Origin of the sequence: Peribacillus sp. NPDC097295 (assembly GCF_044761665.1) — a bacterium.
Lineage (GTDB): Bacteria > Bacillota > Bacilli > Bacillales > DSM-1321 > Peribacillus.
Genome location: NZ_JBIWCW010000006.1, coordinates 9,510 through 67,180, shown reverse-complemented (window position 1 = coordinate 67,180; position 57,671 = coordinate 9,510). Strand labels below are relative to the sequence as shown.

The 57,671-nt window shown below is 38.5% G+C and carries 49 protein-coding genes, 3 pseudogenes and 3 riboswitches; of the genes and pseudogenes, 41 read left to right on the top strand and 11 right to left on the bottom strand.

Features of this window, described 5'->3' with window-relative positions:
• Positions 1 to 92 precede the first annotated feature (92 nt).
• A complete protein-coding gene (locus ACIQXN_RS12440; protein WP_402966773.1) occupies positions 93 to 1,019 on the bottom strand; it encodes an HNH endonuclease in 927 nt (308 codons plus the stop codon).
• Positions 1,020 to 1,307: 288 nt separating this feature from the next.
• Positions 1,308 to 2,501: a C40 family peptidase gene (locus tag ACIQXN_RS12435; protein WP_402966771.1), complete on the bottom strand. Its 1,194-nt coding sequence runs from the start codon at positions 2,499 to 2,501 to the stop codon at positions 1,308 to 1,310.
• Between the two features lie 479 nt (positions 2,502 to 2,980).
• A riboswitch (purine riboswitch) is annotated at positions 2,981 to 3,081 on the top strand.
• A 204-nt stretch (positions 3,082 to 3,285) separates the two neighbouring features.
• Here ACIQXN_RS12435 and ACIQXN_RS12430 point away from each other — a divergent pair.
• From ACIQXN_RS12430 to ACIQXN_RS12395, 8 genes and pseudogenes are all read left to right on the top strand, one after another.
• Entirely contained in the window at positions 3,286 to 4,479 is a 1,194-nt protein-coding gene (locus ACIQXN_RS12430; protein WP_402966769.1) for a NupC/NupG family nucleoside CNT transporter, read from the top strand.
• Between the two features lie 458 nt (positions 4,480 to 4,937).
• Positions 4,938 to 5,137, top strand: a riboswitch (cobalamin riboswitch).
• A 254-nt stretch (positions 5,138 to 5,391) separates the two neighbouring features.
• Complete coding sequence (gene mmgD, locus ACIQXN_RS12425; RefSeq protein ID WP_402966767.1) at positions 5,392 to 6,519, top strand: citrate synthase; 1,128 nt, start codon at positions 5,392 to 5,394, stop codon at positions 6,517 to 6,519.
• Positions 6,520 to 6,610: 91 nt separating this feature from the next.
• Positions 6,611 to 8,047, top strand: a complete 1,437-nt coding sequence (gene prpD, locus ACIQXN_RS12420) for a 2-methylcitrate dehydratase (protein ID WP_402966765.1) — start codon at positions 6,611 to 6,613, stop codon at positions 8,045 to 8,047.
• Positions 8,048 to 8,060: 13 nt separating this feature from the next.
• Positions 8,061 to 8,969: a methylisocitrate lyase gene (gene prpB, locus ACIQXN_RS12415; protein WP_402966763.1), complete on the top strand. Its 909-nt coding sequence runs from the start codon at positions 8,061 to 8,063 to the stop codon at positions 8,967 to 8,969.
• Positions 8,970 to 9,367: 398 nt separating this feature from the next.
• Positions 9,368 to 9,704: pseudogene (locus tag ACIQXN_RS12410) on the top strand (hypothetical protein).
• Between the two features lie 244 nt (positions 9,705 to 9,948).
• Positions 9,949 to 10,296 (top strand): metal-sensitive transcriptional regulator, encoded by a 348-nt coding sequence (locus ACIQXN_RS12405; protein WP_402966761.1) that lies wholly within the window; start codon positions 9,949 to 9,951, stop codon positions 10,294 to 10,296.
• Between the two features lie 16 nt (positions 10,297 to 10,312).
• Positions 10,313 to 10,519, top strand: coding sequence for a copper chaperone CopZ (gene copZ, locus ACIQXN_RS12400; RefSeq protein ID WP_402966759.1), 207 nt, complete (start codon positions 10,313 to 10,315; stop codon positions 10,517 to 10,519).
• Positions 10,520 to 10,599: 80 nt separating this feature from the next.
• A complete protein-coding gene (locus tag ACIQXN_RS12395; protein ID WP_402966757.1) occupies positions 10,600 to 13,008 on the top strand; it encodes a heavy metal translocating P-type ATPase in 2,409 nt (802 codons plus the stop codon).
• Positions 13,009 to 13,105: 97 nt separating this feature from the next.
• On the opposite strand, the gene ACIQXN_RS12390 is transcribed toward ACIQXN_RS12395, so the two are convergent.
• On the bottom strand, positions 13,106 to 13,480 hold the full coding sequence (locus ACIQXN_RS12390; RefSeq protein WP_402966755.1) for a Na-translocating system protein MpsC family protein: 375 nt from the start codon (positions 13,478 to 13,480) through the stop codon (positions 13,106 to 13,108).
• 245 nt (positions 13,481 to 13,725) lie between these two features.
• A riboswitch (cyclic di-AMP (ydaO/yuaA leader) is annotated at positions 13,726 to 13,868 on the top strand.
• Between the two features lie 36 nt (positions 13,869 to 13,904).
• Between ACIQXN_RS12390 and ACIQXN_RS12385 the strand changes: the two genes are divergently transcribed.
• The 7 genes from ACIQXN_RS12385 (at position 13,905) to ACIQXN_RS12355 (ending at position 23,176) form a co-directional block, all read left to right on the top strand.
• The gene (locus ACIQXN_RS12385) at positions 13,905 to 14,282 is read left to right on the top strand and encodes a hypothetical protein (protein ID WP_402966753.1); all 378 of its coding nucleotides are present in this window, start codon (positions 13,905 to 13,907) and stop codon (positions 14,280 to 14,282) included.
• Between the two features lie 495 nt (positions 14,283 to 14,777).
• A complete protein-coding gene (locus tag ACIQXN_RS12380; protein WP_402967123.1) occupies positions 14,778 to 14,849 on the top strand; it encodes a potassium-transporting ATPase subunit F in 72 nt (23 codons plus the stop codon).
• A 25-nt stretch (positions 14,850 to 14,874) separates the two neighbouring features.
• Positions 14,875 to 16,548 carry a potassium-transporting ATPase subunit KdpA gene (gene kdpA / locus ACIQXN_RS12375; RefSeq protein WP_402966751.1) on the top strand — a complete coding sequence of 558 codons (1,674 nt, stop codon included), beginning with the start codon at positions 14,875 to 14,877 and terminating at the stop codon, positions 16,546 to 16,548.
• Between the two features lie 22 nt (positions 16,549 to 16,570).
• Positions 16,571 to 18,613 carry a potassium-transporting ATPase subunit KdpB gene (kdpB, locus tag ACIQXN_RS12370; protein ID WP_402966749.1) on the top strand — a complete coding sequence of 681 codons (2,043 nt, stop codon included), beginning with the start codon at positions 16,571 to 16,573 and terminating at the stop codon, positions 18,611 to 18,613.
• Positions 18,614 to 18,638: 25 nt separating this feature from the next.
• Entirely contained in the window at positions 18,639 to 19,196 is a 558-nt protein-coding gene (gene kdpC / locus ACIQXN_RS12365; protein ID WP_402966747.1) for a potassium-transporting ATPase subunit KdpC, read from the top strand.
• A 62-nt stretch (positions 19,197 to 19,258) separates the two neighbouring features.
• Entirely contained in the window at positions 19,259 to 21,589 is a 2,331-nt protein-coding gene (locus ACIQXN_RS12360; RefSeq protein WP_402966745.1) for a universal stress protein, read from the top strand.
• 627 nt (positions 21,590 to 22,216) lie between these two features.
• The gene (locus ACIQXN_RS12355; protein WP_402966743.1) at positions 22,217 to 23,176 is read left to right on the top strand and encodes a VanZ family protein; all 960 of its coding nucleotides are present in this window, start codon (positions 22,217 to 22,219) and stop codon (positions 23,174 to 23,176) included.
• 94 nt (positions 23,177 to 23,270) lie between these two features.
• On the opposite strand, the gene ACIQXN_RS12350 is transcribed toward ACIQXN_RS12355, so the two are convergent.
• Positions 23,271 to 23,615 (bottom strand): IclR family transcriptional regulator, encoded by a 345-nt coding sequence (locus tag ACIQXN_RS12350; protein ID WP_402966741.1) that lies wholly within the window; start codon positions 23,613 to 23,615, stop codon positions 23,271 to 23,273.
• 632 nt (positions 23,616 to 24,247) lie between these two features.
• On the opposite strand from ACIQXN_RS12350, the gene ACIQXN_RS12345 reads away from it, so the two are divergent.
• A complete protein-coding gene (locus tag ACIQXN_RS12345; RefSeq protein ID WP_402966739.1) occupies positions 24,248 to 25,492 on the top strand; it encodes an MFS transporter in 1,245 nt (414 codons plus the stop codon).
• 1,060 nt (positions 25,493 to 26,552) lie between these two features.
• Here ACIQXN_RS12345 and ACIQXN_RS12340 read toward each other — a convergent pair.
• Both ACIQXN_RS12340 and ACIQXN_RS12335 read right to left on the bottom strand, forming a co-directional pair.
• Positions 26,553 to 27,134 carry an MmyB family transcriptional regulator gene (locus ACIQXN_RS12340; RefSeq protein ID WP_402967121.1) on the bottom strand — a complete coding sequence of 194 codons (582 nt, stop codon included), beginning with the start codon at positions 27,132 to 27,134 and terminating at the stop codon, positions 26,553 to 26,555.
• A gap of 18 nt (positions 27,135 to 27,152) precedes the next feature.
• Positions 27,153 to 27,407 (bottom strand): annotated as a pseudogene (locus tag ACIQXN_RS12335) (helix-turn-helix domain-containing protein); the annotation flags it as partial.
• A 243-nt stretch (positions 27,408 to 27,650) separates the two neighbouring features.
• On the opposite strand from ACIQXN_RS12335, the gene ACIQXN_RS12330 reads away from it, so the two are divergent.
• The 4 genes from ACIQXN_RS12330 to ACIQXN_RS12315 all read left to right on the top strand — a co-directional run bounded on the left by ACIQXN_RS12330 (position 27,651) and on the right by ACIQXN_RS12315 (position 31,690).
• Complete coding sequence (locus ACIQXN_RS12330; RefSeq protein WP_402966737.1) at positions 27,651 to 28,445, top strand: SDR family NAD(P)-dependent oxidoreductase; 795 nt, start codon at positions 27,651 to 27,653, stop codon at positions 28,443 to 28,445.
• 146 nt (positions 28,446 to 28,591) lie between these two features.
• A complete protein-coding gene (locus ACIQXN_RS12325) occupies positions 28,592 to 29,002 on the top strand; it encodes a hypothetical protein (RefSeq protein WP_402966735.1) in 411 nt (136 codons plus the stop codon).
• A gap of 606 nt (positions 29,003 to 29,608) precedes the next feature.
• Positions 29,609 to 30,721 (top strand): MFS transporter, encoded by a 1,113-nt coding sequence (locus ACIQXN_RS12320; protein ID WP_402966733.1) that lies wholly within the window; start codon positions 29,609 to 29,611, stop codon positions 30,719 to 30,721.
• A 144-nt stretch (positions 30,722 to 30,865) separates the two neighbouring features.
• Positions 30,866 to 31,690, top strand: coding sequence for a methyl-accepting chemotaxis protein (locus ACIQXN_RS12315; RefSeq protein WP_402966731.1), 825 nt, complete (start codon positions 30,866 to 30,868; stop codon positions 31,688 to 31,690).
• A gap of 168 nt (positions 31,691 to 31,858) precedes the next feature.
• Here ACIQXN_RS12315 and ACIQXN_RS12310 read toward each other — a convergent pair whose 3' ends face one another.
• The gene (locus ACIQXN_RS12310; protein WP_402966729.1) at positions 31,859 to 32,788 is read right to left on the bottom strand and encodes a LysR family transcriptional regulator; all 930 of its coding nucleotides are present in this window, start codon (positions 32,786 to 32,788) and stop codon (positions 31,859 to 31,861) included.
• Positions 32,789 to 33,052: 264 nt separating this feature from the next.
• On the opposite strand from ACIQXN_RS12310, the gene ACIQXN_RS12305 reads away from it, so the two are divergent.
• The 8 genes from ACIQXN_RS12305 (at position 33,053) to ACIQXN_RS12270 (ending at position 42,886) form a co-directional block, all read left to right on the top strand.
• Complete coding sequence (locus ACIQXN_RS12305; protein ID WP_402966727.1) at positions 33,053 to 34,864, top strand: assimilatory sulfite reductase (NADPH) flavoprotein subunit; 1,812 nt, start codon at positions 33,053 to 33,055, stop codon at positions 34,862 to 34,864.
• A gap of 26 nt (positions 34,865 to 34,890) precedes the next feature.
• On the top strand, positions 34,891 to 36,618 hold the full coding sequence (gene cysI, locus ACIQXN_RS12300; RefSeq protein WP_402966725.1) for an assimilatory sulfite reductase (NADPH) hemoprotein subunit: 1,728 nt from the start codon (positions 34,891 to 34,893) through the stop codon (positions 36,616 to 36,618).
• A 223-nt stretch (positions 36,619 to 36,841) separates the two neighbouring features.
• On the top strand, positions 36,842 to 37,360 hold the full coding sequence (locus ACIQXN_RS12295; RefSeq protein ID WP_402966723.1) for an NUDIX hydrolase: 519 nt from the start codon (positions 36,842 to 36,844) through the stop codon (positions 37,358 to 37,360).
• 392 nt (positions 37,361 to 37,752) lie between these two features.
• Positions 37,753 to 38,268: an MFS transporter gene (locus ACIQXN_RS12290; protein ID WP_402967119.1), complete on the top strand. Its 516-nt coding sequence runs from the start codon at positions 37,753 to 37,755 to the stop codon at positions 38,266 to 38,268.
• A 240-nt stretch (positions 38,269 to 38,508) separates the two neighbouring features.
• Positions 38,509 to 39,303, top strand: coding sequence for a class I fructose-bisphosphate aldolase (locus ACIQXN_RS12285; RefSeq protein WP_402966721.1), 795 nt, complete (start codon positions 38,509 to 38,511; stop codon positions 39,301 to 39,303).
• Positions 39,304 to 39,563: 260 nt separating this feature from the next.
• Positions 39,564 to 41,081 (top strand): FGGY-family carbohydrate kinase, encoded by a 1,518-nt coding sequence (locus ACIQXN_RS12280; protein ID WP_402966719.1) that lies wholly within the window; start codon positions 39,564 to 39,566, stop codon positions 41,079 to 41,081.
• Between the two features lie 4 nt (positions 41,082 to 41,085).
• A complete protein-coding gene (locus tag ACIQXN_RS12275) occupies positions 41,086 to 41,844 on the top strand; it encodes an SDR family NAD(P)-dependent oxidoreductase (RefSeq protein ID WP_402966717.1) in 759 nt (252 codons plus the stop codon).
• Between the two features lie 37 nt (positions 41,845 to 41,881).
• The gene (locus ACIQXN_RS12270) at positions 41,882 to 42,886 is read left to right on the top strand and encodes a 2-hydroxyacid dehydrogenase (protein WP_402966715.1); all 1,005 of its coding nucleotides are present in this window, start codon (positions 41,882 to 41,884) and stop codon (positions 42,884 to 42,886) included.
• A 202-nt stretch (positions 42,887 to 43,088) separates the two neighbouring features.
• On the opposite strand, the gene ACIQXN_RS12265 is transcribed toward ACIQXN_RS12270, so the two are convergent.
• Together ACIQXN_RS12265 and ACIQXN_RS12260 are read right to left on the bottom strand one after the other, a co-directional pair.
• Positions 43,089 to 44,111: an NAD(P)H-dependent amine dehydrogenase family protein gene (locus ACIQXN_RS12265; RefSeq protein ID WP_402966713.1), complete on the bottom strand. Its 1,023-nt coding sequence runs from the start codon at positions 44,109 to 44,111 to the stop codon at positions 43,089 to 43,091.
• Positions 44,112 to 44,270: 159 nt separating this feature from the next.
• Positions 44,271 to 45,176 (bottom strand): LysR family transcriptional regulator, encoded by a 906-nt coding sequence (locus tag ACIQXN_RS12260; RefSeq protein WP_402967117.1) that lies wholly within the window; start codon positions 45,174 to 45,176, stop codon positions 44,271 to 44,273.
• A 321-nt stretch (positions 45,177 to 45,497) separates the two neighbouring features.
• On the opposite strand from ACIQXN_RS12260, the gene ACIQXN_RS12255 reads away from it, so the two are divergent.
• The 7 genes from ACIQXN_RS12255 to ACIQXN_RS12225 all read left to right on the top strand — a co-directional run bounded on the left by ACIQXN_RS12255 (position 45,498) and on the right by ACIQXN_RS12225 (position 53,921).
• Complete coding sequence (locus ACIQXN_RS12255) at positions 45,498 to 46,469, top strand: TAXI family TRAP transporter solute-binding subunit (RefSeq protein ID WP_402966711.1); 972 nt, start codon at positions 45,498 to 45,500, stop codon at positions 46,467 to 46,469.
• Between the two features lie 61 nt (positions 46,470 to 46,530).
• Entirely contained in the window at positions 46,531 to 47,055 is a 525-nt protein-coding gene (locus ACIQXN_RS12250) for a DUF1850 domain-containing protein (RefSeq protein ID WP_402966709.1), read from the top strand.
• Positions 47,045 to 49,045, top strand: a complete 2,001-nt coding sequence (locus tag ACIQXN_RS12245; RefSeq protein ID WP_402966707.1) for a TRAP transporter permease — start codon at positions 47,045 to 47,047, stop codon at positions 49,043 to 49,045. The genes ACIQXN_RS12250 and ACIQXN_RS12245 overlap by 11 nt, the downstream gene beginning before the upstream one ends.
• A gap of 338 nt (positions 49,046 to 49,383) precedes the next feature.
• Positions 49,384 to 51,456 (top strand): gamma-glutamyltransferase, encoded by a 2,073-nt coding sequence (gene ggt, locus ACIQXN_RS12240; RefSeq protein ID WP_402966705.1) that lies wholly within the window; start codon positions 49,384 to 49,386, stop codon positions 51,454 to 51,456.
• An 824-nt stretch (positions 51,457 to 52,280) separates the two neighbouring features.
• On the top strand, positions 52,281 to 52,841 hold the full coding sequence (locus ACIQXN_RS12235; RefSeq protein ID WP_402966703.1) for a GNAT family N-acetyltransferase: 561 nt from the start codon (positions 52,281 to 52,283) through the stop codon (positions 52,839 to 52,841).
• 230 nt (positions 52,842 to 53,071) lie between these two features.
• Positions 53,072 to 53,227, top strand: coding sequence for a hypothetical protein (locus tag ACIQXN_RS12230; RefSeq protein WP_402966701.1), 156 nt, complete (start codon positions 53,072 to 53,074; stop codon positions 53,225 to 53,227).
• A gap of 25 nt (positions 53,228 to 53,252) precedes the next feature.
• Complete coding sequence (locus ACIQXN_RS12225; protein WP_402966699.1) at positions 53,253 to 53,921, top strand: SOS response-associated peptidase; 669 nt, start codon at positions 53,253 to 53,255, stop codon at positions 53,919 to 53,921.
• A 301-nt stretch (positions 53,922 to 54,222) separates the two neighbouring features.
• On the opposite strand, the gene ACIQXN_RS12220 is transcribed toward ACIQXN_RS12225, so the two are convergent.
• Positions 54,223 to 54,378 carry a Spo0E family sporulation regulatory protein-aspartic acid phosphatase gene (locus ACIQXN_RS12220; RefSeq protein WP_402966695.1) on the bottom strand — a complete coding sequence of 52 codons (156 nt, stop codon included), beginning with the start codon at positions 54,376 to 54,378 and terminating at the stop codon, positions 54,223 to 54,225.
• A 357-nt stretch (positions 54,379 to 54,735) separates the two neighbouring features.
• On the opposite strand from ACIQXN_RS12220, the gene ACIQXN_RS12215 reads away from it, so the two are divergent.
• The 5 genes from ACIQXN_RS12215 (at position 54,736) to ACIQXN_RS12195 (ending at position 56,551) form a co-directional block, all read left to right on the top strand.
• Positions 54,736 to 55,008: an HU family DNA-binding protein gene (locus tag ACIQXN_RS12215; protein WP_402872569.1), complete on the top strand. Its 273-nt coding sequence runs from the start codon at positions 54,736 to 54,738 to the stop codon at positions 55,006 to 55,008.
• An 86-nt stretch (positions 55,009 to 55,094) separates the two neighbouring features.
• Entirely contained in the window at positions 55,095 to 55,463 is a 369-nt protein-coding gene (locus ACIQXN_RS12210) for a transposase (protein ID WP_402966692.1), read from the top strand.
• Between the two features lie 38 nt (positions 55,464 to 55,501).
• On the top strand, positions 55,502 to 56,104 hold the full coding sequence (locus tag ACIQXN_RS12205; protein WP_402966690.1) for a transposase: 603 nt from the start codon (positions 55,502 to 55,504) through the stop codon (positions 56,102 to 56,104).
• On the top strand, positions 56,082 to 56,366 hold the full coding sequence (locus ACIQXN_RS12200) for a transposase (protein WP_402966688.1): 285 nt from the start codon (positions 56,082 to 56,084) through the stop codon (positions 56,364 to 56,366). Before ACIQXN_RS12205 ends, ACIQXN_RS12200 begins: the two co-directional genes overlap by 23 nt.
• Positions 56,351 to 56,551 (top strand): hypothetical protein, encoded by a 201-nt coding sequence (locus tag ACIQXN_RS12195; protein ID WP_402966686.1) that lies wholly within the window; start codon positions 56,351 to 56,353, stop codon positions 56,549 to 56,551. The genes ACIQXN_RS12200 and ACIQXN_RS12195 overlap by 16 nt, the downstream gene beginning before the upstream one ends.
• A 5-nt stretch (positions 56,552 to 56,556) precedes the next feature.
• On the opposite strand, the gene ACIQXN_RS12190 is transcribed toward ACIQXN_RS12195, so the two are convergent.
• Positions 56,557 to 56,757, bottom strand: coding sequence for a cold-shock protein (locus ACIQXN_RS12190; RefSeq protein ID WP_402872572.1), 201 nt, complete (start codon positions 56,755 to 56,757; stop codon positions 56,557 to 56,559).
• A gap of 381 nt (positions 56,758 to 57,138) precedes the next feature.
• Here ACIQXN_RS12190 and ACIQXN_RS12185 point away from each other — a divergent pair.
• Positions 57,139 to 57,671: pseudogene (locus ACIQXN_RS12185) on the top strand (hypothetical protein); the annotation flags it as partial.

Genomic DNA, 57,671 nt, shown 5'->3' with positions numbered 1-57,671 from the left:
TCTACCATGAAGCTCGATAGAATAAATGAAATCAAAAAATCCCTAACATGGGGAAAAAACAGCCCCATGTTAGGGAATCAGTTTATAGGTGTTTAAAATTTTTGATTGTCCACAAAAACATTCTTCTTATGCCATTTAAAGTATGGCTTATTTTCAGGATGAATTGCGATTTTTATGCTTTTTCCTAATCGGTACATATCATATTCTTCCTCAGGAATCTGCTGAGAAATATGTATTCTACCTTGACCATCAAAGGTGATTAAGCCTTTTTCATACAACGCGTCATGATTGTAGCATAACACTAGACCGTTGTAAGGATTAAGGCGTTCCTCATCCGTACTATCCTTCCAAGGTTTAGCGTGACTGGTCTTTAGTAGGGCAGCCATTCCAATTCCACATAGAGGGCAATGATGATTCCAAAGAGGCATAACCAATTTTCTGAATTTTTGTTGACCACAGCGAATTTTCATTTTGGCTTCTGATTCTGTTTCGGCGAGAAGTGCTTGTAAGGGATTTCGCTCTTTTGCAATGACTTCATCGACAGAGAGCTCTAACTGATCTTCATCGGCATTAAATATGTTAAGCATACTAATATATTCTAAAAGTTTTAGTGTGAGTTCTTCGTTACAGGGATATAAATAACCAGAATTTCCGGTGCCATCCTCCTGGAATGCTGAATACTTAATAGGAAGATACTGAGTGATTTCATCAAAATGGTCCCGAATATTAAGGGGAATCTCCAATTCGCGATACTCGGTTTCGACCAGATATCCATTTTCCATCTTATGATTTCGAATTCTTTGAGGTCTTATATCTTCTTGACAACCCTTTTTCACAATACTTATGGCGACAATCGATCCTTTTACATAATGGAAAATGCGATCACCATTTTTGATTTCTTGGATTATTTTAGATGAGTGTGGAACCAATCCGGATTTATCTATTTGAGGGGACCAAATAATCCCTAAATGTCTTTCTTCTTGATATGTAGTACCCTGCATGACAATAAAACTATTCAACGTCTTTCCTCCTACTTGCTACGATATGCGATTTAAATGAAAGAGCTGGTTTGTTACTCTTCGAACAAACATAATCTATGTAACTTATCATACCCTAATTATTTCAGAAATGTAATGATAACGTGTTAAAAGGCAAAGAAGTAAGTTAGGAAATGAAAGGATTTTAAATACCAGGTTGTAAGGGGAGAGAAGGAACGTGAGCAAAGAGAATAAAAAGAGTACGCCTCAAATATTTTAATGTTTGAGGCGTACTTAGGTAATGAAGATGCGATTGGTAAAGTAAATAAATTAGTTAAGAATTCGTACTGCTTTTACAAAAAGAGGTTTCCAGTATGAACTGTTAATATCTGCATAAGATACACCTTTAGAGGTAGAAGCATTGATCATTTGATTATTTCCTGCATATATCCCTACATGGTTGATTACTCCGTCACGATTAGTATCAAAAAATACTAAATCTCCTTTTTTCAGAGAATAAGAAGATACGGGAACTCCCATTTGAGCTTGGCCGGTTGAGGTACGAGGCAAGGAAATTCCAGCTGCTTGGAATGCTTTCATAGTAAAGGATGAGCAATCGAACGCGTCGGTGCGTGATGTGCTTGCCGCATAAAGATATTTAGCTCCTAAATATTTATTAGCAGCGGTTAAGACCCGGTCCACTTCAGATGCAGATGATACAGTCGTCGTCGTGTTACCTATGGAAGCTGTCGTAGCTTTTCCTGAAACTTTAATAGACTGACCGATCTGAAGAGCATTCACATTTTTGATGGAAGGATTTAAAGAAAGTAAAGCTTTGACCGTCGTTTTATATGTTTTTGCAATATTGGAAAGGTTATCTCCTGATTTAATTTTATAGGTTGAGGTCGAACTACTTGTTGTAGCGGTTGTGCTAGTAGTCGTAGCTTTTCCTGATAGTTTAATAGATTGTCCAATCCGGAGAGCATTAGCATTTTTGATGGTTGGGTTTAAAGAAAGTAAAGCATTGACCGTCGTGTTATATTTTTGTGCAATGTTGGAAAGATTGTCTCCTGATTTAACCTTATATGTATTGGTTGAACTGCTTGTTGTAGCAGAAGTACTAGCAGTCGTAGCTTTTCCTGAAACAATGATGGATTGTCCGATACGAATTCGGTCTGAATTGGAAATGCTAGGGTTCAATTTCAATAATGAACTTAGCGAAAGGTTATATTTTTTAGCAATTTCACTTAGTGTGTCGCCAAGTTTAACGACATGATTCTTTGTTGAAACTGTACTTTTTGTCGAAGATTCGTTAATTTTTAAAACCTGTCCTGGAAATATTAGATTACTAGTTAAATGATTTTGAGACTTTAATTTTTGAATCGTTGTATTATTTGCTTTTGAGATTTTATATAAACTATCGCCGGATTTTACATGATAAGTGCTTGCATATGCTGAATTGCTGACGAATAGGGTGCCTATGATAGAACCCGCGATGATGAAAGACTTTTTTGAGCTATTCATAAAAAGGAAAATTCCTCCTGATATTTTATAATATTATTGCACAATTTATATTGTGCAATAATATTATAAGGTAATTAAACCAGTAAAGTATTAAAAATAGAAAAAAATTCTGTTATATCCATTAAAGTTTCATTACTTATATTACATAAATATTACAAAAAATATAATGGAAGCATAGGTTGTTACCTATTACCTAGATATTTTCAATTAATTAGAAATCTGGATTTTTCATGACAAAGAAGATGATTTTTTGCCCATATCCATTATTGGGTATTTTGATAGTCATTGAGTGTAGATGAAGAGTTTATATGCTATTCAAGAAAATAAGCATCATAAGATAGATGAAAGGGAGAATAATAGTAGGATTAAAGTTTTAACGTTAGTTATCTGAAGAAATATACTAATAAAATAATTATGACTAATTAAAAATATATTGTATTACTTAATAATCCCATATAAAATGATATCCAATCCTATGAAAAATCGTTAAAAAATATCCTTGTATAATATCAGTGAAATGGTCTGATAGTTTCTACCTGGCTGCCATAAAAGCCGGACTACAGGGAAGTATGGATAATAGAGATCAAACAGGTATTTAGCTACGTTTGTAAGTTATTCGTTTTTACTTACAAAAGGTTCCTGACCTAATCGTAGTACAACTACTTAGTTTTAGAAGAAGCTCTTATTTTTCATACTTTCTGTCCAGTGGCTGAAAGTATGAAAAATAAGGGCTTTTTATACATGAATAATCAATAGGAAAAGATAAATCGAAGAGGGTGATCGTTTGTATTTCTTGTTGAATATCCTAGGGGTTTTGGTTGTCATGGGGATTATATACCTGTGCTCGCCAAATAGGAAAAATGTTAAATGGAAAATCATTCTTACCTTGTTGGTCATTGAGTTGCTTATTACCTGGTTCATGTTATCGACCACAATCGGAACATGGGTCATTAAGCAGATTGCTACTTTCTTCACCTGGTTGATTGCTTGTGCAAATGAAGGGATTTCTTTCGTATTCCCTTCTGTTATGGCCAATGAACAAGTGGATTTCTTTTTCAGTGCCTTAATGCCAATCATCTTTATCATTACGTTTTTTGATATTCTCTCGTATTTCGGCATCCTGACTTGGATTATAGATAAAGTCGGTTGGCTTATTTCAAAAGTGTCGGGTTTACCGAAACTGGAAAGCTTCTTTTCTATCCAGATGATGTTTCTCGGAAACACTGAAGCTCTCGCCGTAATACGGATGCAACTTGTTTCTTTAAAAGACCAACGTTTGCTTACATTCGGAATTATGAGTATGAGTAGTATAAGTGGTTCCATCATCGGTGCGTATTTATCCATGGTACCGGCAGAGTTTGTGTTCGTAGCCATTCCCTTAAACTGTTTAAATGCCTTGCTGATTGCCAATATGTTGAATCCCGTTACTGTCAGTAAAGAGGACGATGTCGTGTATATCCCAACAAAAGAGGAACGTAAAGACTTCTTTTCAACGATTTCAAACAGTATGCTGGTTGGAGTCAAAATGGTCATCGTCATCATGGCCATGGTAATCGGGTATGTCGCGTTGACTGCCAGTCTGAATGGTATATTAGGACTTGCAGTAGATGGGTTGACGATACAGAAGATTTTCTCGGTTATTTTTAGTCCATTCGCTTTCTTGTTTGGATTAAACTGGGAAGATACGATGTATGTTGCTCAATTAATGGGTATCAAGCTCGCCACCAATGAATTCGTGGCCCTGCTGGATTTGAAGAATCAGATAAGCGGTATGGCACCACATACAGTCGCTGTTGCAGTGACGTACCTCACTTCATTTGCAAATTTCAGTACGGTCGGCATGATTTATGGAACATTCAATTCCATTCTTGACGAGGAAAGATCAAGCATCATCGGAAGGAATGTTTGGAAGCTTTTGCTTAGTGGAATGGCAGTCTCCATGCTCAGTGCCATGATTGTTGGCTTGTTTGTTTGGTAACGATATGGGTATAAAACTGTTTTACTAGAAAACGTAAATATAATGATATTGAGACGTAAAACAAGAGGCTGTCCCAAAAAGGGTAGTTAAGCTTAAATTAAATAAATAAAGAGAGGCAGATATGTTGATTTAACAACACTTCTGCCTCTTCAATTTTGCGTTATTTTACTCAAAAAAGGGACTTATGAGACAGCCTCTTGTTTGTCCAATAGAAGTGAAATAATCGTAGCATTAGCGTATATCAAAAGGGTACAAATGATTTAAGGTGTCCATCCAGCATTTTTCAGAGCATGAGATAAAACGCTAAAATAAATATTTAAAATGCAGAATTTTCTGATTAAACAACATATTTTACTACTTTAATACAAAATATTTCTAAAATGCATGGAAAGACCTATTTGGAATTTAAATATTAAATTGTAAATATTTAAAATATTTGGTATATTTAAGTAGAAAATTAAATATGTTAATTATTTGGTGCGAATAAAATGATTCACTTTATTTGCTTAAAAGGGAAATCGGTTTGATTCCGATGCTGTCCCGCAACTGTATTTGGGAGCGATTCGAAAAATACCACTGATTCTATGCTTATAGAAACGGGAAGGTTCGAAAAGTGATGATCATAAGCCAGGAGACCTGCCGAATAATCATGCATCAATTACCTACGAGGATAGGAGGTGTTAATTGCGGATTACTTGGCATGAATAATTACTGTGAATTATCATGTTTATTTAGGTAACGATTCGTTAATTAACAACTTCCAATGGAAGTTGTTTTTTTATGACCCAATTTTATCTAAGGACAGTTAGGCTATTCCTGATGGGTGAAAAGAGATTTAAAAGTATGTATCAATCATCGAGGTAAAATGTTACCGCTTTCAATTAAGAGTTAATTTGGATAGGAGGAGTAAAAATGTCGATACAAGAAAACTACTCACCTGGGCTGGATGGAATTATAGCGTCAGAAACGAGACTCTCATTCCTTGATACGGTTCAAAGTGAAATTGTAATCGCAGGATACGATTTAATTAAATTGGCTGATCATGCAGAATATTTAGATATTGTGAATCTGTTACTAAATGATAATCTTCCAACCTCAGAGGAAAAAGCGTACCTAGAGAATAAATTGAAGGAAGAATATGAAATACCGACTGATATTTTAAAGATTTTTAAACTATTACCAGAGAAAACACATCCTATGGACGCGTTAAGAACAGGGATTTCCGCATTAGCCGGCTATGAACAGCAGCTTGATGATCGTTCAACTACGGCCAATAAAGAACGCGCTTACAAACTATTGGCGAAAGTTCCCAATATTGTGGCAAATAGTTATAGAGTGTTGAATAAGCAAGAGGTTGTTCTTCCAAATAAACTTTTATCATACAGTGCAAATTTCTATTACATGATTACTGGTAAAGTGCCAACAGAACTGGAAGAAAAGGTTTTCGACCAATCTTTATTATTGTATAGCGAACATGAAATGCCAAATTCTACGTTTACAGCTCGGGTAATTGCTTCTACACAATCCGATTTGTATGGTGCGTTAACAGGAGCTGTTGCTTCGTTGAAAGGCAATTTACATGGTGGAGCAAATGAAGCGGTCATGTACATGCTTTTAGAAGCTGGAACAGTTGAAAAGTTCGAACAGTTGCTTGGAAAGAAATTAGCAAATAAAGAAAAGATAATGGGCTTTGGTCATCGTGTCTATATGAAGAAGATGGATCCAAGAGCGCTTATCATGAAAAAAGCGTTAAAACAACTTTGCGACAATAAAGGAGATGATCTCCTTTATAGAATGTGCGAAGCTGGTGAAGATGTCATGGTAAGAGAGAAAGGTCTTTACCCGAATTTAGATTATTATGCGGCACCTGTCTATTACATGCTAGGTCTACCAATTGAAATCTATACACCGATTTTCTTTAGTGCTAGAACAGTAGGATTATGCGCTCATGTGGTTGAACAACATGCAAACAACCGACTTTTTAGGCCGCGTGTAAATTATATAGGCGAGCGTCGTAACCACACTATTTTAACCAATTAAAAAAATGTAAGTTATCAGCTCGCCGAATGGTCGTTCTGACCAACGACCATTTCTAATAATAAATGACTTTGTATAGAAAGGGAATGAAAAAATGTTAAAGGTGAATGGAATTAATCAGACGGATGTATTATTAGAGACAATTGCAGATTATGTGTTAGATAAAGAGATTACTAGTACAGAGGCGTACGAGACTGCCCGTTATGTGTTACTTGATACAATTGGCTGCGGAATTTTAGCGCTTCAATATCCAGAATGCACCAAATTATTAGGACCGGTCGTCCCAGGGACAGTAGTACCAAATGGCACACGTGTTCCAGGTACTTCATATGTACTGGATCCAGTCAAAGGAGCATTTAATATTGGCTGTATGATTCGATGGTTGGACTATAACGATACGTGGTTAGCTGCCGAATGGGGACATCCATCTGATAATTTAGGAGGTATTCTTGCAACAGCGGATTATTTAAGCCAAGTGAATATTGCGGAGGGAAGACAAGCACTAACTGTGCAGGATGTTCTTGAAATGATGATTAAAGCACATGAAATTCAGGGTGTATTAGCATTAGAAAATAGTTTGAATCGAGTGGGGCTTGATCATGTTTTATTCGTAAAAGTAGCGACGACGGCTGTTGTTACAAAAGCTCTTGGAGGTACTAGAGAAGAGATTATTCATGCCATATCCAATGCATGGATTGATAACTCCAGTCTCCGTACATATCGTCATGCACCAAATACAGGGTCTCGTAAATCATGGGCTGCTGGGGATGCAACAAGCCGGGGTGTTCATTTAGCCTTAATGGCTGTTAAAGGAGAAATGGGATATCCGACAGCTCTTTCAGCACCAGGATGGGGCTTTCAAGATGTTTTGTTCAATAAACAAGAACTGAAGCTTGCTCGTTCATTAGATTCGTATGTAATGGAGAATGTGTTATTCAAGGTATCCTTCCCAGCTGAATTTCATGCGCAAACAGCTGCCGAGTGTGCAGTGGAATTGCACGATGAAGTTAAAAACCGTTTGAATGAAATAGAAAAGATCACCATCACAACACATGAATCAGCTATTCGTATCATCGATAAAACAGGACCATTAAACAATCCTGCGGACCGTGATCATTGTATTCAATATATCACTGCTGTTGGTTTAATTTATGGAAATATTACGGCAGACCATTACGAAGACGAAGCGGCCAGAGATATAAGAATTGATCAGCTGAGGGATAAAATGGTGGTAGTGGAAAATAAACAATATACTACGGATTACCTTGATCCGAACAAGCGCTCAATCGCTAATGCTGTACAAATCCATTATCGAGATGGAACGGTTTCGGAACTTGTGGAATGTGAATATCCTCTTGGTCATCGTTTTAGAAGAGAAGAAGCGTTTCCAAAGGTTATTAAGAAATTCACTGATAACATTAGTACCCATTATTCACAAAAACAACAAAAGAAAATTCAAGAAGCATGTTTAAACCAAAAGGTATTATCCAATTTAAAAGTAAACGAATTTGTGAATTTATTTTTAATCTAAGGGGGGCTTATCAGTGGCTTGGATAGTAAATAAACAATCATCACAGGAAGAACTGGCAGAACGTTTCTTGCAATTAATACAAGCATCAGGCATTTTACAAATTCCAGGTACGCATGATGCAATGGCAGGGCTCATAGCTAAGGAATCAGGCTTCCATGCCCTATATTTATCTGGGGCCGCTTATACAGCGAGCCGAGGTTTACCCGATTTAGGTATTGTATCTTCTGGAGAAGTGGCGGAACGTGCAAGAGATATTGTCCGTGCTACAGATTTGCCGATACTAGTGGATATCGATACAGGATTTGGTGGGGTGCTGAATGTGGCCCGTACGGCTAGAGAAATGCAAGAAGTAGGAATAGCAGCCGTCCAAATAGAAGACCAAGACCTCCCGAAGAAATGTGGTCATTTAAATGGTAAAAAGCTTGTATCTACAGAAGAGATGCAGCAAAAAATCAAGGCAATTAAACAGGTTGCACCTTCACTCATTATCGTGGCGCGGACGGATGCACGGGCAGTAGAAGGAGTCGAAGCTGCCATTGAAAGAGTGCATGCCTATGTCGAAGCTGGAGCGGACGCCATATTTCCGGAAGCACTGCAATCAGAAGAAGAGTTCCGACACTTTGCCCAACGAATTGATGTGCCATTGTTGGCCAATATGACCGAATTTGGGAAAACGCCATATTATACAGCAGAAGAATTTTATGACATGGGTTACCAGATGGTGATTTATCCTGTATCTTCTCTTCGTGTAGCGGCAAAAGCCTATGAGCGAGTGTTTGAACAAATCAAGAATCAGGGCACACAAAAGGAATCCTTGTCAGATATGCAAACTCGTAGCGAGTTATATGAGACAATTGCTTATCATGATTTTGAAGGCTTAGATAAAGATATCGCTAAAACGGTTTTAACTAAAGAACAATAGATAAAAGATGCTAATGGGGCTGTCCCGAAAGGGGTAATTTAGCCCGAATTGATTAAAAGTGAAGAGGCAGAAATGTTGATTTAACTACATTTCTGCCTCTTCACTTTTGCGTTATTTTGTTTAATAAGGTCTTATGAGACAGCTCCTTACTTTTTTAACAGGAGACTTTTACAAGGGTTTGCAGTTTAATTCCAAACCTTTTTTAAAAGGCAATTTTCGTAAGTGTTGTTAAAGGGGTATTTTTTTGGGTGATATGATTTTTTAGGATGCCTTTCAACTAAAAGAATGGGCTAGTGAAAATAGTCAGAAGTGAAAAGGAGAGAGTGAAAATGAGTTTAGCAAGTTATATCGGGTGTAATGTAGAGATACCACTTAGTGATGAGGATTGAGATAAATTAATTATAATTGGCAATTGTTTCTCAGATAAGTATGACCGACTAAATGTAAAGGTCCATCAATTTCCTACATCCTATGTTTATGAAGTATCAAGCAATTTGGTGATTGAGATTACGGAATATGTGAACAAAAAAATAGTGCTGAATCGAAAGAAAAGCTGATTGCACTATGTGAAATTATGGACAGCTACCTTGAAGAAGGTGATTTTTTTGAACTGTATAGTTGATGGGTGGGGAAGAAGCGGATAAGCGAGAAAATACGATAACCCTGAAAATCACTAATTTTGATATTGACCAAATTGAAATACCTGAAAAAACACTAGTAAGATTTGAGAAATAAGTTCCCCATTTCAACTCAAGTGGGTTAATTCAATAGCGGTTAAAGTCATTTTTCTAACTGGATGTGACTTTCTAAACCTCCCGCAAATGACTACTACCATATTTTATTGGCAATGAGTTTATGTATCTATATTGAATAGAATTCCTAAGTAAGTAAAGAGTAAAATAGTACAGATTCATAAGAAGTTGAAATTCTTTACATAGGGTAGTGGGGTATGGTATCTTGTTGTTGAGGAGGGATGAGGATGGATAAAGAAATAGAAGAAAAGGACCTTTTCATTGAAGATGAATGCTGTATCAATCCTTCCCAGGACCGGAAGAGTCATCACTCAGATGCAGTAAAAAAGAACTTAACGACCAGGTTAAATCGGATTGAAGGTCAAATCCGTGGTATTAAAGGTCTTATAGAAAAAGATACGTATTGTGATGATGTTATCACCCAAATTGCCGCGACTCAAAGCGCCATGAATAGTGTGGCCAAGATCTTATTGGAAGGTCATATGAGAAATTGTGTCGTGAATAGGTTGAACGATGGAGATACTGAAGTCATAGATGAAGTGCTGATCACGATACAAAAATTAATGAAAAAATAAAGGAGAAGTGAATGGAATGGAAAAAGTAACATTAAACGTAAGCGGTATGTCTTGTGGACATTGTGTGAATGCAGTGGAAAGTAATGTAGGTAAGCTTACTGGCGTAGAAAACGTAAAAGTCTTTCTTGAATCTGGAAAAGTAGAAGTTGCTTTTGAAAAGGAAAAGGTTACTCTTGAAGAAATTAAAGAAACAATCGATGATCAAGGATACGATGTCGAATAAATTGTAAGGGTGCTTTTATCGAGCACTTCTTTTTTGTGAATTATTATACCCCATGGTGGTATAGGAAAGAAGGGGAGGATATGAGTATAAAGGAAACCAGCATGCAAGTGTCTGGAATGACGTGTGCGGCCTGTGCGAACCGGATTGAAAAAGGGTTAAACAAAATGGATGGCGTTGAGGAAGCTACCGTCAATCTAGCCCTTGAAAAATCAACAATTAAATATGACGCTGAAAAGGTAAGAGTCCAGGATTTGGAGAGCAAAATACAAGACTTGGGATATGACGTGGTCAAGGAGAAAAAAGAAATCACCATCACCGGTATGACATGTGCGGCCTGTAGCAATAGAATAGAAAAAGGACTTAATAAGATGGAAGGCGTTTCCGCGGCTACTGTGAATCTTGCGCTTGAAAATGCGACCATTGAATTTAACCCTTCTCAGACTTCTACTCGGGAAATCATCCAGCGAGTCGAGAAGCTTGGATATGGGGCGTTAATCAAGGAGAATGAGCAGGAAGCGGTGGATTATCGCCAGAAAGAAATAAAAAAGCAAAAGAGGAAATTCATTATTTCGCTCATTCTATCATTGCCATTGTTATGGACGATGGTCGGGCATTTTAGCTTCACTTCGTTCATATATATGCCAGATTTCTTGATGAATCCCTGGGTGCAAATGGCTTTCGCTACACCCGTACAATTCATAATCGGTGGACAATTTTATGTAGGTGCATATAAGGCACTGAAGAATAAAAGTGCGAATATGGATGTTTTGGTCGCAATGGGGACATCTGCTGCGTATTTTTACAGTGTATACCAAGCAACCCTTTCTATTGGTGCACATCATCATACGGCACAGTTATACTTCGAAACAAGTTCGATACTGATCACACTCATCCTCCTAGGCAAGCTTTTTGAAGCCAGGGCCAAAGGGCGTTCTTCGGAAGCCATTAAAAAGCTGATGGGGCTTCAGGCCAAAACGGCATTGGTGCTAAGGAATGGAGTCGAACAAACGATATCTCTTGAAGAAGTCATCGTGGGAGACATGGTCCTGGTTAAACCCGGTGAAAAAATTCCGGTGGATGGAGAAGTAATCGAAGGCAATTCCGCTGTCGATGAATCCATGTTAACAGGAGAAAGCATTCCAGTTGATAAAAGTATCGGGGACACGGTGATCGGTTCCACATTGAATAAAAATGGTTTCTTAAAAATGAAAGCTGTCAAGATCGGAAAAGATACGGCTCTTTCGCAAATCATTAAGGTGGTGGAAGCTGCTCAAGGCTCGAAAGCGCCGATCCAAAGGCTGGCAGACAAAATTTCCGGCGTATTCGTACCGATTGTTGTTGGCCTAGCAATTTTAACTTTCCTCGTAAGGATAATCTGGGTGAATCCGGGTGAATTTACGCCAGCTTTTGAAACGATGATTGCAGTATTGGTCATTGCTTGTCCGTGTGCCTTAGGTTTGGCTACACCAACTTCAATCATGGCTGGTTCTGGACGCGCAGCAGAGTTCGGAATTTTATTCAAGGGTGGCGAGCACCTGGAAACGACTCACCACATCGATACGGTTATTTTAGATAAAACGGGGACCGTCACAAACGGGACACCCGTATTGACGGATGTCATCATTGATAATGGAATGAATGAAAAACAGTTTTTGTCTCTGATCGGAGCTGCAGAAAAGCAATCTGAACATCCTCTTGCGGAGTCCATTGTGAAAGGCATACAAGAAAAGGAAATTCCACTTGGGGATGTTCAGGAGTTTGAGGCTATACCAGGTTTTGGTGTGAAAGCGGTCGTGGACCAAAAGGTGTTATTGGTGGGAACCCGTAAATTGATGAAACAAAACCAAGTGGATGTTACTAAAGCGTTAGCTTTGATGGAAGACCTTGAAGGGCAAGGGAAAACATCGATGCTTGCTAGTATTGATGGAGAATATGCAGGTCTTATAGCAGTGGCTGATACGATTAAATTAACATCTCAAAGAGCCATAAATCGGTTAAAAGCGATGGACATTCAGGTCATCATGATAACGGGGGATAATCAAAGGACGGCTAAAGCGATAGGAAACCAAGTCGGGATTGATCAAGTGATTGCGGAGGTGTTGCCAGAAGGGAAAGCGGAAGAAGTGAAAAAACTCCAGGCGTCCGGAAGAAAGGTCGCAATGGTCGGGGACGGAATCAATGATGCACCGGCACTCGCTCTCGCTGATATCGGAATGGCTATCGGGACGGGAACGGATGTCGCCATGGAAGCCTCGGATATAACGCTTATACGGGGTGATTTAAATAGCATTGCGGATGCCATCCTCATGAGCAGAAAAACGATGCGGAACATCAGGCAAAATCTATTTTGGGCTTTTGCTTATAATGTGGTTGGGATACCGATAGCGGCTTTTGGTTTTCTTGCACCGTGGCTTGCAGGTGCTGCGATGGCCTTTAGTTCTGTATCTGTTGTACTTAATGCCCTTCGTCTCCAACGGGTGAAGCTTTGATTTTTGGTATTGATCGGTAAGTCTTTTTTTCAAAAAGGTCAGAAATGTTGTTCGTCAACGTTTCTGCCTTTTTTAGGTTTATTGTTTTGTAAACATGTTATTTGGAACTTTCTAAGTGTTTTTCCAAATCTTTATCAACAATAAAAACTTCGATTCTTTCACCTGTTTTGGTACTAATATCACTATGGGAAGAAAGCACCTTACAGCTTGTTAGTTCTTCGACTATTTTTTCATATTGCTCACTGTACATTTCACGTAGAAGAGAGCGCATTTTCTTTACAAGCTTCTTTCCAGAATCCTGACTGACAAGATGTTTTTCTTCGATAGTCAAAACTCCCTTGAAACGTGTGATGATCATGTCATTAATTATGTAGGTTTTGACTTCTTGTGGACCTCTGCCGATTAAATCACGCTGGAACTTAATGAATGCTGCACTAATTTCGGCTTCAATTTTCTTTTTTTGATTTAGCATAATGCCTCCGACTTCTCCATGGGTTATATATGGGACTTATCATAAAGCCGAATTCAAGTTTTTGTCAATGGAATTATGAGTTTATATGGTAATGTTAGAAAAAAATAGAAAAATAGAGGAAATGATGCTTTTGATTAATAAAATGGATTTAAATGGTTAAAAACGACGTTATTTCTGGTTATATGAAGTTTTTTTTAGGTTTACAAACGTTTGGTAATGAGCGTAGAATATGCTCATCAATAACAATTTGATATCGGCCAAATCTCAAGTGATTGAGAACGGAGGACCCACTATTTATGGGGTTAATTCTGCATTTTGCAGAAGGGATGTGATACTCTTTCGCCATCCTACCCGTCAGCTAACTTCGTCGGCTAAAGCGAAGGAGGTCATAAGACCACCTTAATTCAGGAGGCTTTTTTGTTGTATGTATAGCAAAATAGCAACCTGTCATTTTAGTAGGTCTTTTTATTATGCCTATATTTATGAAAAGGTTTCTTGGAAGACAGATCGCAAAGAGAGCTTTAAAGCTTGCTGGGCGATAAGTAGACCAATGAGTATTTTTTCTCCACTGATTATGTTTGTTTTTGCATGTCTTTCTTGTTTTGGCGTGAATTTTTTCAATCCCGAAACTTTGATGGATATACAATGGCGAACTTTAGGAGAAAGAGTATACATTGGTCTATTTTTTATGTTTTTAATTGGTGGCACTGCACGGATGAGCACGGCGGGGAGTTGGATATTGAAAATTGGGGTGAAAGAAAGTGAGTGCAGTTTTTGTGGTCGGCAAGGGGAAATTATTTGAATCAGTAAAGGATAGCATCAATGAAAGTCATACGGATACACGTAATCTACAAATCTTTGATTATGAGTTAGGAAATTCTAAGAACATTTTTTTGAAATTACCGTTTAAGCAATTAGAACCAAATCACTTTATCTACCTATTTCCTAATTCTCTATTTGATGGGATAAAACTACTTGCACTGTTTTCGGTGTACGAATCAATCCATTTATTTATTGTCACGAGTTGCTACGGATATTCCAAGGAGTACAAAAGAATGGGTGCTGATTGTGTAATCTGTAGTAAACCAGGCACATCTAGCTTTAACTGGCTTTTAACTAGTTAGACTGTCCTACTTGTTAGTGAAGGAGGTGGATCGAAGGTTTCTTCAAAACAAAGGTAAGGTGGGGTTTTTGAATGGAATTTGTAACGATTTTACTTATGTCGGCACCCTTTTTTCTTTTCAGTGGATTTATTCATTTTTGTAACAAAGTTATAACGAAAAAAGGAGAGTAGTATATGTTGTTTCTTATTGCAGGGGCGGTAACCGTGTATTTAATTCATGCTTTACTATACCCGGAAAAATATTAATAGAACGTTAACGGAGGAAATGTAAATGGATTTTTTACAAATCAGTGTGGTGTTGCTTTTTGTAATTTTACTAGCAATACCAATGGCTAAATACTTAACAACGGTATTTTCCCTTGAAACTACAAGGCATGATCGGGTGTTTGGGTGGGTAGAAAGAGGCGTTTATAAACTATCTGGAATCAAGACAAATGATATGAATTGGAAGCAATATGCACAGGCATTGCTCTTGAGTAACTTAGTCATGTTTATTATCTCATATGTGATCTTACGTTTTCAGGGACTATTGCCAGGGAATCCAAGCGAGATCGCTAACATGGATTCTTTACTGGCCTTCAATACGGCAGCAAGTTTTCTTACGAATACCAATTTACAGCATTATAGTGGAGAATCCGGTCTATCGTACTTATCACAAATGGTTGTCATCATCTTCTTGATGTTCACGACACCTGCTACTGGTCTTGCCCTATGCATCGCTTTTTTTAGGGGCTTGACCGGCCAGAGGAGTTTAGGAAACTTCTACGTGGATTTAATTCGATCCATCATTCGGGTGCTTTTGCCACTCTCTGTTTTGGTCAGTTTGATTCTTGTTTCGCAAGGAGTACCACAAACCCTTGATCCTACAGCCGTTGTTACTACTTTAGAAGGAGCGACTCAAAATATAGCAAGGGGACCTGTCGCCGCATTGGAGTCTATCAAACATATAGGGACTAACGGTGGTGGATTCTTTGGTGCCAATTCGGCGCATCCATTTGAGAACCCTAATGCCTTTACGAATGTTTTAGAAATTTTATCGATGATCCTCATTCCTGCTGCCCTCCCATTGACATTTGGATATATGGCCAAAAGTAGAAAACAGGGTTGGATCCTTTTTTCAGCGATGGGACTTATGTTACTTGCCTTCCTTTGTGTGAATTACTTTAGTGAACAAAATGGAAATCCCCAATTGGAAGCGTTAGGCCTATCGCAAGAAAGTGGCAGCATGGAAGGTAAAGAGGTACGTTTTGGCATTGCTCAGAGTGCGCTCTTTACAACGGTTACGACAGCAGCGACCACGGGAACAGTTAATAATATGCATGATACGCTGACGCCGCTCGGGAGCATTGCGCCATTTGGCATGATGATGTTGAATTGCGTATTTGGCGGTGATGGTGTAGGTACGGTAAATATTCTCATGTATTCAATTCTGGCTGTATTCATTGCGGGGCTCATGGTCGGACGTACACCTGAGTTTTTAGGTAAGAAAATTGAAGGAATGGAAATGAAATTAATAGCCATGGCAATTCTTTTGCATCCAATAATCATCTTGGTGCCTTCTGCTCTTGCATTAACAACACAAATGGGGACAGAGGCCATTTCTAATCCAGGTTTTCATGGGATTTCACAAATTATCTACGAGTTTACTTCATCTGCCGCGAATAACGGATCCGGGTTTGAAGGATTAGGAGATAATACACCTTTTTGGAATATTTCCACTGGGTTAGTCATGTTATTTGGCCGTTATTTCTCCATGATTGCCATGATTGCCGTTGGTGGATCATTACTTGCCAAAAAACGTGTCCCAGAAACGATGGGGACATTTAAAACAGATAATAGTACATTTCTTGTCATTCTGTTAAGTACAGTTTTAATTATTGGAGCTTTGACTTTCTTCCCAGTTCTTGCCCTGGGCCCTATCGCAGAATGGTTAACATTTAGATAAATGATGAAAAGGAGTATTACCGATGAATACGAAGCATAATGGAAAAGTAAATAATAATGATATGATTTTTGAAGCGATGAAAGATGCTTTCAAAAAATTAAATCCCAGAACCATGGCCCGAAATCCTGTTATGTTTGTCGTGGAAATTGGGTTTGTCTTGACTCTTTTTCTCACCATATTTCCTCATTTATTTGGGGGGATACCGGATAGGGGATATACCAGTGCGGTGACGGTTATTTTGTTCCTGACGATCCTTTTTGCCAATTTCGCTGAAGCGTTGGCTGAAGGTCGGGGAAAAGCACAAGCAGATAGTTTAAAAAAGACAAAGCAAGATACGAAAGCAAAGGTAATTCAAAAAGATGGATCGATAAAGATTGTCGATGCCACAGAGCTGCGTAAAGGTGACACAGTTTTAGTAGAAGCCAACGATTTAATTCCTAGTGACGGTGATGTCATTGAAGGAGTGGCTGCTGTTGATGAATCAGCCATCACTGGTGAATCCGCAAATGTCATAAAAGAACCAGGCGGGGACTTTAGTTCGGTTACAGGCGGAACTAAAGTGATCAGTGATTATATAAAAATTAGAGTGAGCAGTGATCCCGGGGAGTCATTTCTGGATCGAATGATTAACTTGGTGGAAGGGGCTAAACGGCAAAAAACGCCTAATGAGATTGCCCTTAGCACACTACTTGTGAGTTTGACACTCGTTTTTTTACTTGTTTGCGTAACACTTGTCCCCATTGCTTCGTATATAAAAGTGACATTGCCAATCGCCACTTTGGTTGCATTGCTGGTTTGTTTGATTCCAACGACGATAGGGGGTCTTCTTTCAGCTATAGGAATCGCCGGAATGGACAGAGTGACACAATTCAATGTGATTGCTAAATCTGGAAAATCCGTTGAGGCAGCTGGAGATATCAATACTATCATCCTTGATAAAACAGGCACGATCACACACGGTAACCGGATGGCTTTTGCCTTGCTGCCAGTGCAAGGTGTCAGTCAGAAGGAACTTAATACGTTCGCAGTTTATTCATCCCTTCACGATGAAACCCCAGAAGGACGTTCTGTTGTCGAATTTGTCAAAAAATCGGGGTTGCTTGAAAAAGAATTAGAAAAAGGCGAGTCGGAAGGCATTGATTTTACCGCAGAAACCAGGATGAGCGGGACGGATTTTTCTGATGGGAGGATTGTCAGAAAAGGTGCGGTGGATTCAATAAAGAAGTATATAAAGCAACAGGGAGGAAAGATTCCCAAAGATTTGCAAGATATTAGTGATGAAGTAGCAAGCCAAGGGGGTACACCACTCGTTGTCGCAGAAGGAACTCGGGTATTGGGTGTCATTTATTTAAAGGATACGGTAAAAGCGGGTATGAAAGAAAGATTTGATGAATTGAGGAAAATGGGCATCAAAACCGTCATGTGTACAGGCGATAACCCCTTAACGGCGGCAACAATTGCCAAAGAAGCCGGGGTCGATGATTTCATTGCTGAAGCCAAGCCCGAAGATAAAATTGCCGTGATTAAGCGTGAACAGGCGGAAGGAAAACTTGTTGCGATGACAGGGGATGGAACGAACGACGCCCCTGCTTTGGCACAGGCAGATGTTGGTTTAGCGATGAATACAGGAACTAATGCAGCCAAAGAAGCCGCCAATATGGTGGATTTGGATTCAGATCCTACTAAAATCATTGAGGTGGTGGCAATAGGAAAACAGTTACTCATGACACGCGGAGCATTAACAACGTTCAGTATTGCAAATGATGTAGCTAAATATTTTGCGATCATACCAGCTATGTTCATGTTAGCTATTCCTCAAATGAAAGCTTTAAATATTATGGGATTGGCCACACCTCAAAGTGCGATATTATCTGCCTTGATATTCAATGCCATCATCATCCCGCTCTTGATCCCGTTAGCGATGAAGGGGGTAAAGTATGTTCCAATGAGTGCTACAAGGCTGTTAACGAAGAATCTATTTCTTTATGGATTGGGCGGGGTGATCGTCCCTTTCATTGGCATCAAGTGTATAGACGTAATTCTTGTACTGTTCGGATTAGCTTAAATCAAATATAAGGGTGAGAATAGATATGTTGAAAAATATACGTATTGTATTGGTTTTATTGTTTATATGTGGAATGGCCTATCCGTTACTCATAACGGGTCTTTCACAAGTATTGATGCCTGCCCAAGCAGAGGGTAGCTTAATTAAAAATGAAAAAGGGCAATTTATCGGCTCGGAGTTAATCGGTCAATCTTTTGAAGGCGCTGGATATTTTCATGGGCGTATTTCTTCCATAAACTATGACGCCGCAGGCTCAGGGTCGCTAAACTATTCACCGTCCAATGAAGAAATGATAAAACGAACGGAAGAAGAAATGGCTACATTCCTTAAAGAGAATCCTACCATAAAAAAAGAGGAAATACCTTCTGACTTAATGACAAACTCGGGTTCGGGTCTTGATCCAAATATCTCTCCGAAAGGAGCACTCGTTCAGGTCCCTCGTATTGCAAGAGAAAGGGGAATACCTGAAAAGACTGTATATAACCTTGTTGAAGAACAGACGGAAAATCGTTCAAATGGAATTTTTGGCGAATCCCATATTAATGTTTTGAAGCTGAATATTACTTTGGATGAATTGAAATAAGCGAGAGTGGGAAGTGCTTTTCACTTCCCTATTAATCTAGAAAGAAATCTGGAGGGGGTTTTTTGAGAGAACAATTCAGAAGGAAAACGCCAGATGAAATTCTACAGTCCATTTCTGACATCAAAAAAGGCCGCTTGAAGATTATTCTGGGGTCTGTTAGCGGTTCAGGGAAAACCTATCATTTGCTACTTGAAGGACATGAGTTGAAAAAGCGTGGTATTGATGTTGTAGTCGGGATCATTAGTGATTCTAATAACAAGATCACGATGGAACAAGTGGATTGCCTAGAAGTAATCCCCACCATTGAGTGGGAGCAAAATGGATTTATAAGGAAAGACTTAAATATGGAACAAATCCACAAAAGGAACCCCGAAGTGATATTAGTCGATCAGTTAGCACACAAAAACCGACCAGCTGCTAAAAATCCAACTAGATTAGAAGATGTCATGGAGTTAATCAGAAATGAAATAAGTGTCATCACAACAATAAATATATATGAATTGAAAGGGGTGAAGGAAGTTGCGGAACATCTTCTGAATCTCCCCCTCCATGTAAGTGAGGTCTTACCCGAAAATACGTTGACGCAAGCTGATGAAGTACGACTTTTGGATGTTACGCCTGAAGCAATCCTCAAACGTTTCCAAGAAGGAAAAATTGTGGAAACACAGGCACGAACAGATATCGATGTGAAACTCTTTAAAAGAGATAACTTAGCAGTCCTAAGGGAACTATCACTCAGGTTTTTAGCTGGGGAAGTAGAAGAGGATCTCACCGAACATAGAGAACAGGAAGGGTTAATGGGACCAACAGGCGCTTCTGAACGGATTTTGGTCTGTGTACAATATCATTGGAACGGCTCCATCTTAATACGGAGAGGAGATCAAATAGCCAAACGGTTAGGTGGGGAATTAGTTGTTGTCAGCTTTATTCCAAGTGATAAAAACCTGTCTAAAGAAGAATCGTTATTTAAAAGTTCCATACAAAAACTCACGGAAAAACTAGAGGGGAAGTTCGAAGAAAGAATCATAAGCGGCAGCGAAATCGCTAAAGAGATCGTTGATTATGCAATGAAGCATTATATAACCCGGATCATCCTGGGGCAATCAAAAAGGACGAGATGGGAAGAAATAATCCATGGCTCAATAGTCAATAAAATATTGAGCCAAACTAAAAACATTGATATTTGCGTGGTAGCGGACCGCGCAAAAGGAGGAGGAGAAAGGGTATTACCTGCGGTTCAATCAAAGAAAAAGAAAAAGAGAAAGAATCCTTATCGAAGACTTTCACCTGAAGAAATGAAAGAAAAAATACAAGGAGTTAAAAGAGGGACATTGAAGGTGTATATTGGTTCTGCGCCAGGCGTAGGAAAAACGTACACTATGCTGAGGGAAGCCAACCAGTTAAAGAAAAATGAAATTGATATTGTTATTGGATTATTAGAGACACATGGTCGTAAAGAAACAGCTTCCCAAGTTGACACGTTAGAAATGATACCCCGGAAACAGGTTCCATATAAGAACGTCGTGCTGGAGGAAATGGATCTTGACGCCATCATCACCCGCAATCCTGAAGTTGTGCTTGTAGATGAATTGGCTCATACCAATGTGCCGGGAAGTAAAAATCAAAAACGTTATCAAGATGTGATGAGCATCCTGGAGGCTGGGATATCCGTTATTTCTACCATGAATATTCAACATGTAGAAAGCTTGAATGATAGTGTAGAGCAAATTACAGGAGTTCGCGTACGAGAAACTGTTCCGGACAGAATCCTCCAGTTAGCGGATGAGCTTGAATTAATTGACGTCTCCCCAAAGGCGCTTAGACAGCGAATGCAAGAGGGGAACATATATAGCATGGATATGGTCGAGCAGTCCTTGAACAACTTTTTTAAGACTCGTAATCTCATTGCATTGAGAGAACTTGCACTACGTGAACTGGCAGATGATGTGGATGACAGATTGGAATCATTCAAGCGAAAAGAAGGAGTGAGGGGACCGTGGAGAAAAGAGGAAGTCATCTTTGTTTGCGTCAACCTTAAACCAGAAACCGAGCGCTTAATTAGGAGGGGCTTCCGAATTGCCTATCGACTCAAAGCGAAGTGGTATGTAGTCTATGTTAAAGACCAACGTTCACTAACTAATGAAAAGCAGCTGATATTGGATAAAATCAGAAGCCTTACGAAACGATTAGGTGGCCAATTCGAAATGTATTCAACAACCAACAGGCGATCGGTGGTAAGTGAAATCACTAAACAATTACAAGACAAAAAAGCCACCCAAATCATCATTGGCCATTCAGCAAAAGAAAGATGGCAAGAAATCATACAAGGATCGATCGTGGCCCAACTTTTACGAGAGGCGAGGCACCTTGATATTTTAATTGTGGCGGATTGAAAGAATATATTCATAATGATATAGATTAAAAGGGGGTTAACGGAAACCGGATCATTCAAAATGAAAGGTGTGTTTTCCAAAGCACAGAGTATCATGTTTTTATTCAAAAACCTCTCCAATTTATTTATTATGTCAGTCCATATTGAGCTATAGGTAAGGTTTATAGAATTTCATATGTATATAAATTAATTTCAATAAGCGTATGCAAATCAACGTTTATTGAAATTTTTGCATTTTTAAGAAGTATTCAAGGAATTTAGTAATAATATAAAGACCAATGAAGGTATCTCTTGCAAGCTGTGCCATATTTGATAATTGTTGTTCTAAGACTATAACAATATAAGGGAAGGGGATACTATATTATCTTTCTACAGCGGTTCTGTAATAACCTATTACTCTATGGAGAATTGAAAATATCCTTGATTCTTGCGGAACTAAAGGGAAATGATTGTTCAAGAAGAAAAGTGTGTTTGGACTGTACGGTATAATGAGAAACAAATGAACGAGAGAGAATATTTTGAAAATAACTCAACAGTGGAGTAAAGCAAAGAATAATAATAATATAGAATTTGTGCATCAATTATAGTAAAATCATACAAAAATGTATAATTAATATAAGGGGGCGTTATGGATATAAAATTAAGGAAACGTATCTTAGTTGGAACTATTATTTATACCATTTTAATTTTCTATTTTCTCTATCTTGCATTTGGTCGATTAGAACATTTTTCATTATCTAGTAGAAATGGTTACACATTTATTTTCGTTCCAGAAGGAGTCCCACTTTCTTTCCCTAGACTAGATTTTGGTTGGATATACAGTTTCGGAAATATTGCTACGTTTATCCCTTATGGAATCCTGATTCCTCTGTTGTATCGTGTGAGTTTCAGGAAATTCATTTCTTTGTTTGTCTTGTCTATCCTCTTTCTCGAAACAATCCAGGCTTTAACCCATTTGGGTAGTTTTGACTTAGATGATGTGTTTGTAAATACACTAGGCGCTACAATCGGATTTATCGCATATAAAGTTGGATTTTCTTCAAAATTATCTCTTAAAAAGCTTATTGTTTCTGTCCTTTCTATTGTTGTTCTTCTAGTTGGAGTAATCGTGATCTCGGAAACGGTTGATTATGTTGTGGCAAAAAGAGAAGGTCCGATTCAAGCCTTACACGATGTGAAGGAATTGAACGGAATCATTCCTATGATTGGAAATCTTTCAAGTTTCACTGTAGCAGGGAAGAAAATAGAACCCAAGCTGAACGTGTATACCAGTAAAGATGGCAAAAGCAAATCATACACGTATAACTTGGAGAACAAGGAAGATGTAACGCTCTATGCTTATTTTGGCATTTCAGACAATGGTGATTCCAAGGGAGAACTTACGATAGAGGTAGATGGAAACCGAATAATTCAGCGAGATGAAACATGGAATAAAGAAGCAGAAAAAATAATCGTTCCACTTTTTCACATGATGAATCCTAAAACAAATATGACATATAGTAATGTAAACGAAATTTCGATTACTGTTTCTGGGAACGCGAACCTATGGGACGTTAGGTTCAGTGAACAGAAGCATTGGTGGGAGTAAAGAAAGAAAAACAAACAAGCAAACAATGAAACCATTATATCGCTAAAAGGCTGTCGAGAAGGTCTCGAGAGCTTTTTAGCGATAATCACTAAATTTAAAATAGACTCCCCTGTTCAATTCCTAAATGAATGGTCTCTCCAATTTTCGAATGAAGTTCCTCCATTACTGGTGTTGCTAGCGTTTCGATATTGAATTGTCTAGCAGCTGCTGCACCATATCCAATCAAACGGCTACCCAATGTAAAGCGGTTCGTTTGTTCATGTCTGATGACAAGGTTTAAATCCAACATGGAGTTCATAATTTTAGAAGCAGTTCCCTTATTCAATGTGAAGGCCTTGCAAATCTCCATAAGACTTACGGGAGCCTCAATATCTCTTAAAAAATCCATTATCTCGACCGCTTTATATAAAACACTGCCGTATTTCTTTTCTTCCGACACAATCAAATCCTCCTATAACTATGATTATTTATTAAATGATTGAATTTAATACTATTAATTCTTGCGTTATCCTGTCTTTTAAATAAGAAAAAGGAGTACCTCTCCATAATTCCGAATTGAGTAAGTGACTATAAACTCAGAGACTGGAGGAAACTCCTTTTATCTATTATAAGACAGAAAGCACTTTTAGTATCAATGTATAGAAAAGATTTGACGTGATATAAGCTAAAACGGTAATTATTAATTGTTTATATGAAAACAGTCTGATTTCTTGTCCTGACATGGAAAACCACATTTTGATGCGTTATGGTGAATCGTATCATTAGTAGGTGACATTCTTTAGTAACAAGGGTTTTTCTGCTTCAACTAACGGGGCAGGATAATTTTACAAGTATGACACTTACTTATAAAAAAACTTTATGTTACTATTATAATACTAATTTTACAAATTAATCCTTAAATAACTCCCTCTTATTTAAATGATTGGATTAATAATTTATTACCATTTTAACCCATTTTTGATTCTGTATGTAAATATTCGGAGATGCAACTTAAAAATTCAAAGGAGTGAAACCAATGTAAATCAATATTTCTCATCATTCGTAATTATTGAATAAGAGGGGTTGTTTACATTGAAGAATAAATCATTTAAAGTTCTACTAGCTGGTCAATCTTTAGCTAATGCTGGAGATGTTTTTTATATTGTTGCGCTTATAACAAGTGTTTACAATGTAACCCATTCTTTATTTTATGTTTCGTTGGTTCCTGCAATAAATATGCTTGGAGGATTTTTAGGTGGATTATTAGCACCACTTCTAATAGATCGGTATAAGTTAAAAACGATTTTATTTAACTCTCAATTTATTAAAACTTGTTTCTTACTTATGCTAACCCTGTACGTATCATTATTATTAACACAAGGTACAATTGTAACGATTTATATAATTATTTTCTTTATCACTTTTTTAGATAGTTTCGCTAACCCATCAAGTAGTGCATTGATACCTCAACTTGTTTCAGAAGAAAACTTATTAAAAGCAAATAGCCTAATGTCTTCTATATATCAATTCATTCAGATGGGTGGGTGGGCCGCAGGTGGTATATTAGCAGCATTCTTGCATACTAATGGGTTATTAATATTGACGTTTAGTTTGTATGTACTATCTACTTGCTTACTGGCATTTGTTAAAGTCAAAGAAAAGAAAACATCTGAAGAACCATCAGTAAAGGCAAGTAAATTGCCTTCGTTGTTTGAAGGTTGGAGAATAATTGCAGGTGATAAGAGCCTACGTGTCCTCCATTTAACGCTAATTTTTAGTTCTATAGCTGGTCCAGTATGGGTATCGTCCATTCTATACCCTTTTATAGACATAAGGCTTGGGGTAGGAACTGAGTGGTGGGGCTATATAAACACCTCTTTATTATTCGGATTATTTCTAGCCGGAATACTTGCATATAGACACTCTGATTTCATTAACAAAAATATTAGAAATGTTCTATTAATTGGAGGATGTATGGTCTTTCTAATGACTCTTTTGTTTGGACTTAATGTACATCCCGTCATTTCTCTTATACTGATTGGTATGTTTGGTCTATTCGAAGAGTTGAGGATGATTTCTATTCATACAATCATCCAAAGTTTAGTTAGGGATAAGCTTTTAGCTAAGGTTTATGCAGTTCAGAGTTCTTTAACAATGGCAACATTCGGAATATCAACTCTTATGATGGGGATACTGGGACAGCGATATAGCATAGTTGTTGTCTTTATTATTGCTTCGATAGCCTTATGTTTTTCCTTTTTTTATAGCATTACCTCCAGGAAGTATTTAACATTAACTATAGGCGCATCTAATAAAAACCTCGAAAAGCAGTTGTAAATGATTAAGACAAAAAGCCTGTATCGATGATTACTCGGTAATCAAAGTTACAGGCTGTATATTTGGATAGCTAATGATTCTTATGATTATAAATTCATGGAGCGAAATAAGGATTGTACCGAATATTGGATAAAGAATTAAGTAGAATATCATATAAGGTATTAGTAGATAACATTAGTAACAAATTCGTTAGTTATAATAGGAAAACATAAAGTTGACAGATACCTGTTGGCTTTTTTTTGTCGCATTTCGGAAGATCTAGTTTACTAATAGTGTTTTTCATTTTATCAGGACAGTTTAGTGCAATAAAATGGTAACATATTGCTGATACAAAATTAACAAAGGGGTAAATTATGAAGGTAACATTGGCAACAAATGAAGAAATTAATATGCTGCATTGAAAGTTAAAAAATTTTATGCCCACCTTTCCGAAGAGAATGGGGAAGCAAGTATATTGATAATTGCAAGAGTGTTGAAGGATAACTGAAGCCAGAGGGTTTCAATAGCTCATAGCAGGTCTGTTGCGTTCATTACTTATTCCAATGAATGGGTGTATTTATACGAATCATAGGGGGGATGATGTAATCACGCCCTCAAATCCCTTATATGACTGGGCTTTAGATTATGATGAGAGTAGAATGCTCTAACATTATGCTGACATTGAGGATTTTAACGGAGGCTTCTCACGAGTTCAGCGAACTTTTGAGAAGCTTCTTTACTTTTCAAGAATTTAAAGGGGCTTACAATCATGAATCCACAGAAAGGAAATCAAGTCTTTTATCTGAAGAGTTAGTTACACAATTAAAAATAACGATATGCATCAATTAAACTAGTTATTTTTAATAATTGTTTTTCAAGTGGACAAGCTGAAACGGTAACTAATCATTTTTTCATTGAAAATTTTATTTTCAGGGATTCTTATATGACCCAGCACAACAATAATATTAATAATATCGTTCCATTTAATTCTGAAGCATACTACAAAAACAATACATAATAAATGTGTACAAGTTCTTTGAAAAGGATGTTGAGATTGAGACATCAATTGCGGGCTTGAATCCTAATACCGCTTATTGTCTCGCTCCAGTAGACGCAATAAACTCTCTTCGGTCCCTGATCCGGGTGCCGGAACGTAGAAACACCAGTGCAGGCCTGGGTCGTTATCGACTACAGAAGCGGAATGGATTACGAACTCCATCTCCAGTGAGTCTGGAAGACGAAATAAAGCAGTTGCGACCCTCCTTTGCTTGATTTCATAGAGATCCCAGAAATGCACAAACTCTTCACTTTCCATCCTCAAACGTTCGAACCGTTCCATATACAATGGATTATCCTTATAACGGTCTAAGTTTGCTCGCACCATCGCCGTCATGTATCGGGCATACCCCTCCCATTCCACCAGTCTTTGTCGGTAATCCGTATTAAAGAACATAATGTTCATCATATTCCGTTCATTTATCGGCAGACTACCAAAATCGGCTATTATCAGTTCCGCTGCCCGGTTCCAGGCGATAACATCTGTTCCTTCGTCTGTGACGAAAGAAGGATAATGCAATTGATCAACGATCGTTTGCAAAAATCCGCTATCTGATCTTTTGCTATTTAGCACTGCACCTGCGCTCGCCGGGTCTACATTTGCCAAATCAAAGAGATGCTTTTTCTCGTCTTCATCCAACCTCAGCGCGTTACTGATATTTAGCAGTACTTCCGGCGACGGATTAACCTCTCTGCCTTGCTCCAGCCAAGTATAGTAAGTCACGCTTAAATTAGCGAGATACGAGACCTCTTCTCTTCGAAGCCCAGGGGTCCGTCTTCGTCCGGGAAGCGGCTTTATCCCCACTATTGAAGGTTGCAACCGTTCCCTGCGTGATTTAATGAATTCACCCAATGTCGATGAGGAATGATTCGTTTTCACATGTATGACCTCCCATTAATCTATGTGAGAATACAAATCGAAACTAACAAAATTAACCAAATTTTCTTATGCACGATTATTATATCTTGTTAAAGTGTCTGTAGCAACAGACATAACCTCCACCGAGAATGGATGCCTGTTAATCCCGCTAATAGTATAGATATGATGTGGTTAATAACCTCTACCGACAGTATGATTAAAGTATTACGACAGAGAAGTGATGTCGATAGGAGGTTTTGGTTCGTGAACAAGTATGCCTATGGAAACAAGCTAGCTCTAGTCACCGGTGCATCATCTGGGATCGGGAAAGCGTATGCCAAAGAACTGGCGGCACGAGGTTGTCATGTCGTTCTGGTAGCGCGCTCCAAGGATAAACTGGATGCAATGGCTAGGGAAATAAACCACCAGTATGGCGTGAAAGCATATGCTTTGGTTTGTGATTTATCCAAAGCAAATGCCCCGCGTCAACTGGCCGAACAAATTTCTGAAATGGGTTTGTCGGTCGATATTCTCATCAACAACGCAGGCGTTGGCACTTATGGCCGTTTCGAGGAATTAGATCCTGAGCGCGAGCAGGAAGAGATTATGCTGAACACGGCATCGTTAGTCGATCTTACGCATCGGTTGCTGCCTAATATGCTGAGGCGAGAGGATGGAGTCATCGTTAACGTGGCTTCGATGGCCGCGTTTATGCCATGTGCATATTCTACAGTTTACGGGGCTACCAAAGCGTTTGTATTGTCCTTCTCTGAGGCACTATGGGCGGAAACGCGCGGGCGAGGCGTCCGCGTGCTCGCACTGTGCCCAGGTGCAACCAAGACGGGGTTTTTCGATGCGGTTGGCAGTGAGGAGATGGGGGCGGGTCAAAAGCTCTCGACTCCGGAGAAGGTTGTACGGGCTGGAATTCGCGGGATTGACCAGGAACGCAGCTATATTATCGATGGCCGTAACAATTACCTTATGGCTCAAATGATCCGATTTTTTAGCAGGCAAAAGGTAGCTATGATCATGGAACGTATATCAAAGCCAAAAAGTTAGGGGAGAAGGATGCAAGACTTACGCCTTAGTTCAGTGAGAAAACGATGCAGATGATGGAACTAAAAGTTGTTGAATTCAATAATTTTTTTAAAATTATGTTTATAGTGATAATATCCATGGTATTAAATGGTAAAGGAGGTGATGGAATGAAACGTTTTTTTGTAATCGTTAGTGCCGTTTTGTTCGTCCTGGTTGGTGGATTGGTAGTGGGTTCTTCTACTGCTCAAGCAAGTGTTCCACGGTATTCTTTTCAAACAGAAGATGGAAAATGGGATGGTGAGATTTATAATCCTAACAAAGGCAGTAACATACGAATAGAACTAGTTTCTCCAATCTATTTAAAGACCTCTACTGGAAGTGAGAAATTAACTGATTATAGTAAGATAAAGGTTCGCCTCGTGAATGCTAAAACTGGAAACGCCACAGTCTATCAGAGCTTAGCAGGTGGTAAGTCGTTATTCACAGGTATGAAAACAGGTAAATTTTATGTTGACGTGAAAGATGGATACTCTTCTGGCAAAGTAACTGGAAAATTAGATATTGTTTTCATGAACTAACGCAAGCGCTAGTACCTAAAAGACTGCCAATTGGCGGTCTTTTTTTAAAAACATACAGATTCACGGAAAAAATTTTAATGAAATAGCCCATATGGAATTAAAAACAGTTTAATCCAGCATAGATCAGCTTTCTAATAGAAGAAGAATTGGGAACCAGTGCTTTTTTTTAGCGCTTGTAAGTAGTAATATTAACTCTCTTTGAACCTTGCATCATTACTTTGGAACATTTTGTATGAATGAATTTTGAAGGAAGATAAGAGTGGAATACTAACATTTTGCTAACATTGAAGATATTAAAAGGAGTTGCGCATGAGCTAATCATACTTGTGGGAAGCTTCTTTTTTTCTTGCGTAATATGGGGGTACACGTTTTTGATATTTGGTCAGTACATTCATCTACTCCGTTTTTGTAACAATAAAGACTTTAGTGTGATAATCTTGAACTAGTTGAGAATTTTTGGATTTTAGTGACCTTTAAAGCTTTGATGACATCTTCATTCGAAATATGTTTCCTTCTGGAATCTCTTATCCTTGGCGTGACTAGGTCTACAGAATAGTTTCTTTCAAAGATAAGCAATCCCTTAAACCAAAAATAGGTGGTTTTGAAATGTTGAGAATAGTGCTTCCAAGTATAGCTATGATTGCTGTAACATATGCGCTTGCCCGATTAAGTTTTGGGTTGTTTCTTCCCAATATATCTAATACGCTTGGATTAAGAGAAAGTGATGGTGGCTTTGTTGGTTCTACAGGGTACGTTTCCTATTCACTTGCTTTATTTATTTCATCGTTCATAATTAAAAAGTTAGGACAACGTAAGGTGAATAATCTAGCTGGTCTTACTGCCGTAATAGGGTTATTAGGTATAGCTACTGCAAATTCATTCGTCCATTTGGCGATAGCTGTATTTGTAGCAGGCATAGGTAGTGGATTAGCCTCTCCAGCTCTTAGTCAAATGGCAACAAACATGTTTACAAGAGAAAAGCTTGACCAGGCAAATACCTGGATAAATAGTGGGACAAGCTTTGGGATAATTTTTACGGGACCCATCGTATTATTATTCACGGAGCAATGGCGACTGTCATTTTTCTTTTTTTCATTTATCGCAGTTATAGTCCTCATTTGGAATTATTATATTATTCCATCTAATAAAGATCAAAAAGAGGACTCTTATGATAACACAAACTGGTTATCAGTAATAAAAAGAGCAAAATTCTTGATAACCGCTTCCCTGATAATAGGCATATGCTCTTCTATTTTCTGGACGTTCTCAAGAAGTTTTATAACAACAGAGTATAATATGACGACTAAAGAAAGTGTTGTATTTTGGATTGTTATGGGAGCGGCAGGTATCGTAGGAGGAGTGGCAGGAGGTTTAATACAGAGAGTTGGGTTAGGATGGTCTTATCGTTTAATTCTTTTAGTTTTGTTAGGTTCAATTGCAATGTTGAATCTTTCAGACGACGTATTCGTTTATATTTCGGCAGGGTTATTTGGTATTTCGTATATACTCATTACTGGTTTGTTTATTGTGTGGGCAACAAGAGTCTTTAAGAATTCGCCAGCAAAAGGTGTTAGTTTATCGTTTTTATCTTTAGGGATTGGTCAATCACTCGGCTCTTTCTTTGCAGGAAAAACAATAGAAATGACATCCTATCCGTTTGGGTTTACTTTGTTTGCTATTTTAGGGATCGTTGGTTTATTTGTTCCAACAGAGAGTTAAACATGGGCCGACACCTTGAAAACACTACATCTACATTTTCACTCATTTGTGAAAGTTATATATAGTATAGAGAGTTTAAAATGGATGAAGATACCAAAATGCTCTAAAATGAAAAGTAGTCTTAATAAAAGGGAGTTTTTATATATGAACCTGTCTTTACAAAATAATAAAAGTACTCAAATATTAGATGAAACTTCCGTTTTAGCTGCTTTAGAGTTGAATTTATCAATGATAGAATTTAATTTAAATAGAGAAGTGATTTGGGTAAATGAAAATTTTGCAAAGACTTTAGGATATACAGTCAATGAAATGAAAAATATGGTGCATGAACAATTTTGTACTGAAGATTTTAAGAATAGCAGTGGCTATAAAAAGTTGTGGGATAATCTTGGGAAGGGAGAAAAGTTTCAAGAAAAAATTCAGCGGGTTGGTAAAACCGGAAGTTTATTTTGGTTTGAAGCAACTTATATTCCAATCCTAAATGAAGAAGGTAAAGTAGGATATGTTCTTAAAATCGTCACCGATATCACTGAACGTGAAAATAACACAATAAAGATCATTTCTCAATTGAAAGAAATGCCCGCTGCATTAGTAAATATAGTCGTGGAAAATTCTTCTGAAAAAATACAGGCAGTTGAATCACTAAAGAAACAAACTGATTTGATAAGTGAAGTAGCCAAAAATATACGCAATATTTCCTCGCAAACGAATGTTCTAGCATTAAATGCAGCCATTGAAGCGGCACGTGTAGGAGAACAAGGTAGAGGTTTTAAGGTTGTAGCTGACGAAGTAAGAAAAATGGCTGGTAATGTGGATGATGCTATTAAACATGTAAATTCTAACGTGGAAAATATTACAAAAGAAGTTGGGAAGGTTAGCAAAATAACAGTTGACTTACAAAAAATAGTCAAAGAAACTCAGTCAACATTTAATAAGACAATTGAAGAATTCGAAGGCGTTACTAAATAAACGAGTAGAGTTAAGTGAATGAGGAATTAGCAATACTAGTCTAAGTGAGTTGCTCTTTTTTCAAACCATTCTTTTTCTTTATTTATAGAATCATGTTTCCGGAAATAAATACTGACTTAAAATGTTTAGAAGGGCTTCCATCCGTGTCGACTGATGGAAGCCCTTTTCTTACGTATTGTCAGTTGTTTGGTCATTGAGTTCATTCAATTTTGTGGGCCATTTTTGCTTTAATGCACTGATGAAAGTTTGGACGTTTCTCTTATCTTTCATAATAGGTGAATACACATAGGAAAGAGTTCGAGGAAAAGTCTCGTTTTTTAGCTGTAGTATAGACAGTGTCTTATGTTGTACATCTCTTTCGATGACACTACTGGATAAGAGAGAGAGCCCCATACCATTTTTAATGAGTGTTTCTTTGATTCCCTGATTACTGCTTATGGTAAGAAGCGACTTGACCTTCAGCCCATTTGAACGGATAAGGTGGTTAAGGTATTCACGTGTACCCGACCCCACTTCTCGGGTGACCCAGGCTTGATTTTGTAAGTCGGCAATCGTAAGCTCTTTTTTCCTGGCTAGTTCATGATTATTGGATGAAACAATAAATAATTCATCTTGCATGAAAGAGTGAACGGAAAGCTCCTTTTCATTGGTCTGGCCCTCAATCAAACCAATATCTACATTATATAACCGGACAGATTGGACAATTTCTTCCGTATTACCGATCACCACCTGAAGCACAAGTTCAGGATAGTCATTTTGCAAATCGATGAGTAAAGAAGGCAGTATATACTCACCAATTGTAAAACTGGCACCTATCTTTAATTCCCCTTTTATCGTGTTATGACGTTCTTCGATGTCTCGTCTCGTTTGTTCGTAAATGGTAATCATCTGCTTTGCTCGCTCGTATAATATCTCGCCAGTTGGGGTGATTTTTATGTATTTTGGAGACCGTAGAAGCAACTTAGTCTGGAATTCTTGTTCCAATTTTTTTATGTGTAAACTAACATTTGGTTGTGACATTAGAAGCATGTCAGCTGTTTTTGTGAAGTTTTTTACTTCCACAAGGGTTACAAATGTTTTTAATGCATCGTAATACAAGAAATCTCACCTCATTATAAGTAATACTAATAGATTTAATAATATATATATATTTTACTAATAATTTTACATCTGGTAAAGTTTAACTAGAAATATATAGAATTAGCAGGAACTGATAAACCTGTCTTTTCAAGATGGTTTGTCGATTTAAGTATTGTCATGTTTTTATAAAAGATTAATAGGAAAAGAATCTACAATGATAAATATTTGAATATTCGTTATACATAAGTGTAAAGTTATTATTCTTTTGTGAGGTGGAAATCGTTGCAACTTCAGGTAATGAACAGTCCTTTTAATCAAGAACAGTCAGATCTGCTTAATCGCCTATTGCCAACTTTGACAGAAACACAAAAAGTTTGGTTGAGCGGTTATTTGTCTGCGACCCAGTCTTTTTCAGCAGTAACAGAGGCACCATCCCAAGAACTTCTTGTTAAACAGCAAGAAAAGACCATATCAAAAGAAGTGACCATTCTCTACGGATCTCAGACAGGCAATGCCCAAAGGCTTGCTGAACAAGCGGCTAAGAAGCTTGAAGAGAAAGGATTTCAAGTAGTCACGTCATCCATGAGTGATTTCAAGCCGAATAGTTTAAAGAAGGTCAAAAACCTTCTTATCACTGTCAGTACGCATGGTGAAGGCGATCCGCCGGATAATGCTTTGACATTTCATGAATTTGTTAAAGGTAGGCGTGCGCCAAAACTGGATGATTTCCATTTTTCCGTTTTGTCGCTTGGAGATAGCTCGTATGAGTTTTTCTGCCAGACGGGGAAAGATTTCGATGAACGGTTAGAGGAGCTTGGCGGCACTAGGCTTTATCCGCGCGTTGATTGCGATTTGGATTATGATGAACCTGCAACGGAGTGGCTAGAAGGTGTTATTGCGAGCTTATGCGAGGCTGGGGAATCGGAAATTGTTACCCCTATCGAGCAATCAGTTACTGGTGAATCAGTATATTCGAGAAAAAATCCGTTTAAAGCGGAAGTGTTGGAAAATCTCAACTTGAATGGCCGTGGCTCAAATAAGGAAACTCGTCATCTTGAGTTGTCATTGGAAGGATCAGGACTGACATTCGAACCTGGTGATAGTCTTGGGGTATATCCGGAAAATGATCCTGCTGTGGTGGATCTTATTCTTGAGGAAATTCAATGGGAGCCCGAAGAAAAGGTGAGCATAAACAAACAGGGAGATGTTCTTTCGCTTAAAGAAGCACTCACATCTCATTTGGAAATTACCGTATTGACGAAATCGCTTCTTGAACAGGTTGCACAGCTTTCAGGTAATGAAAATTTAAGGGAGCTTTTATCTCCTGGAAATGAAGAAAAATTAAAAGCATACCGTCAAGGAAGGGATTTGCTAGATCTAATCCGCGATTTCGGTCAGTGGGGGGATTCGGCACAAGAGTTCGTTTCCACTCTTCGGAAAATGCCGGCCCGCCTTTATTCGATTGCAAGCTCTTTATCCGCAAATCCGGATGAAGTCCATTTGACTATAGGAGCAGTTCGATACAATGCACATGAGCGTGAACGGAACGGTGTTTGTTCTATATTATGTGCGGAACGATTAAAACCTGGTGAGAGCTTGCCGATTTACATTCAACACAATCAAAATTTTAAGCTGCCGAGTAACCCAGATACACCGATCATCATGGTTGGACCAGGAACAGGTGTTGCTCCGTTCCGCTCGTTCATGCAAGAACGTGAGGAAGCGGGCGTGCAAGGTAAATCGTGGATGTTTTTCGGGGATCAGCATTTCGTGACGGATTTCCTTTACCAGACCGAATGGCAAAAATGGCTGAAAACAGGTGTGTTAACGAAGATGGATGTTGCGTTTTCGCGTGACACCGATGAAAAAGTCTATGTGCAGAACCGGATGCTTGAACATAGTGCTGAATTATTTGGCTGGTTGCAAGAAGGCGCGGCCGTTTATATTTGCGGAGATGAGAAAAACATGGCACATGATGTTCATGAAACCCTTATTGGAATTATCGAAAAAGAAGGAAGCATGAGCCGCGAGGAAGCGGTAAGCTACCTTACCGACATGCAAAAGGAAAAACGATATCAGCGAGATGTATATTGAGTTTGGATTGAAAGGAGATAATTAATATGGTGGATCCTCTAAGATCATTATTAAAAGCACCTGACGGCCCGCCAAGTGACGTCGAGGAGATAAAAGAAAGAAGCAACTACTTGCGCGGAACGCTCATGGAAGTCATGCAAGACCGTATCAGTGCCGGAATTCCGGATGATGATAACCGTTTAATGAAACATCATGGCAGCTACTTGCAGGATGACCGGGATCTTCGTAATGAACGTCAGAAACAAAAGCTTGAACCAGCCTATCAATTCATGCTGCGAGTCCGCATGCCCGGTGGTGTGGCACAGCCAGCTCAGTGGCTTGTCATGGATGAACTTGCCCAAAAATATGGCAATGGCACGTTAAAGCTGACAACACGTGAGACGTTTCAAATGCATGGCATCTTAAAATGGAATATGAAAAAAACGATACAAGATATTCATGCGTCCATGCTCGATACGATTGCTGCATGCGGTGATGTGAACCGAAATGTCATGTGCAACTCGAATCCCTATCAATCTGACATTCATGGGGAAGTTTATGAATGGTCAAAAAGGTTGAGTGATTATCTATTGCCGCGAACAAGGGCCTATCATGAAATTTGGCTTGATGAAGAGAAGGTGGTCGGAACACCGGAAGTAGAAGAAGTGGAGCCGATGTACGGACCACTCTATTTACCACGGAAGTTCAAAATTGGTATCGCTGTTCCGCCATCGAATGACATCGATGTATATTCACAAGATTTAGGCTTCATTGCAATCGTTGAAGATAGCAAACTTGTCGGATTCAATGTAGCGATAGGCGGGGGCATGGGCATGAGCCATGGTGACACTGCGACATATCCTCAGCTTGCCAAGGTAATCGGCTTTTGTACACCAGACCAAATTCTGGATGTGGCGGAAAAGGTCATTACGATTCAGCGGGATTATGGGAACCGTTCCGTCCGAAAAAATGCACGCTTCAAGTATACGGTTGATCGACTTGGCTTGGAAAATGTAAAAGCCGAACTGGAAAACCGTCTTGGCTGGAACTTGGCTGAAGCCAAGGAATACCATTTCGATCATAATGGGGACCGCTATGGCTGGGTGAAAGGCGTGCAAGGTAAGTGGCATTATACCCTGTTTGTCCAAAGCGGCCGTATTGCCGATTTTGATGATTACAAGCTGATGACCGGCTTGCGTGAAATCGCGAAAGTCCATACAGGGGATATCCGGTTAACAGCCAATCAAAATCTGATCATTGCCAACGTCTCCAGTCAAAAAAAGAAAATAATCAATGAACTGATGGAACAATACGGTTTGACGGATGGCAAGCATTATTCAGCGCTTCGTCGCAGCTCACTTGCATGCGTCGCTCTTCCCACATGCGGATTGGCGATGGCGGAAGCTGAGCGTTATTTACCGGATTTACTTGAGAAAATCGAGAGCATTATTGATGAGAACGGTCTGCGGGACAAAGAGATTACCATCCGTATGACGGGCTGTCCTAATAGTTGTGCCAGGCCGGCCCTTGCGGAGATTGGCTTTATCGGGAAAGCGCCTGGCAAATACAATATGTATCTCGGAGCGGCCTTTGACGGCAGCCGACTCAGTAAAATGTACCGCGAAAATATTGGCGAAGAAGAAATATTAAGCGAATTGCGTGTCCTGCTTTCTAGTTATGCGAAAGAGCGGCAGGAAGGCGAGCACTTTGGAAACTTTGTCGTCCGTACAGGAGTCATAAAAGCAACAACAGACGGGATGAATTTTCACGCTTAATCTGATGAATTGAGACAGGATTTGTACCTGTCTCTTTTTTTTGGATGGTTTCTGTCCAAAATTTGGTACGGGAAACTATAATATTAGTTTGAATGATGATAACTATTTTAGTTTCAGGCTATAGTAGAAGTAAAGATTGATTTAAAGCTCCAAACTCATTGAATATAGATGTTTGCTTTTTATTGGAATCTTGTTTCAAAAAAATTATATAAGGAGTTTAACAATGGAAAAGTGGGATTTATATGATCAGCATCGTTATAAAATAAATAAACAAATAACTCGTGGAGATGAACTGACACTAGAGGAGTTTCATTTAATAGTACACGTATGTATATTTAATTCAAAAGGAGAAATGCTCATTCAGCAACGTCAGCCCTTTAAGCAAGGGTGGTCGAACCTCTGGGATATCACTTGTGGTGGTAGTGCGGTTGCAGGCGATACAAGTCAGCAGGCAGCTTCAAGAGAGTTATTCGAGGAGTTGGGGATTCAGTATAACTTTGAAAAAATACGTCCACAATTTACTATTAATTTTGAACGTGGATTCGATGATTATTATTTGATTAAATATGACCTGGATTTGAATGCATTGACGTTACAGACTGAAGAGGTCCAAGCAGCGAAATGGGCTTCTAAAGATGAAATCTTAAAGCTAATTGAACTAAAAAAATTTATACCTTATTATGAAAGTATCATTTCGTTTCTATTTGAGGGTCGACATCATTATGGCTCTATTCGTCTATAAACGGACATGTTAGGAACCAGTTTGGGAAAATTGGGAACACAACAATAAAATGGGGCTGTCCCAAAAAGGGTAGTTAAGCCTATATTGAATAAATAAAGAGAGGCAGAAATGTTGTTAAATCAACATTTCTGCCTTTTCAATTTTGCGTTATTTTACTCGAAGAAGGACTTATGAGACAGCCCCGTTTTTCTTTAAAACAAGTTTTTCAAAGATGTTCAAAGGAAATTGCACAAGTTCACACTTTTAAAATCTTTCATACTAGCCGATTCCATAATGTTATAATCAACTTTTAGATAGCCTAGTTTTTAAAAATATATTCGAGTGAAAAGCTTACATCGAGTGGAATAACACATTTAAATGAATTATGGTATAAATGTATACAATTATAGTAAATACAGAGAAGAGGGGTACCATGGATCTTTCCTCAATGGATAGGTTATACAGCAGACAAATGGGGAAGAAAAATAACTTTAAGTTATCTAGGCCTAGTTGCGGCCATTGGTGGTATCGCCCTTTATTTTACATGGTCTAGTTTAATTAACTCATTATGGATTTTAGTGCCTATTTTCTTTTTATACTTTGGTTCAAATGGAGCCTCTGTTTTTGGTTCATTATTTAGTGAAATCTTCCCCACAGACGTGCGGGCTACAGGGATTTCATGGGCTCTCCAAATTGGACGCGGGCTTTCAGCAATTCCTCCTCTAATCACAGTAGCAGTATTTCCTGTGTATGGGTATGAACCAATTATCTTAGGCGGAGCCGGTTTATTCTTCTTATTGGCAATTTGGGCTTGGGTATTTCCAGAAACCAAAAATCGTCGTTTGGATTATCTTGATGACGAACCCCTAAAGGTTGAAGAATTTAGTGAAAACCCGGAACTTCAACCTAATAAGACATCATTGACTTAATTTAATTTCTTAAGAAAAATCTTTATTTTGGCATTTTCATTTTATGAGTAGAATAATCGAATATATATAAGAAAAGTGAATATAATGTATAAAGTTTATAGAATAATACGCTAAACGGATAACAAAATATAAGTACCAATTTGGTATGTGACTAGGCGAATCCTCACAAATGTTGACAGCAGGCTGTCAATGATTTGTGAGGATTTTTTGTTTTTACTTTAAAGGAATGGGAGAGATTGCATGTCAAAAACAAGAAGAATGGGTAACATATTTGCACGAGATGGAAAGTCTATCACACTGGCGCTTGATGGGCATTACTTCTCGACGAATACCACCGGGATCGATAACACGATTGGTGAATTGCCAAAGATGATTGAAAGTGGCCTTGATGCAGTACTAGTCACTTATGGCCTGGCAAAGACATACGCCGATTCCTTTGCAGGCGTAGGGATGCTAATCCGTGCAGATTTATCGACAGGAGTATTTGATTCGAGTGTGCCGAATACAATGGGGTTAATAACCGTTGAGGATGCACTCAAGATGGGGGCAGATGGAATCATATCTATGACGTTTCCGGGCGCCCCTAACGAAGCAACTTCCCATCAAATTGCATGGGAATTAGCCCGTGAAGCTGATTATTGGAACTTACCATTTATGTGTGAGTCGCTGCCCTTTGGCTATGCGGTTACGAATGAGGAATCCAGTAAGCCGAAAGTGATTGCTGCGGGTGCGCGACTTGGGACAGAGCTGGGTGCAGATATTATCAAGACCCGTTTTACAGGGGATGCAGGGGATGCTGAAATCGTAAAAAGGGCGCAGCGACCCGTGCTGGCCTTGGGTGGACCAAAAACTGACCACATACTCGATTATTTTATGTTCGTCAAACACTGTATGGACGTTGGTGCAAAGGGGGTAGCCGTTGGACGCAATATTACGCAAGATAGGCATCCTGCTGGTATTGTAGCTGCATTAAATGTAATCGTCCACCGGAACGGGACAGCTGAGGAAGCCTATAAAATGTATCAGGCATACTAACCCTTTAATTATTGAAGGTGGAAGTACATGGATTGAAACATTTGTTGAATGGTTTCCCGGTACGGTTTGCAAATGACAGTCATCGGTCCTGGTTGGCCAGTAGTGGAAGCAATCTGTTTTGCCCATCTCGGATAATACTGGCTCCTTCGGCCCTAATAAATAAGCAAGACTATTGAACTCGCTAACTTAGTTGATGAATTGACTCCACTTAAATGGTTGGTTACTGAATTGTGTCATTTTTGCTTAAGGGGGGAAAGGTAATGGAGAAGTATTTGCTGGGTATTGATAATGGTGGCACAGTTACGAAAGCAGCTCTTTACACACTGACTGGAAAAGAAGTCGAGATTGCCTCGAAGAAGACAGAAATGATCATGCCAAAGCCATTTCATACGGAACGGGACATCGATGAGCTTTGGGGAGCCAACGTTACGGTAATCAAAGAAGTATTGAGGACTTCGAAGATAGATGCAGGACAAATTGTTGGTATATCTATTACTGGTCACGGAAACGGTCTTTATCTAGCGATGAAAGATGGAGGGTCTCCATATAACGGGATTATCTCTACTGATAACCGAGCAAAGAAGTATATAGATGAATGGTATGCAGATCCACGTTTCGAGACTGAAGTGCTTCCAAAGACGATGCAATCCGTTTGGGCAGGTCAGCCAGTCGCATTGTTGGCTTGGTTGCAAGACCATGATCAAGCTGTAATCAATCAGGCAGATTATATATTCATGGTTAAGGACTTCATACGTTTTAAGTTGACGGGAAAAGCTTACTTGGAATTGACAGATATTTCAGGAACGAGCTTATTGAATGTGAGGGATCAATGTTTTGATGAGGAATTGCTCGATTTCTTCGGATTACGGAACATCATGCAGAAGCTTCCCCCACTTAAACAATCGACAGACATATGCGGCTACATCACTAAAGAAGCTGCGGAAGCAACTGGGCTAAGGGAAGGGACCCCGGTTGCCGGAGGGATTTTCGATATTGCCGCTTCAGCCATCGCCTCGGGACTAGTGGAAGAAAATAAGCTATGCATCGTCGCTGGAACATGGAGCATCAATGAATACATCACGAAAAAACCAGTCATCGACAAAGATTTATTCATGACGTCAATCTATTGTTTGCCTGATTACTGGCTCACTACGGAAGCTAGCCCAACATCAGCGAGCAATCTTGAATGGTTTATTGATAAGTTCATGGTCGGGGAGAAGCTTGAATATGAGAAGCAAGGTAGGTCGGTGTATGATCTTTGCAATGAATTGGTGGCTTCCACTGCCCCGGAGGATAGTAATTTGCTCTTTTTTCCTTTCCTGTTCGGGTCAAACTCGGTCCCGAATGCGACCTCTTGTTTTATCGGCATGAATAGTTGGCATAAGCAGGAGCATTTCGTCAGAGCGGTCTACGAAGGTATCGTGTTCAGCCATATGTACCATATCGAGCGACTGCTTAAGTATGCTGATAAACCAGACACCTCACGAATTGCCGGTGGAGTAACCAAATCAGACGTATGGCTTCAGATGTTTGCGGATTCCTTGCAAATCCCGCTTGAAATCGTCGAAGTGAAAGAACATGGTACGCTCGGTACTGCAATGTGTGCCGCTGTAATGGAGGGACACTATGAATCTATTAAAGAAGCAGCCGTCAAAATGGTGAATGTGAATCGCATTATTCAACCGAATCCGGATAAAGCAAAAGTGTATGCCGAGAAGTATAATCGCTATAAAGAAACACTTAATTATATGGATAAAATATGGAAGGTAGGGATATGACACTATGGATTTAGGTATTCAAGGAAAAACAGCAATCATCACGGGAGGTTCCCGGGGAGTGGGCCGCGAAATTGCCCTCTCTTTAGCGCGTGAAGGTGCCAACGTCGTCTTAACATACCAAGGCAATAAAGAAAAAGCACAAGAAGTGATTGAGGAGGTTAAGACGCTTGGATGTGAAGCTGTCTCCTTTCAAGTGAACTTGGCGGAAGCCGATGCAGCTGTTGAGTTGATCCATAAGAGCATCAAGCAATTCGGTGAGGTAGACTTGCTCATTAATAATGCCGGTGTATGGCCAACGAGCTTTGTGAAGGATATGTCCTTGACGGAGTGGAATGAAACGCTCGAGATCAATTTGACCAGTGTCTTTCTAACATGTAAAACATTTGCCAATCACTGCCTTGAACGCAAAAAAACAGGGAAAATCTTGAATATCACGTCGCAGGCTGCGTTTCATGGATCGACTACCGGGCACGCCCATTATGCGGCAAGCAAGGCTGGGATGGTTGGATTCACAATATCACTTGCCCGTGAACTAGCGAAGAATAACATCAATGTAAATAACCTTGCGTTAGGCATTGTAGAGACCGACATGATCAGAGAATCACTTGAAAAGAATGAAGACTATTATGTAAATCGCATTCCGCTTGGTCGAGTAGCTACAGCAAAAGAAATCGCCGATATTGCTAGCTTCCTAGTCTCCGAAAAGGCAAATTACATCACGGGCGCAACTCTAGACGCCACAGGCGGGATGTTAATGCGTTAAAAAGTATAGAAAAATTACGGAAAAGGAGTGTCCAATAATGAAATGCTTAGCCATCGCTGATTTATTCATTCCAAAAGGCATGATGGAACAGGGCTTGATAAAACTAGCTGATGCCGGAATAGACGTTACTGTTCGGGAGTGGAAACATGAGAATTTGGAGCAGCTGCAAAAAGACAATTTGAGGATAGAGAACGGGGGGAGTGAGGTCATCGAGTTACCGGAAACTTTGCTCGAGGGCATAGAGAAATTCGATATCATCATTACACAATTTGCCCCTATTAATGAGAATTTAATCCATGCTGCTAGTAACTTGAAGGTAATCGGTGTCCTCCGTGGTGGGACTGAAAACGTAAACGTGACTCTGGCGAAAGGTAGAAACATTAAAATCATCAATACACCAGGACGGAACGCCCGTAGTGTCGCTGAATTTACAGTCGGCTTGTTGCTATCAGAATTACGGAATATTGCCCGTTCCCACTCCGCTTTAAAACAAGGGATATGGAGAAAGGATTTTCCTAACGATGCCTACGTTCCGGAACTCGATGAAAGGACAGTCGGTATAATCGGTTTCGGTAACATCGGACAACTCGTAGGACGTTTCTTAAGCGGATTTGATGCACGCATCATATTCCACGACCCGTATTATAAAGGCCATACCGACTTCGAACAAGTTGACCTCGATACGTTACTTATTCAGTCGGATGTCGTTTTAATGCATGGACGGCTGACGGAAGAAACAAAAAATATGATTCGTTTTGAACATTTTCAAAAAATGAAGGAAACGGCTATCATCGTCAATACAGCGAGGTCAGGCCTGATTAAGGAAGACGACCTGATTAAAGCGTTGCAAAATAAAGAAATTTCCGGAGCGGCCATCGATACCTTTGATCATGAGCCATTGGGTAACGATAGTCCATTCCTGCAGTTGGACAATGTGACCATCACCTCACACATGGCCGGAAGTACAAGTGATGCCTTCCGGAACACGCCGAAGAAATTGGCGGAACGGCTGTTGGAGTATACTGAGAGCCTTCATATATAAAAATGCCCCGGCAAGTCGCCGGGGGTTTATGTCTGGGGAAATGAGGGTTGAGCAGGGTAATTTAGTGAAAATAAATGGTAGAATATGGTTTCTTTAGATGCAAAAAATCCAAAATTTGAAAAGAATCGAAACGTTTATTGTTTTTGTAAAATGTGCCATGCATATAGCAACTACTTAGAAATAAAGCATGAGTTGTTAGACTTTAGATGGAAATAAATTCAGATTGCTGGCTGTTTCTTGGCAGACCGATGTCAGCCATGGTAAGTAACCCTGGTTTTCGAATCGCATCAATTTGTTTAGCTGTATTAATAACCATGGAGGCTGTAGCGGTATCTCCGAATACTCCATTTGGTATGATTAATCTCTGTGTTTCGTTTCCTTCAATAATAATTTCATCCTCTTGGTTAATTCCCACAGACATGGTCAAGTCCAAGCAGATTTCCTTTCCGGTAGAGGTCAAAGCTCTGGATACTTGGTGTAGTCCACTAACCGCCCCTTTTTTTAGAGACGTAAGTGGAACGGTTATATCTTCGGTAGCAATTGTTGGCTCAATGGTATTATTTACACGAGTAAGTTCCCAATCTAGCCCATATGCAATTAATCTAACAGATTCTTCAAGACCAACATGGCCGATTTTATCTTGTTCAGCCAGTGCCTCAAATTCTCCTTTTGTCATACCGATTCCTACTTTTCTTTGTAAGGGAAGACGGCGTTTCGAAACATCCACTTTACGGTTGACAAGGACTCTGTTTACCGTTGTAACAACGGTTGAAAAACAAATCGCCATGGTATCCATGATGAATCCTGGATTAATACCAGTCCCAATGACACTCAGCCCTTTGCTCTTTGCATAACTATCTATCTCTTTGGCAAGGGCAGAATGGCGCTCCCAAGGGTAAGAAAGCTGTTCGCACGTGGACACCACCGAAAATCCATGGTCTAGAAGCTCTTTGATTTGTGGCCAAACTTGGTTTGCATTGGAACCAGTCGCATGAAGGGCAATTGGATGCTCTACACTGGTTTTTACTTCATGAATACTGGAGACCACATGTACATTCATCTTATTTTCATTTATGATCAGCCCAATATCCTTTCCAACCTTTTGGGGATCGATATCTACAGCACCAATAATCGAATGAGGATTCGTAAGGTATGCACTACGAAGAATTTCCATGCCAATAGGTCCTAATCCGAATACGGAAAATTTAGAAATTTCATTTGCCAATTATTATCATCCTTTCAATGTTTTCTTAACAAAATGCTAACATTGAAAGCGGCATAACAAAAATAGGATGTTTTTATATACATATAAACCTTGCTTATAAAAGGGATAAGCTACACTATGATTCTCTTTAGACATCTAGCATTTTAGGCATTCTACATATCAAGAAGAAGGGTTTGCTTGTAGGGTATGGATAATCTGATTGATCAAGAAAGGCGTCTGTTCAGAATTTTTCCAAACAGCAGATATCGAACTCGAAAGATTGATATTTTCGATGTGTAATGCTTTTACCTTCTTGGTTCCTAATAGATCAATCATGTCTTTAGGCATGAGGGCCACGCCTAAATTATTTGAAACTAAATTGGCAATCGTTAATAGCTCCGATCCTTCACATAATTTTTTTGGCGAAAAACCAGAGATTGAACATGCCTTTTCCAAAAGAAATTGAAGAGAGTGGGCTTGTATCGGATGATAATGAATAAAAGGTTCATTTTTTGCTTCATGTAGTTGTATGGACTCCTTTTGAGCTAGCCAATGATCGAAAGAAACGACTAATTGCAACGGAGATTTTTTGAATTCAATCATGTTTATCCCTTCGTTAGCCATTAGGTTAGTATGAATGGGTGTTCGAATAAACCCGATGTGATACTTCTTATGCTTAACTAGCTTGACAGCCCTTGCGGAAGTAGTTTCTTGAAGGTCCACTTCGACTTCAGGAAATTCAATAAGTATTTTCTTTAATAAATTCGGTATATAAATACTAGCAGCTGAAGGTATTGTGGCAATTTTCATTTTTGGCTTGGGGACAATTTTGTTTTCAACGATATTGCTTACCGTCTTTTCTATGTCATCAAATGAAGGAGCGAGCTTATTGTAAATATACTCCCCTTCTTCAGTCAATGTGATTTTTCTTGTGGTACGATTTAAAAGTTTAAAACCTAGTTGTTTTTCTAATGATGAGATTTGTTGACTTAAGCCAGGTTGGGAAATATGAAGGATTTTGGAGGCTTTGCTGAAACTAAGGTGGTTTGAAACTTCAATAAAATAACGAAGGGATAGGAAATTAATAAAATCACTCCTCTTTTAGTTAGATACTGCAGTATTTAAATTACTTTTTACTACCCGTAAATAATGGATTTATATAATTTACACTTATAAGTTTATAACAATAATATATTTCTCAAAAGGATGAGTCAATATTATCTTTAAAGGAGAATATGAAAAACTGAATATTTAGTAAAATAAAAACCAAACGAGAAATCGCAAGAAAAAGAACGTGTATTATGGGTTAAATTCCCATATTCAAAATGAAGGAAATAAGGGTTGCTAACAGAATACTAATAATATCGTCTCATAAAGAGATGATAAAAATGAAAAAGGGGGGGTTTTATGAAAGGATTTAAAAGTTTTTTTTTATTCGGAATGATCCTGGCACTATTACTGGTAACAGCTTGTAGCAAGGGAAATGAAGGAGCATCAAGCGATAAAAGGCAAAACTTGAGTCTTTTAACAGGAGGAACTGGTGGTACATATTACCCACTAGGCGGGCAAATTGGAAATATCATTACCGACAATACCAATGCGAACATTACACCCCAAACATCTGGTGCTTCAGCAGAAAATATGGAAACGCTGAGAGCTGGAGAAGCTGAAATAGCTTTCTCACAAACCGATATTGCAGCCTATGCCGTTGAAGCGAAAGAAATGTTCAAGGGAAATCCAATTGATAATATCCAGGCTATCAGCTCTTTATATCCAGAAACTGTACAACTTGTAACAACAACTAAAAGCAAAATTAAATCAGTTGAGGATCTAAAAGGGAAAAAAGTATCGGTTGGGGCACCTGGATCAGGTGCGTACATCAATGCCATGCAAATTCTAGCACTTCATGGATTATCAGACAAAGATATTAAAGCGCAAAATCTCTCCTTCGATGAGTCAACGGATGGAATCCAAGCTGGAAATATTGATGCAGCATTTATAACAGCTGGTACTCCAACTGGTGCAGTAGAGGCACTCTCGGTACAAAATGATATTATTGTCCTTCCTATTGCAGATGAGAAAATTAAAGAATTAGTTGAAAAATATCCGTATTATGCAGAGGATACCATTCCGAGCGGAACTTATAAGATTAAATCCGATGTAAAGACCGTTGCGGTTAAAGCTATGTTAGTAGTTAGAGAAGACGTCGATGAGGATTTAGTTTACAAAATGACTAAGGCTATGTATGAAAATACGGATAAAATCACACATGCAAAAGGTAAATTAATTACGGCTGAAACGGCACTTGAAGGATTAGGGGAAATGGAACTACATCCTGGTGCAGCTAAATATTTTGAAGAAAAAGGAATTACCAAATAAATCCTTCGACGGTCGATAGTTCGCTATCGATCTCGTTGTTTCTTAAAGTGTGGAGGTATTTATGCGATTTAAGCCTTTTAAGAAATACATGGTCTTTTTAATACTTCTACTACTGTTCATCGCTTTACTTGGTTTCATACCTTATAAACAAGTCATCGCATTTTCCTACCAAGATCAAGGAGAGTTATTTGCTTATCTACCTTTAAAAAGAGAAAAAACCTTTCAAATAGAATATACACATTCTATCCACCTCTCGGAAGTGCTCGAAACCTATCACCTATCAGACAATTTAATTAAACAAACCGAACTTGCCTACGATGACTTTGCAGTCGGCATGCCTTCTAATGCGGAGGGTCGGGAAGTATTTGAAGAGAAAGATGGAACGTATTTTATTAAAAATATGGATCGGACTTTTGAATATATCGATCTGAGGGTCGGGCAAGTTGTAGCCAATCATCGCTTAATCTATAAAAATCAAACAATGCCGTTTTCAAAGTTTATTAAGCCAGGAACATGGATTAGGGTTTCATCGAAAAAAATCTCATTTTGGGAACAAAAGAATGGAGTGAATATGAATGGACGATGATAAAGAAAAAGTGAAGTACTTAACGGAAGAAGAACAACAGAAACTTTTAGAGAAATACGATCCCGAAGCAGGGACGAGAAAATTAAAAGGGATGTTGGGTTACATTGCTTTTATCGGCCTCTTAGCTTTTTCTTTATTCCAATTGTATACAGCCATTTTTGGTGTTTTTACAGCACAAATTCAAAGAACGATTCATTTAGGTTTTGCGCTATCCTTAATCTTTTTATTATTTCCTGCAAATCGGAAGAAACGACAAAAAGGAAAATTTCAAATTGCATGGTACGATATTGTATTAGCTGTTCTTAGTATCGGAGTCGGCGCCTATTGGCCATTATTTTTCGAAGATTTGGTCATGAATGTTGGCCGTTTAGGTACGCTGGATTTCACGGTCGGGTTACTAGCCATTTTACTAGTGTTAGAGGCTACGAGGCGAGCTGTAGGCATTCCTATCACCACTATTGCGGTTCTCTTCATTTTATACGGGCTGTTTGGCCAATATATGCCTGGTTTTCTATCACATCGAGGGCTGACGTTTGAACGGATGGTCCAGACGATGTTCTTCTCTACAGAAGGGATATTGGGAACTCCGTTGGCAATATCATCTACCTTCATCTTCCTGTTTTTATTGTTTGGTTCCTTCCTTATTCGAACCGGGGTTGGCCAATATTTCAATGATCTCTCAACTGCAATTGCAGGTAGAAGAGTCGGGGGACCGGCAAAGGTTGCGATTTTTTCTAGTGCATTACAAGGAACCATCAGCGGAAGTTCTGTAGCAAATGTGGTCACCTCAGGAGCATTTACGATTCCCATGATGAAAAACTTGGGCTATAAGAAGGAATTTGCTGGTGCAGTAGAGGCCTCTGCTTCAACAGGTGGACAATTAATGCCACCAATAATGGGGGCAGCAGCATTTCTAATGGTAGAGTTTATTGGCAACGGTATTACGTATTGGGATATTGCAAAGGCAGCCACTATTCCAGCCATTCTTTATTTTACTGGCATTTGGATCATGACGCATTTTGAGGCGAAGAGGCTTGGCTTGCGTGGTCTAACAAAAGAAGAAATGCCTAGTAAAAGAGAAGTGATTGGAAAGGTGTATTTATTGATTCCAATCGTCGCGATTATTCTATTACTCATGTCAAATATAACGGTAACGCATGCAGCTTTATACTCCATTCTTATCTCGATTGTTGTAGGTTTCATTAATAAAGATGTACGAATGAAATTTATGGATATCATTTATGCATTAGTCGATGGAGCTCGTACAGCACTTGCCGTAGCGGCAGCAACAGCAAGCGCTGGTATTATCGTAGGGATTGTCACAAAGACAGGGCTAGGTCTAAAGCTGGCGAATGGATTAATCGATTTGGCTGGTGGCTACTTAATACCAACACTTATGCTTACAATGGTCGCGGCCTTAGTATTGGGAATGGGTTCACCGACAACTGCTAACTATGTAATTACCTCTACCATTGCGGCACCTGCCATCATTTTACTGGGTGTACCGGATTTATCCGCACATCTATTCGTTTTCTACTTTGGTATTATTGCGGATATAACACCACCAGTGGCACTAGCCGCTTTCGCAGCAGCCGGGGTGTCTGGTGGGGATCCCTTAAAGACTGGGATACAATCGTCTAAATTAGCCATAGCGGCCTTTATTATTCCTTACATTTTCGTACTATCCCCACAAATGCTGATGATTGATTCAACATGGATGGAAGTGGTGTGGGTCGTCTTTACGGCAATGACTGGCATGATCGCTATTGGTGCTGGTGTAATCGGTTATTGGGTACGTGGAATGCACTGGATAGAAAGAATCACTGCCATCATAATTGGTTTGCTATTAATCTATCCTGAAACCATAACAGACATCATTGGATTAACTTCGTTTGCGATATTGCTTGCCTTACAATACTTTAAGAAGCAAGGGAATAAGAATTTGCCCACTATTTTAGATAATGGTCATAACATTGAGAGAATTGATTGAAGATACTTTATAAGGATGAAGACGGTGGCATAGCCTAAATACATCATTTATCAGTTAAGGAGGTGAGTGTGTAGTAAGGAATAATGCTACCGTCTTTACCATTTATAAAGATAAGGAAGGGGGGATTTTCCTTTTCTGTCTATTTAAACATCATATATATTGATTGATATAATAAATATCACCATCTTTTGATGGTATGTAAAACCTTGATAAGTTAATTAAATTTTCTTCAATGATAAACATAGGGATTGTCTCCACCTATAGATTCTTAACCAGAAGAAGAGTTTCATTTTTCTTAAGCGAAAAGGATCGATATCCGTTTGAAAGGGGACTTATGTATGACCTATCTTAAGAGTTTAGTTTTAGTTACATTCAGTTTCTTTTTTATTGTTTCAACCGTTATTGCCAGCGTGCCTGGGGTAGACGATTCGATGAAACCAGGAACAAAAAAAGGAATCGTTTCCGTTTCCCATCCAATAGCTGCTGAAGCAGGAAGAAAGATTTTAGAACAAGGTGGAAATGCTGTTGATGCAGCTGCAGCCATTCAGCTGTCGCTAAATGTAGTTGAACCGATGATGTCGGGAATTGGCGGCGGTGGTTTCATTATGATTTACAATAAAAAGGAAAATGAAATAACCATGCTTGATAGTCGTGAAATGGCCCCACAAAATGTTACACCTGAGCTTTTTTTGGATAAAAACGGAAAAGTGATACCGTTCAGTAAACGTCATGTAACTGGAAAGGCAGTTGGGGTTCCAGGGACTTTAAAAGCAATAGAAATGGCACTAGAGAAATATGGCACGATGAGTTTATCGAAAGTAATAAAGCCTGCCATCAAACAAGCGGAAAAAGGAGTAAAGGTAAACTGGTCCGCGGCTCAATATATCGAGGAAAATAAAGCGAAGCTTAAAAATAACCCAGCGGCAGCAAATGTGTTCATTCCTGGCGGAGAACCGTTAAAAGAAGGTGATACGCTCATCCAACCGGATCTTGCCAAGACGTTTAAATTAATAAAAGAACAAGGATCTGATGCACTTTATGCAGGGGAAATTGGTGAAGCGCTCGTGAATGAAGTTCAAGAGCGGGAAGGCGTCATGACCATGGATGATTTGGAACGATACGAGGTTAAAGAAAGAGAACCGATTAAATCGGATTATAGAGGGTTTGAAATTGTGGGTGCAGCTTCACCCAGTTCAGGTAGTTTGACGGTTCAACAAATATTAGAATTGATGGAAGGTTACGATGTGAAGAACATGGGCATCAATTCTCCTGAATACCTTCATCATCTAACTGAGGCAATGCATTTAGCTTTTGCTGACCGTGCAGCCTATATGGCCGATGAAGATTTTTATGAAGTTCCTAAAAAAGGACTTTTGGATGAAGAATATATTAAAGAAAGAAGAAAACTTATTAATCCTAATCAATCGGTTGCAGACGTTAAAGAAGGCGACCCATGGAAATATGAAGGTAAAGAACCCTCTTCTATGCCAAAAGTGGAGGAAAATCATCCTGAAGGACAAACCACCCATTTCTCAGTGATGGATAAGTGGGGGAATATGGTTTCCTATACCACTACGATTGAACAGGTGTTTGGTTCGGGGATCATGGTGCCCGATTATGGATTTATGCTTAATAATGAAATGACTGATTTTGATGCTTTACCAGGAGGAGTCAATCAGGTAGAAGCAGGGAAACGCCCAAGAAGCAGTATGGCACCAACCTTTGTCCTAAAAGACGGCAAACCATTCCTGGCCCTTGGTTCTCCTGGAGGGGCGACCATTATTGCGTCGGTATCTGAGACAATCATGAATGTGATCGATCATGGATTACCGATTCAAGAAGCCATCTTATCGCCACGCATCTACTCGGCCAACTATCCCACTGTTCGATGGGAGCCGGGAGTCAATCAAAATACTAGATTGGAGTTAATGGCAAAAGGGCATGTCTATGAAGAAGTACCACAACATATTGGAAACGTACAGGCCGTCATATTTGACTCTGAAAGTGGAGAAATGTATGGAGGGGCAGATAATACGAGAGAAGGTACTGTTCTTGGTGTGGATAAAGTATCTTATACGTCAAAACAAGTCCCTAATATAATACCGAATAAGGCGGGACCGTTCAAAGTAAAAGTAAATGGTGCAACTTTTCCTTATTTAGCGAAACAAATGAAGGTAATAGATGGTAAACCTTATATTCAATCAGATAAATTACTCCTCGGTTTAGGTCTAATCGACTCAAAGGACTTAAAAACCTATAAGCCAAATGAAAAATCATATTTACCCGTTATAAAAGCTGCAAAAGCAACAGGGTATAAAGTGACGTGGAACGAAAAGGAAAAAATGGTTATTTTGGAAAAAGATCCAACTGATATTGAAGATCCCGATGATGATGGGTCCATCACCAAATAAAAGATAAAAGATAGAAGTCCTAATATTGAATAAGAAGCTCGATAAAGCCATTTTTGACTTTATCGGGCTTTTTTTTGTTAGACGGTTAGACGGTGTTAAAGTTCTGGGTTTAGTTTGAAAAACTCTTTTTGCTATTGCTGTGGGAGATACTTAAGGGTACCTCGCTTAAAATAAAGGGTTCTCTTTTTTGATAATCTGTCATAAGTTTTGGTGGGCAATTATGGATATTTAAAGTATGGTATTAGTACTACCATGTGTATGATAAAGAATTGTTAAATGAGAAAATTTAAAGTGGGAATGAAAGGAGATTTAAAATATGTTACTAAATAATATTTTGAATTTTTAAATTTTTTTGTCTTTAGGAGCTTTTTTTTATGGGTGTGTCCATTCTTTTAGGAAGAGGGATTTTTGATACATTTCCAGCTGAGTGGATAGGTAAATTGCCATTTAATAGTTGGGATAGCTTGCTTTATTCGGAATGCTTAATTTTGGAATGGGAAATGCCTTTGCATCTATTTGGGGATTTATAAAGAAAGAAATAATAATATTTATAATGACCTTAACTATGGGTGCTTTGCTTTTCTTCTGTACGGTTGTATCAACTAGGTTGATAGGAGATTGGTACTTACGAACAGGACAACAACTGATATTTAGCATCATCCAAATAGTATTTGGATTAATTGACTTCGTTATATCTTATTTCACTAACAGAGCTTTGGTAGAAGAATAAATCAATAGGCTTTGTTGAAGGTTTTTATGTACATTTTGTTGAATACGAGTTAATAAAATTTTTAATGTTAATCTAAAAAAAGGGGATTAAAGTAATGCATCAACTTTTATTCGATATACCATTCCAATTAGAAACAGAAAGACTAATGCTTCGAGCACCAAGACAATCAGGGGACGGCAGTATTGTCAATGAGGCAATAAAAGATTCATATAACGAATTAAAAGCTTGGTTACCATTTGCACAACAACTTCCTTCTATTGAAGAAACAGAAGTCAATCTGAGAAAAGCTCATATTAACTTCCTTAAAAGAGAGAGTTTTCGCTTTCTAATTTTCAATAAAGTAACCAATGAATTTATTGGAGTAACGAGTTTTGAGGGAGTAAACTGGAACATACCTAAATGTGAAATTGGATATTGGGTTAATACAAAATTTAGTCGAAATGGATATATGTTAGAAGCTGTAAGAGAATTAACTAAATTCGGAATAAACCATTTAAAATTTAAAAGAATAGAAATAAGATGTGAATCGACAAACCTTAAAAGTCGTTCTATCCCTGAAAAACTAGGTTTTGAACTTGAAGGGACCTTAAAGAATGATGACTTATCCGCCAATGGTATCAAACTAACTGACACTTGTATTTACGCTATAGTTTGATAAGGCATTTATTTAAAGTTTTGCACTTAATTGAGAATCTTTCTGAGGAAATGGATATAAATAGCCTTTTGTTATATCCTTGTTTAAAAGATTATTTCTAAAAAGTCCGTCAAGAAGCGGCACGGACTATTTTATTGAGAAATTACGACTAACGTTTAATCTTTTTGTTTTTACCTTCCCCCGCATGTGTATATAATACGGTTAACTAACCTATTGAAGGGAGAACTTATATGAATGAATACAAAGTGACAGTGAAGAATGGCAGTTTGGTAATTCTGACCGATGTTATTGAAGCTGAAGATGAAAGGGAAGTTTTGGGCACATTATTGATTAACAGTGAATTGTTCAATCAACCATTCACCGATATTAAGATTCTAGAACGTTAAAAAATAGGAAACAGTAGGTGATACTATGTGTGGACGTTTCACCCTATTTACGAATATCGAAGAAATCATCGATCGCTTTGAAATACAGGCCGCATTTAATGATGAATACCATCCTAGCTACAACATAGCGCCAACACATTCTGTTTTATCTGTTATTAATGATGGAACAAAAAATCGGCTAGGCTACCTTCGCTGGGGATTTATTCCATCCTGGGCCAAAGATGAAAAAGTCGGCTACAAGATGATAAATGCCAGAGCCGAGACGATTACCGAGAAAGTTAGTTTCAAGAACGCTTATAAAAAGAAACGGTGCTTAATTCTTGCGGACTCCTTCTATGAGTGGAAGAAGACTCCAGAACGAAAAATACCAATGAGGGTAAAACTAAAGAACAACGCACCATTTGGTATGGCAGGTCTTTGGGAATCGTGGAAATCGCCACAAGGTATGATTTATTCCTGTACAGTCATTACTACAACTCCTAATGAGTTAATGACAAGTATACATGATCGGATGCCTGTGATTTTAAGGGCTGAGGATGAAAAGATTTGGCTGAATTCTTCATTTCATGATACAGAATATCTGCAACAACTCCTAAAGCCGATTGATTCCCAACTCATGGAGACCTTTGAAGTTTCTTCGGATGTAAACTCCCCAAAAAACAATGCACCTAACCTTATAGAACGTATTTGTTAAGTGGGTAAACTGGGCTAACGATTTAGTTAACTGCATAAACAAAAAAGTAAGGGTCTGTCCCAAAAAGGGTAGTTAAGCCTAAATTGAATAAATAGAAAGAGGCAGACATATTGATTTAACAACAATTCTGCCTCTTCAATTTAGCGTTATTTTACTCGAAAAAGGACTTATGAGACAGCCCCTTACTCGCTTCCATGCTGTAATTTCACGTTATTTAATGCGGACGTAATACCTGACCTGACTTTAATTAAAGAGGTCTAGACAAGTCGCTTTCCTAAACATCTAAGCCTGTATAGTTAAGCTACTCTTGTTCGTACAAAAGTAAGTTGTGAAGTTTATCGAGTTCCTGGCTTATATGTAAAGTTTTTGGTGCGGTAAATCCATGGTCTAATGCTGTATTTATTAATTCTGTCCTCAAAATTTCTATTTTTGTATGTAATAGGTCCGTACTTTCCAATGAAAATCCCTCAAGTTCTTATACTTTTTTGTAATGCATCTATTATTACATAAATTAGGATTCATTCAAATGATAAGTGTGCTTCATTTAATAAATTTTTAACTAATTCTTATTAAAAAACCTAGTTCCTATTTGAGTTTATTGGATCATCACTGCAATTGGTGTCCAAAATTTTGAGGATTGAAGAAAGTAAAGTTGGGTCTGTACACCTAATATGCAAAGCAGAGAGCATTAAAATGTATAAACGAAAGGGATAAATTTCCTTTTTAAGGCCATATTAAGTGACAGACCTTAAGTAAATATGTTATGGTGTGTTTTCTACATACTTTATAGAATTAAAAGGATGAGGTGTTTGATATGAATAAAACAGAATTAGTAACTACTGTAGCAGCACAAGCAGAACTAACAAAAGACGACGCTAAAAAAGTTGTTGATGCATTGTTTGAAACAATCACAACTACACTTGCTAAAGAAGAAAAAATCCAGCTGGTTGGATTTGGAACTTTTGAAGTGCGCGATCGTGCAGCACGTACTGGTAGAAATCCACAAACAGGTGAAGAAATTCAAATTGCAGCAAGTAAAGTACCAGCTTTTAAAGCAGGTAAAGAATTAAAAGAAGCTGTAAAATAATCATTTATTTTTTAAACTCTGGAGATAACAAGGTCTCCAGAGTTTTTTTATTATGATCTTTTAAATGACCTAAGTTATCCCATTAGTTGAGTGGAGAAATCGCTAAACTAGTTGAAGAAAATATCCCAACAATGTGGCTGGCTGCCTTGCAGAAACCGGATTATCGAACGATTAATCGATTTCGCACACAACAAATGGAGAAGCTCCTTCCGAAGCTATTTGAAGAAATGATCCATCAACTAATAGAAGAAAAGCACATTACAATGGAGAACTATTTTCTAGACGGAACAAAGATTGAGGCAAGCGCAAACAAGTACTCATTTGTGTGGAAAAAGGCGACGACGAATTTTGAGGCGAAGCTGCAAGAAAAAATTGAAGAAACGTACCAACAGATTCAGACCATTACGAATGAGAAGGTCATGAACTGTCTGCTCAAGATGAAACGTCCTCTTTAACTGTAGAGGAAAAACTAACTCAAATAGAAAAAGCATTAGTGAAGAAAGTTGAAAAAGAAACGAACGGCATCCTGCTTGAAGAAGATGTCCAGGTACGAAAAGAAAAAAGACGGGAACTCAGTCCGGTTAAGAAACTATTGAAATTAGTGCGCGATGACGTAGGTCCACGATTAGTGAAATATAAACAACAAAACGCTCTATTTGGCGATCGAAATAGTTATTCTAAAACCGATACGGATGCGACATTTATGCGAATGAAAGATGATCATATGAATAACGGACAACTAAAACCTGGTTATAATATTCAAATGGCCATGGAAAATAAATCCATTATACATAAATGCCCAACTGATACAAGGTGTTTTAAGCCCCATATAGAAGCACTGAAGAATACATCGCTACCATCCCCGAAAAACGTCATCGCAGATGCCGGCTATGGCAGTGAAGAAAACTATCTCTACTCTTTGGAAGAAGAATTTGAAGCTTTGATTCCTTACAATACTTTTTTAACGGAACAAAAACGGAGTTATAAAAAAGATATTCGTCATGCGAGTAACTGGGCATACGATGAACAAAAGGATGAATACAGCTGTCAAATAATCGTAAGGTTTTATTTAAGTGTTATCGACCCGCACGGATAAAATTGGATTCACACGTGACTTTAAAATTTATGAATGTGAGGAATGTACGGATTGCCCATTAAAAGCGCAATGTACAAAGGCGACAGGAAATCTCGAAGTGCATGTTTATCCAGTTTATGAAGAACTAAAAGCGAAAGCAAAAGTGAACCTTTGGTCTGAATCGAATGCACAAATTTACGCTCGACGAAAAATCGAGATAAGAGTGTTTTTGGTCATATCAAGGGTAATAGGTCGTTCCGTCACTTTTTGCTTCGGGGCTTAGCGAAAGTCCAAACGGAGTTTGGCATCGTAGTCATGGCACATAATTTACTGAAGATAGCTGGCTTGAGCCAGCTACTTTCAATGAAACATTATAAAAATAGAAAAACAGGTGGAGAAAAACGATTCATTTTTCTCCACCTGTTTTATTTTAGGAACTTATTAGACAGCCCCTTATTAGTGATATAAGTTAATTAGAGTTTATTTACGTTTGTTGCTTGAGGCCCACGTTGACCTGATTCTACTTCAAATTCAACTTCTTGGCCTTCTTCAAGAGATTTATACCCTTCCCCTTGAATAGCTGAGAAATGAACGAATACGTCATCTCCATTTTCACGCTCGATAAAACCAAATCCTTTGTCACTATTAAACCACTTTACTTTTCCACGTTCCATTTAAGTACCTCCTAGCATGGTAAAACCTGCATTATTATCGTACCTTCTTATAATATCCATTTTAGAAGCATTTAAACTTAAAAAAAATATTTGGTTCCACTATTCTTACTACATTATATAAATTCCATTGTTTTATTATAAAATTCCACAGTTCCTGATTTTGATTATTTATTATCAACTAAGTTAAAAATTTATATGGTGAATTTACACTCAACTCTTTTATAGCTTGCCTTGTATTTTTTAGAATGGTATTAATGATCGATAAATTGTGTGAAATTATATGGAGTATTTAAAAAAAAGGTGAATTCTATTGACATATATCCAAACCAATTACCTTCAAGAACATAAGATACAGTAATGTTTTTAAAGGAGGTTACACAATTGGTTAGTGGTAAAAAATGCCATAAATGTGGACGAAGTAAATGTAGATGTGAAAAAAGAAAGTGTAAAGATTGCGGACATAAAAAATGTCAGTGTAAATCTGGATCTAAACAAGAGGTAAAACAAAGTGTTGAGCTGTATATAGATGGTGGTTATATAGGCTTTACTGGAGGAACCGGTATAACTGGAGTTGGACCAACTGGGCCAACAGGGCCAACAGGACCGACTGGTACAGGCCTTGAAGATGCAGTAGTTTTTGATCCTGCAGCAGCCCCAGGGTACCGAGCAGGTCAGGTTGTCCTGTATGAGGGAAGTGTATATGTAGCAAATGTAGCGTCACCAACAGGAATACCTGGTCAATCCCCAGATTATACATTGCTTTTTGTAGGAGGAGGAACAGGTCCAACGGGGGCAACAGGAGCAACAGGAGCAACCGGTGCAACAGGAGCAGGATTAGAAGGAGCAGTAGAGTTTGATCCCGCAGCAGCTCCAGGGTATCCCGCAGGTCAAGTGGTCCTCTATGAAGGAAACGT

Excerpts from the sequence above, each read along its gene's own strand:
- copZ (WP_402966759.1), top strand. The coding sequence starts at position 10,313 with ATGGAAAAAGTAACATTAAACGTAAGCGGTATGTCTTGTGGACATTGT.
- ACIQXN_RS12405 (WP_402966761.1), top strand. The coding sequence starts at position 9,949 with ATGGATAAAGAAATAGAAGAAAAGGACCTTTTCATTGAAGATGAATGC.
- ACIQXN_RS12295 (WP_402966723.1), top strand. The coding sequence starts at position 36,842 with ATGGAAAAGTGGGATTTATATGATCAGCATCGTTATAAAATAAATAAA.
- ACIQXN_RS12250 (WP_402966709.1), top strand. The coding sequence starts at position 46,531 with ATGCGATTTAAGCCTTTTAAGAAATACATGGTCTTTTTAATACTTCTA.
- ACIQXN_RS12315 (WP_402966731.1), top strand. The coding sequence starts at position 30,866 with ATGAACCTGTCTTTACAAAATAATAAAAGTACTCAAATATTAGATGAA.
- ACIQXN_RS12190 (WP_402872572.1), bottom strand. The coding sequence starts at position 56,757 with ATGGAACGTGGAAAAGTAAAGTGGTTTAATAGTGACAAAGGATTTGGT.
- ggt (WP_402966705.1), top strand. The coding sequence starts at position 49,384 with ATGACCTATCTTAAGAGTTTAGTTTTAGTTACATTCAGTTTCTTTTTT.
- kdpA (WP_402966751.1), top strand. The coding sequence starts at position 14,875 with ATGGATTTTTTACAAATCAGTGTGGTGTTGCTTTTTGTAATTTTACTA.
- ACIQXN_RS12235 (WP_402966703.1), top strand. The coding sequence starts at position 52,281 with ATGCATCAACTTTTATTCGATATACCATTCCAATTAGAAACAGAAAGA.
- ACIQXN_RS12390 (WP_402966755.1), bottom strand. The coding sequence starts at position 13,480 with ATGCTAAATCAAAAAAAGAAAATTGAAGCCGAAATTAGTGCAGCATTC.
- ACIQXN_RS12230 (WP_402966701.1), top strand. The coding sequence starts at position 53,072 with ATGAATGAATACAAAGTGACAGTGAAGAATGGCAGTTTGGTAATTCTG.
- kdpB (WP_402966749.1), top strand. The coding sequence starts at position 16,571 with ATGAATACGAAGCATAATGGAAAAGTAAATAATAATGATATGATTTTT.
- ACIQXN_RS12215 (WP_402872569.1), top strand. The coding sequence starts at position 54,736 with ATGAATAAAACAGAATTAGTAACTACTGTAGCAGCACAAGCAGAACTA.
- ACIQXN_RS12320 (WP_402966733.1), top strand. The coding sequence starts at position 29,609 with ATGTTGAGAATAGTGCTTCCAAGTATAGCTATGATTGCTGTAACATAT.
- ACIQXN_RS12325 (WP_402966735.1), top strand. The coding sequence starts at position 28,592 with ATGAAACGTTTTTTTGTAATCGTTAGTGCCGTTTTGTTCGTCCTGGTT.
- prpD (WP_402966765.1), top strand. The coding sequence starts at position 6,611 with ATGTTAAAGGTGAATGGAATTAATCAGACGGATGTATTATTAGAGACA.
- ACIQXN_RS12435 (WP_402966771.1), bottom strand. The coding sequence starts at position 2,501 with ATGAATAGCTCAAAAAAGTCTTTCATCATCGCGGGTTCTATCATAGGC.
- ACIQXN_RS12285 (WP_402966721.1), top strand. The coding sequence starts at position 38,509 with ATGTCAAAAACAAGAAGAATGGGTAACATATTTGCACGAGATGGAAAG.
- ACIQXN_RS12270 (WP_402966715.1), top strand. The coding sequence starts at position 41,882 with ATGAAATGCTTAGCCATCGCTGATTTATTCATTCCAAAAGGCATGATG.
- ACIQXN_RS12275 (WP_402966717.1), top strand. The coding sequence starts at position 41,086 with ATGGATTTAGGTATTCAAGGAAAAACAGCAATCATCACGGGAGGTTCC.
- ACIQXN_RS12225 (WP_402966699.1), top strand. The coding sequence starts at position 53,253 with ATGTGTGGACGTTTCACCCTATTTACGAATATCGAAGAAATCATCGAT.
- kdpC (WP_402966747.1), top strand. The coding sequence starts at position 18,639 with ATGTTGAAAAATATACGTATTGTATTGGTTTTATTGTTTATATGTGGA.
- ACIQXN_RS12355 (WP_402966743.1), top strand. The coding sequence starts at position 22,217 with ATGGATATAAAATTAAGGAAACGTATCTTAGTTGGAACTATTATTTAT.
- ACIQXN_RS12280 (WP_402966719.1), top strand. The coding sequence starts at position 39,564 with ATGGAGAAGTATTTGCTGGGTATTGATAATGGTGGCACAGTTACGAAA.
- ACIQXN_RS12255 (WP_402966711.1), top strand. The coding sequence starts at position 45,498 with ATGAAAGGATTTAAAAGTTTTTTTTTATTCGGAATGATCCTGGCACTA.
- mmgD (WP_402966767.1), top strand. The coding sequence starts at position 5,392 with ATGTCGATACAAGAAAACTACTCACCTGGGCTGGATGGAATTATAGCG.
- ACIQXN_RS12385 (WP_402966753.1), top strand. The coding sequence starts at position 13,905 with ATGTATAGCAAAATAGCAACCTGTCATTTTAGTAGGTCTTTTTATTAT.
- ACIQXN_RS12245 (WP_402966707.1), top strand. The coding sequence starts at position 47,045 with ATGGACGATGATAAAGAAAAAGTGAAGTACTTAACGGAAGAAGAACAA.
- ACIQXN_RS12395 (WP_402966757.1), top strand. The coding sequence starts at position 10,600 with ATGAGTATAAAGGAAACCAGCATGCAAGTGTCTGGAATGACGTGTGCG.
- cysI (WP_402966725.1), top strand. The coding sequence starts at position 34,891 with ATGGTGGATCCTCTAAGATCATTATTAAAAGCACCTGACGGCCCGCCA.